The organism is Bacteroides sp. AR20 (assembly GCF_964250605.1).
GTDB classification, from domain to species: Bacteria; Bacteroidota; Bacteroidia; order Bacteroidales; family Bacteroidaceae; genus Bacteroides; species Bacteroides uniformis.
Window position 1 is genome coordinate 1 of sequence record NZ_CAXUGK010000014.1, and the last position, 57,671, is coordinate 57,671.

The window sequence follows — 57,671 nt, forward strand, 5'->3', positions numbered from 1 at the left end:
CCTTGGCGCGGGCCGTTCCCCGACCGATGAGTTTTCTAGAGATAAATAATGCGTGACACAGTTTATTTTACACTACCTAAATTATTCTCTTCTGGAGCAATTCTATCCTTATGTTCTTTTAATTGTAGAGGATTTTCCCCTTTAATAACATATTGATTCCTTGGTCTATCAGTCTTATACATGCTTTTAAAGAGGCTTATATACTTTCTGGGCATTAGTACCTTGTGCAAATGATATTTGACTATAGGGACTAATATAGCTTGTATTTCAGGGGAAGATAATGTTTGGTTTACAGAAAAAGACTCCCTTATAGCTTTTTTGAAAGGGTGTTCTTCTGCTAAAGCCCAATACATTACAGCATTATTGAGATTTTTAAAGGCTACATCATTGTCAGTTCTAATCTCCCAAAGCTGGTTTAATAGGCTATCCAAATCAACATACTTATATAGCCTACCAAATCTCTCAAGAAATATTCTCTTATTTCTTTTACTCTGCCTAATACATGTCTTTAAAGTATTATCATTTAAACTACCTATTGCATCCAATGTATTAATTTCAGTAATAGCCTCTTGTATGTAACTATCTGCAAGTTCTCCTTGTATGGCTTTGTTTTCATCTTCAAGAGCCATTTGTTGCTGGCTTATATCATAATTTATAGAGTTGTATTGGGCTATGTTGGCACATTTATCTAAAGCTTCTTTCATCTTCTCAGGTAGGAAATATAGCCCTCTATATAACTCCATTCTCTCAACTAAATAATCTATATTCAGATAGGCAGGCACATACTCACCATATATGTTTCTCCTAATTAAATTTATAGGTTCATCATTGCTTATCCTCTCTTGAGCTTTATCCTTTATAGCCTCTTTTACAATAGAGAATAGGTTTGCAAGTGTATAGTCTCCTTGGCTAATGTCATCAGCAGCAGTAATAAGCCTTAAAACTTTATTAGCTTTTCTTACAAGAGAATCTGGATAAGTTCTCATATCTTCTACCAATGCATAATCTTTAGTATTATAAACAATAGTGTCACTTAGTATCTTATACTCACCTCTACATCTTCCATATATTTGTGTCATTCTATCTAAGGTCAACATAGAATAGTCTCTTCTGGAGTCTGATACTGTTATTAGATGATAATTGTCTGATATGTCTATTCCAGTAAAGTAGCAACAAGTGGCAAAATTAATTCTATTTGGCAATACATCATTACTATCTAGTTTGGCTGCATAATATTCTCCAGCTTCTTTAATAGATGCCTCACTGCATAGTATTGCACATTCCTTTTTCACTTCTTCTTCAAGAGAAGATATGATATTTTGAATCTGTAGGATGGAGTTATATGCAATGAATATTTTCTCATTTGGGTGAGATTTAATCTCATTTATCACTACTTGGATAATGTTATTGGTATGAAGTAGTTTAATGTTTCTTTTCTTTTCCCATTGCCATGAAATAGGAAATAGACATTCCTTCTTTAAAAGGGGATTGGTAAACTCTTTCATAGTAGCTGTAACCATGCACCTATTCTTGGGAGGGAACAATAGATAATAATCAATCACATCTTCCAGTTGAGGTCTGTAGTTACTATCAGATTGAAGGACATCTATTTCATCAATCATTAGAAAGTAGTCTTTATAATTCTCCTCTTTTATTAATTTCAGTAACCTACCTAAACTATCTGCTACTACCAACAGCTTCTTATATCCTTCCTTCTGGAGATACTCTATTATCTCTTGGTCTGTTGTCCTTTCCTTTTCATCCTTTATTTCACTTCCTATATATAAAGTATTGGGGTGCTTTTTACATTTGGAGAAAGCCAGTGCTTTTGTAGGAAGGACTATAATTGAATTTCTATTTGCATTTATTTCAAGGGTAGTAGCACCTACTCCCGGAATCTGTTTGTTTACTATGCCATGTGGCATCTTATCAATGTAAAAAGATAGATTAAAGTTACATTGAACCTCTTTACACCTTGAGAAATTCCCATATAATAATCCTTCAAGACTATCAATTCTTGTATCTGGTGATATTTCTTCTGGTTGTCCATAATCTGAATATATAATCTGAGGAGTGTCATATAAGTCACCATAAGTATTATATAATTTGGTAGTATCTGCCATATCTCACTTAGTTTAAGTTTATAATATAATAACAAAGTGAGCAAATATACAAATTACTCATTTAAGCCTATATAGTTTCCCTTTAAAGTCTTCCAATAAATAAATCTTATCAAATTTGCTATGAATAAAAAAACTGAGCAGCTGAGTATCTTCAATATAGTAGGAGCTGTTTTTAAGGTTTCCCGTTACTAATAGTAACCAGATTGGGCTATTACAGTTCCTTATATATTGTTCGAGTTTCTCTTCTTTTTTTAGAATTGCTTGTTTAATAATAGAAGGAGAAAGGGGAGGGCCAAAACTATTAGAACGAATACTTATTCCTTTTGAACTATATTTCTGTAGTCTTATATTTTCCACATAAGGATTAGGGATATTTCTATCATATATTATATATTCTTTAAATACATTTGTTACTGTTTTTATTACTTCACTTTTTTCTGATAATGAATAATTTGCTGTAGGGAGAATATCACAATTTGCAAAGAAATTAGGTATGCTGGAATCTGCTAATAAATTCTGTTCTACACTTCTAATGATTGTTTCAAAACAGCCTTCTTGTTCTCTTAAAGATTTATTTACTATTATCTGATGTTCTAATCCAATAATTCCTTGATTAGTATTTAATAAACAGTCTGGTGATTCTGAAAGTCTAAATATGGACACAGATTCATTAAGTAACATTATAAACTTACCAATATGACATATTTCAGTGGTCTTTTTATTATTTCCTTTAACTTCATCAAGGTATTTCCCTATGATAGCAAAAAGTTTCTTTTCACTCTCATTCATCCAATCAATTAGTTTGTTATGCTCCATTTCAATATTTATGAGAAGTCAAAAATACAAAAGAATCTCCATAGTCCAATAAACTACAGAGATTCTTTTAAGCCTATTTCAAACCTTCACTTCCAAATACATATTGAAGAACCTTCAAGTTTGCTTCATTCTCAATCTTGAAGTCTCTTTCAATGTATATATCTGTGACTTTCATGGCTTCATCAATGTGATTAAGTGCTGCATGAACAGCATATTTATCAATACCTACCTTGTTGACTGCTAAAGTAGCCCATGAGTGTCTTGCTGCATAGTACTCCAAATCATCTATTTTCAAAAGTTTTCCAATCTCTTTGAGTCCTATATTTATAGCCTTATTGAAGTTGCCAGCAGTTGAATAAGTATGATAGAAATTAAATATTCTATTTTTTGTTTGGTCTTGGTATTTTTCCATTAGTGGTTGAAGAATAGGGGGGACTATAACTTTCATTTTGGCTTTATCTAACCTTCTGTCTTTGGTTTTACTTCTGTAGTAGGTGATTGCTTTTCCTTCCAGTGTAGAGCAACTGTATAAGTCTATTGAGTTCATTCCCATCAGGCAGAAAGATATAATGAAGCAATCTTTGGCTAAATTATATGGGCATTTCTTCTCTTTTCCTGTGTTGTTGTATTGATAAGGTAATTCCCATATCTTTTTGATGGCTTCTGCTGGTATGGCTCTCTTTCTTGTAGCCTCTTGCTTAGGTATTTCTAAGTTATCAAAAGGTGAATTGGGCACTAAGATGATATTTCTATCATAGTCATTATATCTTTTTTTGACTTCATTGTATAGATGTCTGAGGCATCCAATATATAAAGAGAGCATTCTGTTGGAAGGTATTCGTTTTCCATGTTTCTTTAATTCCTCAATTCTTTGGGCTCTTTTTAATTGTAGGTAGTTCATGAAATCTTTTAATAGCTTTTTAGTTATTTGGTCTGTATTCAAGTGTTCTTTTCCAAGATAAGTGATGAAAGCATTAATAGATGTCTGGTAGTTGGCTTTTCCTTTTAATTGAGTAGTCTTCAACCACTCTTTTGAGAACTGAATGAAATCTATGGTAGTCTTTCTTTCATTTTTAACCTTGATGCACTCTATTATATCATTTAAGCTGTAATTAGCTGTTTCCAATGGGAGGGAAGCACATAATTCTTGATATTGCCTAACAATATTATTTGCTTCCTTAATAAACTTGGGATTCTTTATTTTGAATGCCTTGGTGAGGTCTTCCTTCCTTACATAGATAGAAGTAGGCAGTCTTTTGACTTCTCTCTTATAAGTCATTCTGATTTTGACATTATACGTACCATCACTCTTTTGTTTGCCTTTTAATACTTCGGCTTTGATTGTTATCATATCTATTGTTTTTGGGGGAACAACAATAGACCAACAATTACATAATTTATAGTATAATGAAAGGGGGTTCCAAAGAATTCATATAAAAGAAAAGGATTGATAACCTTTTGATTATCAATCCTCTCTAAGAGCGGAAGACGGGGCTCAAACCCGCGACCCTCAGCTTGGAAGGCTAATGCTCTATCAACTGAGCTACTTCCGCAATTTTTTGTGGGCAAAGATGGATTCGAACCACCGAAGGCGTAAGCCAGCAGATTTACAGTCTGCCCCATTTGGCCACTCTGGTATTTGCCCTTTTGCACTTAAGATTCTATCTCAATTCTCTCATTGAGTAGGTTTGTTTCTCAATTGCGGTGCAAAGATACGACTATTTTTGTAAACTCCAAGCAAAATCTATCATTTTTATTGCAGTAATTGCACATTCGTCTCCTTTATTACCCAGCTTGCCACCGGCGCGGTCTTCTGCTTGCTCCATAGTATTGGTAGTAATTAATCCGTAAATTACTGGTACATCGCCACTTGCGTTTAATTGGGTAATTCCTTGGGTAGCACCCATGCAAACATAGTCAAAATGTGGAGTATCTCCTCTGACTACACAACCAATTGCAATAACTGCATCGACTTCGCTGTATTCGATAAGTTGGTTGGCGCCGAAAGTCAGTTCAAAACTGCCGGGTACTGTTTTTACCAGAATATTTTCATCTTTGGCTCCATGTTTTTTTAAGGTGTCTATGGCACCTTTTAGGAGAGCGCCGGTAATATTATAATTCCACTCAGATACAACGATGCCGAATTTCATTTTTTCCGCGCTGGGTACAGAACTGAAATCGTAGTCTGAAAGATTGTGGTAAGCTGTTGCCATAAATAAGGAATTAAGAATTAATAATTGAAAATTAAAGGGAGAGGAGAGATAAAAGAGGCACGGACTACACGGATTCACGGCTATTGTGTCTTTCCGTGTTTTCCGTGTAATCCGTGCCTGAGATATTTTTATAATAAGGTATATTACTTCTTCAATAGTTTGGCTTGTTCGATATACTTATCGATATCCATTGCCTGGTATGAACGGAAGTATTTATCCTTGATAGTGGTATACGCCTGGATTGCATCGTCATACTTACCTTGCTTTACCAGGATTTCTCCAGCTTGCAGCAGGTAGATGGGGCTGAGGGAGTTGTTGTCGGCTTCGTTGGCGGCTTTCAGCAGCATGGAAGCGGCTTTGTCCAGTTGGCCGAGCTGCGCATAGCAGTTACCCATAGCACCTTTCATGGCAGGAGCTACCATTTGGTCGTCTCCGTCAAAGCTGTCCAATGCTTTCACTGCTTCGTCATATTTACCGAGGTGTGCATAGCAGAGACCCATATAGGCTTTTGCAAGATTGGCTGCTTTTGTGCCGCTGTATTCGTCTGCCACTTTTACAAATCCGGCAAAACCGATGCTATCACCGTTCAGTGCTTGTGCATAAGCGTCTGCTTCGAAGTATTCTTGCCCTTTGAATAAGGCAGCTTGTGCTTTTTCTTCACGGGGGTCTGCATAAAGGTTCTTGTACATCACTACACCGGCAATGATGATGATTACTGCTACTACAGTGCCGATGATTGCTTTTTTGTTCTTAATGAAAAAGGCCTCCGATTGTGTCAGTGCATCCTCCACGTTTAAGGCTTCATTCGTCTTTTTTTGTTCTGCCATTTTTATATAATCTTTTTGTTATTATTCTTATTTATCTATTTCGACCCGCAAAAGTAAGTTTTTTATAGCTATCAACGAAATTTAGCGGCATCTTTTTTTGTTTTGTATCAGAAAACACCGAAATTATTTCTACTTTTCAATAAGCCGGGCTTCACCTCTGTATTAAAAATAAGCAGGCTTATTTTGTACTGCTTTCGGTTTTGCATTATCTTTGTAACCGAACTCATCGTTACTATAATGATACTGAAACGTATATCTATACTCAATTATAAGAACTTGGAGCAGGTGGAGCTTTCATTCTCGCCCAAGTTAAACTGCTTTTTCGGACAGAACGGCATGGGGAAAACGAACCTGCTGGATGCGGTGTATTTTTTGTCTTTCTGTAAAAGTGCCGGTAATCCCATTGATTCCCAGAATATCTGCCATGATGCCGACTTCTTTGTTATTCAAGGGTTTTATGAGGCTGCCGATGGGACTCCTGAGGAAATCTACTGTGGTATGAAGAGGCGCCAGAAGAAACAGTTCAAGCGAAACAAGAAGGAGTATACGCGTTTGTCGGACCATATCGGCTTCCTGCCTTTGGTCATGGTCTCGCCTGCCGATTCGGAGTTGATAGCAGGAGGCAGTGATGAACGCCGACGTTTTATGGATGTGGTTATCTCGCAGTACGACAAAGAGTATCTGGATGCTTTGATACGATACAATAAAGCTTTGGTGCAGCGGAATACCTTACTGAAGAGTGAACAGCCGGTGGAGGAAGAGCTCTTTCTGGTCTGGGAGGAGATGATGGCACAAGCCGGTGAAGTGGTGTTCCGCAAACGTGAGGCCTTTATCCGTGAGTTTATTCCTATTTTCCAGTCTTTCTATTCATTCATTTCGCAAGATAGGGAGAAGGTGGGATTAAGCTATGACTCTCATGCCCGCGATGCCTCTTTGCTGGAAGTGCTGAAGGAAAGCCGTGCTCGCGACCAGATTATGGGCTATTCGTTGCGCGGTGTGCACAAGGACGAGCTGAATATGCTTTTGGGAGATTTCCCCATCAAGCGTGAAGGGTCGCAGGGACAGAACAAGACTTATCTGGTAGCGTTGAAGCTGGCACAGTTTGATTTCCTGAAACGTACCGGGACCACTGTTCCCTTGTTGTTGTTGGACGATATCTTTGACAAGCTGGATGCCTCGCGTGTGGAGCAAATCATCAAGTTGGTGGCAGGCGACAGTTTTGGACAGATTTTTATAACCGATACCAACCGCGAACACCTGGACCGTATTCTGCATAAAGTGGGCAGTGATTATAAGATGTTCCGTGTGGAGCAGGGAACGGTTGCCGAAATGAAGGAGGAAGAGGCATGAAGCGCAATAATGCCGAACAGATAGGTGAACTTATCCGTCATTACCTCAGGCAGGAAAGTCTGGAGTCTCCGCTGAATGAACGGCGGCTTATCAGTGCGTGGCCCGAAGTGCTGGGGCCTACCATTGCCTCCTACACCCGTGAACTTTATATAAAGAACCAGGTGCTTTATGTGCACCTCACTTCTGCTGCTTTGCGCCAGGAACTGATGATGGGGCGCGAGTTGCTGGTGCGCAACTTGAATCGTCATGTGGGGGCCCAGGTCATAACGAATATCATATTCAGATGAGCATCCTCAGCTCATCTATTCTTTCAATCTTCAGTTCCTTTAATTCCCGGACTGCCCGGTCATAATACATCGGAGTTTCCAAATCCTTGTTGTCATGCGCATCCAGTCCGATGATAGCTGTACAGCCTTCATTGGCAGCGATTCGCCAGAACTCCGGGCACGGGTAGGTGGATAAGCCGTGCGCTTCATTGTAGGCTACATAGCCTATATTGTATTCCAACGGGACATTCAGGCGTGCAGCAGTACGGCAGATGTGCCGGCTGATGGTAGTGCAATGGTGGTCGAACTTCGGATAGGAGCGCATGAACAAGTCCGGATGGGCAAGGCAGGAGAATAATCCGCTTTCCATACCTTCGATGGCGCTCTCTTCGTAAAGTTCGAGCATGTCGCGGCTGTCTGTATGATGGCCGAAGTAGGGGAACTTTTCATCGGTGTGGTAGTGATGGTTTCCGAAGATGATATAGTCCAGTTGGTACTTCTTGGTTTGCTCTTTCAGCCAATGGATATATTGGGGGAAGTATTCACATTCAAGTCCTATTCTGATGTCTATCCGGTCGTGGTATTTCTCACGGAGCGTCTTGAGACTCTCCACGTAGCCGGGGAGCTCCTCGGGGAGCATCCGCATGTCGGCTACGTAGTCGGTTCGGTATTTCCAGGGAGTATGGTCTGAAAACCCGAGTATCCGGTAACCGCCTTTGATGGCACTGAGCACATAGTCTTCGTCATCTCCGGTGGCATGCATGCAGCGTGTGGTGTGTGTATGATAATTAGTTTTCATTGCGTAATGATTTCATCCATGCGTATATCAAACGGTTCCGCAGGAACTTCTTCTACGAGTTGAAACGGGAAGCAGATGCCGGCTTTGTGGGCTGATGGGATGCGGGGCAGAAGCCGGTCATAGTAACCTTTACCGCGCCCCAGGCGGTTGCCGTTACGGTCGAATGCCACGCCGGGAACCACTATGAAGTCTATGTCTGCATAGTCGGTAAATAGCTCGCCGGTTGGTTCTTCGATGCCGTATGCGCCAGGTTTCAAGTCTTCGGGTCCGGTGTACAGCCGCAGTTCCAGGTCGTCACCTACAACTACCGGAAGCAGTATCCGCTTTTCGCGGCTCCACTTCCGGATAAATTCGTGTGTGTCCACTTCGTCTTTGAGAGAGTGGTAGAGCAGTACGGTTGTTGCCGCCCTGAAAGCGGGGTGTGCCTCGAGGGCGGCAAGTATTTCAGCAGACTGACGCGTAGCGGAAGAGCTGTGTCGGGTCTTCAACAAAGCTACCTGCCTGCGCAGTTCTTTTTTCCTTTCCATCATCTTTTTTATCCTCTATGATTGGTGTTGCTTCCGGAGCTTTGGGGAATGCCTCGCCACGTTCCAGAATATCCAATGCTTTCTTGACGGTAGCATCGCTCTGGTTGATGTAGCGGATGTATTGCTCCCTTCCCAGTATGTTATAGATAATGTTGCCGTAAAGACTTCTTTCCAGTAGCTTGTAGGACTTGTGGATAAGCAGGTTGCGCCGTTTTACTCCCTTGGAGTCTGCAAAACGTACAAACTGCTCCACAATACTCTGGTGGCGAAGGTACTTCAACAAGTCTTCTTCATTGTCGTATTCACTCAATTTCGCGCGGTTGCGGTCGGTATACTGGAAGCTGAATTGCAGAATCAGTCCCTTGTTGCTTACTTCTATCAGGTAAGAAGATACTCCGGTTGTGTCTTGCGGAACGAATACGTCCGGCATAATGCCACCGCCGCCGTATACGGGTCTGCCCAAACCGGTAGAGTAACGCAGGTTTTCGTCCAGTTTGATGCTGTCTTTGGAGAAGAACTCGCCGTGTTCGTAACGGGTAATCCAGTCCATTTCGTATTTGCTGTCCTTGCCGTTCTCGTAGGGGCGCTGGATGCAACGGCCCGATGGGGTGTAATAACGGGCAATGGTCAGGCGGATGGCGGAACCGTCACTGAAGTCGATGGGTTGCTGTACGAGTCCCTTGCCGAAGGAACGGCGTCCTACAATGGTTCCGCGGTCATTGTCCTGAATGGCGCCCGCAAAGATTTCGCTGGCCGAAGCGGAACTCTCGTTTACCAATACCACTAGCGGCAGCTTCTGGCAACTGCCGGTACCGTTGGCATATTCCTCCATGCGGGGATATTTGCGGCCGTGGGTATATACAATCAACTTCCCTTCCGGCAGGAATTCGTTCACCATGCGTGTGGCGGCTTCCATGTATCCTCCGGTATTGTCGCGCAGGTCGATAATCAGGCCTTTGCACTTCTCGTGGCTCAGTTGGGCAATCGCATTCAGCAGCTCCACGTGTGTGGTACGTCCGAATTTGCTGATTTGTATATATCCGTAGTCATCGTCGAGCATATAGGCTGCATCAATGGTGTTTTGTGGGATGTCACCGCGTGTGATGGTGAAGTCGAGCAACTCCTTTTCCGTGGCACGCTTGACGCCTAACTTCACTTGGCTTCCTTTCGGACCTTTCAGGTTGCGCATGGCCTTTTCGTTTGTCAGGCCTTTGCCTGCAAACAGACTGTCGTTGACCATTACAATGCGGTCGCCTGCCATCAGGCCCACTTTCTCGGACGGTCCGCCGGGAATCACGCTGTTTACGTGTATCGTGTCTTCTTGAATGGTGAACTGGATACCTATACCGCTGAAGCTGCCTTCAAGTTCGGAGTTTACCTCTTCCAGCTTCTGTGCGGGGATGTAGGTGGAGTGGGGGTCGAGTTCCGCCAATATCTGTGGCATGGCCTTCTCTACCAAATCGGTCATGTTGACGGTATCCACATACTGGTCATCAATAACACGCAGCAAGGCATTCAGCTTGTTGGACGAGCTATTGATGATTCCCAGTTTATTACCGGCAAAATGCCTGGCATAAAACGTTCCGATAAGGATTCCCGCGACTACGCTGATTGCGATGATGAGCGGCATAAAGCGGGAAGTATTTTTTGTACTCATGATGTTTATTTACTATTAGACTATTTACAATTTACTATTTGGCTGCGCATGCAACTTTCAACTTTCCATTTTCAACTTTTCATTATCCATTGAAATAAACACTACCTCGATGCCTGCCCGTTTCAAAAGTTCGATACCATCTTCCAGGCGGTATTTCTCGGAGTAGACTACCCGTTTGATGCCTGCCTGGATAATCAGTTTGGAGCATTCTATGCAGGGGGAGGCAGTGACGTACATGGTGGCACCGTTACTGCTGTTGTTTGAACGGGCTATTTTGGTAATGGCGTTTGCTTCGGCATGGAGCACGTATGGTTTGGTGACGTTATTCTCATCTTCGCATACATTCTCAAAACCGGAAGGGGTACCGTTGTAGCCGTCAGAGATAATCATCTTGTCTTTTACAATCAGTGCACCGACCTGGCGGCGTTGGCAATACGAATTTTCGGCCCAAATGCTTGCCATACGTATATAACGCCTATCCAATGCTTCTTGTTTGTCTTTTGTAGAATCGTCCATCATATTTATGCTTTATCGTTGCGGGGTGAATCCCATGACTCTGGTTGTCGGTCCGTCTTTAAAATAGAGGGTCAGTGAATTGGCATCCCCTTCATACTTGTACACGTTTTGCAATCCGGAGATGAATGCCTTGGCCAGTGCATCGCTTTCTGCAGCCCCCGTAACCTTCACACTGATGCTGAGCGAGCCTGAAGCTCCGTCGGCTTTCCAAGTGCCGTTGACGCTTGAGTTGATGCCTTGTCCGTTGACGGTGGTGCCCATCAGTTCTCCATCCAGTTCAGTACCTTCAAAATTGAGGGTGAAGGTGCTTTTCTGATTATATAGCTTGTCCAGACTCTTCTTCATCTCTTCCTCATTGTTGTTCCAAAGGTTTGGATAGAATTGGGCATTGCTGCCTTTATTGGTGAGTCGGCTGAGCTTCCATGTCTTCCCGGTGAATATTCCGATAACATCGTCCTCGTTGTCGCAACCGCTTAGCAGGGGGAGCAGCGAAAACATGAGCAACATGCAAAAGATGTTCCTTATAAGTCTCTTCATTTCTTTATTCCATTTCTGATTAATAATGCGTCGATTGTAGGCTCTTGTCCGCGGAAGCGTTTATAGAGCGTCATCGGATGTTCCGTTCCGCCTTTGGAAAGGATATTCTCTCGGAAGGAGGCGGCAGTCTCCGGGTTGAAGATGCCCGTCTGCTTGAATAGCGAGAAAGCATCTGCATCCAGCACCTCTGCCCATTTATAACTATAGTATCCGGCAGAATATCCTCCGGCAAAGATATGGGAGAATTGTGTGCTCATGCAGGTTTCTGCCACAGAAGGCAGAATCTGTGCTTTTTCCCAAGCCTTCTTTTCATAGGCTTTCACGTCACCTTCAAACGGGGTGTTACGTGTGTACCAAGCCATATCGAGCAGGCCGAAGCTAACCTGGCGGAGGCAGGCGTATGCCGCGTTGAAGTTGGAGGAATCCACAATGCGCTGTACCAGTTCGTCCGGTATCAGTTCTCCGGTTTGGTAATGGCGGGCAAACGTATGCAGGAATTCCTTTTCGATGGCAAAGTTCTCCATGAATTGGGAGGGGAGTTCCACAAAGTCCCAATACACATTGGTCCCGCTTAGGCTTCCGTAGGTGGAATTGGCAAACATACCATGCAGGCTGTGTCCGAATTCGTGCAGGAAGGTTTCTACCTCGCCGAAGGTCAACAAAGCAGGTTTGTCCTGTGTCGGTTTGGTGAAGTTCATCACAATGGATATGTGGGGACGGCTGTTCTCACCGGTCTTTTCGTCAATCCACTGTTCCTTGTAGCTGGTCATCCAGGCTCCCGAGCGCTTGCCTGCTCTGGGGTGGAAGTCGGTATAGAACACGGCAAGGAATTTCCCGTCTTTGTCGAAGACTTCGTAGGCATCCACATCCTTATGATAAACGGGAATATCCGGATTCTTCTTGAAGGTGATGCCATACAGCCTGGTTGCCAGGCCGAATACGCCTTGCTTCACGTTGTTCAGCTCAAAGTAAGGACGGAGCAGCTCATCGTCGATATTGAACTTCCGGTCTTTCAGTTTATGGGAATAGTACGCCCAGTCCCACGGCATCAGGACGAAGTCTTCTCCTTCCGCTTGGCGTGCCAGGGCTTGCACTTCTGCATATTCTTGTTTGGCGGTAGGCGTGTAAGCCTCCAGCAGTTGGTCCAGCAGCTTATACACGGACTCACTGTTTTGTGCCATGCGCTCCTGGAGGTTGTATTCGGCGAAGTTGTCATAGCCTAGGAGTTGGGCAATCTCCATACGGACATTGGCCAGTTTCTTTACGATTTCCAGATTATTGCTGGCGTTGTCATGCGTACACTTCGTATTGTAGGCCATATACAGCTCACGACGCAGGTCACGGCTGTCTGCATAGGTCAGGAAAGGGCCATAGCTGGGAGCCTGCAAGGTGAATACCCAGCCTTCGACGCCTTTTTCCCCGGCTGTCTCTGCAGCGGCTTCTACCGCGCTCTCGGGTAGCCCGGCCAGTTGTGACTTGTCGGTGATGACAAGCTTGTAGTCGTTCGTTTCTTTCAGGTTGTTTTCACTGAACTGCAGCGTCAGCAGGCTGAGCTCTTTGCATAAAGCCCGGTATTTCTCCTTGGCTTCTCCCTGGAGGTTGGCGCCGTTGCGTACAAAACCATTGTAAATATCTTCCAGCAGCTTGTGCTGTTCCGGGTTCAGCGTCTCTTTGTCTTGCTGCTCGTAAACCGCTTTGATGCGTGCAAACAGCTCTTCGTTCAGGCTGATGTTGTTTTCATGCTCGCTCATCATCGGCATGATTTCCTTGGCCAGTTCCTGCAGGTCATCGTCCGTTTCGGCACTGAGCAGATTGCCGAATACAGTGCTGACACGGTGGAGCATCTCACCGGACTTCTCGTAGGCCAACACTGTGTTGGCAAATGTCGGGACTTCCGGATTGCGGATGATGGCCTCTATTTCCGCATTTTGGCGGCGGATGCCTTCGCGGATGGCGGGTATGTAATCTCCGGTCTTAATCTTGTCGAACGGGACAGTGCTGTGCAGCGTGGAGTATGTTTCAAAAAAAGGATTTTGAGACGATATAGTGTTCATAAAGCAAAGCAATATTAGAGTTAGTATAATCTTCATCATGTTTAAAGGGTCTGATAAAAAACGAACTAGCTGCAAAATTGCAAAAAAAATAGGCGACTTCTGCAGAAGTCACCTATTTTTTATTATTTTCTAACTGTATATTAGCAGTTAACTGATGCCATGTGAGCAATCAAGTCAAGAACCTTGTTAGAATAACCGATTTCGTTATCATACCAAGATACAACCTTAACGAAAGTATCAGTCAAAGCGATACCAGCCTTAGCGTCGAAGATAGAAGTGCGAGTGTCACCCAAGAAGTCAGAAGAAACAACTGCATCTTCAGTGTAACCCAGAACACCCTTCAATTCGCCTTCAGAAGCTTCCTTCATGGCAGCGCAGATTTCAGCGTAAGTAGCGGGCTTAGCCAAGTTAACTGTCAAGTCAACTACAGATACGTCCAAAGTCGGAACACGCATAGACATACCAGTCAGTTTGCCGTTCAATGCCGGGATAACTTTACCTACAGCCTTAGCAGCACCGGTAGAAGACGGGATAATGTTGCCGGAAGCAGCACGACCACCTCTCCAGTCTTTCATAGAAGGACCGTCAACTGTCTTCTGAGTAGCAGTTGTAGAGTGAACAGTAGTCATCAAACCGTCAGTGATACCCCATTTGTCGTTCAATACCTTAGCGATAGGAGCCAAGCAGTTGGTAGTACAAGAAGCGTTAGATACGAATTGAGTACCCTTAACGTAAGTCTTTTCGTTAACACCGCAAACGAACATCGGAGTGTCGTCCTTAGAAGGAGCAGACATTACAACATATTTTGCGCCGGCTTCGATGTGAGCTTGAGCTTTGTCTTTGCTCAAGAACAAGCCAGTAGATTCAACAACGTATTCTGCCTCTACTTCGTTCCATTTCAAGTCAGCCGGGTTTCTTTCTGCAGTGATGCGGATAGCCTGACCGTTAACGATCAGCTTGCTGTTTTCAACATCAGCTTCGATAGTACCGTCGAACTGGCCGTGCATAGTGTCATACTTCAGCATGTAAGCCAAGTAATCTACCGGGCAAAGGTCGTTGATACCTACGATCTGAATATCGTTTCTCTTCATTGCAGCGCGGAATACGAAACGTCCGATACGTCCGAATCCATTAATACCTACTTTAATCATTTTGTTTAAACTTTTAAGGGTTTTATAATGTTTAAAAATAAACTTTCGCTTACTAATTGCAATTCTTTCTGATTTGCGGTGCAAAAGTAAGAAAATGTTTTTATATTCGTAACCAAAATCATAATTAAATAATTGAAAAGATGGGAAAAAGTTCATTTTTACAGGAATTTAAGGCTTTTGCCATGAAGGGCAATGTGATAGACATGGCCGTCGGTGTGATTATCGGTGGGGCATTCGGAAAAATCGTCTCCTCCATTGTGGCAGATGTGATTATGCCTCCTATCGGGCTGCTGGTGGGCGGTGTCAACTTTACAGACTTGAAGTGGGTGCTGAAACCTGCCGAAATGGTGGACGGAAAAGAAATTGCTGCCGTGACCCTGAATTACGGTAATTTCTTGCAGGTCACCTTCGACTTCCTGATTATAGCATTCTCTATCTTCATGTTCATAAAGTTGTTGACCAAGCTGACTGAAAAGAAGAAAGAAGAGGCGCCTGCCGCTCCTCCGGCTCCCCCTGCCCCGAGCAAGGAAGAGGTGCTGCTGACCGAAATCCGTGATTTGCTGAAAGAAAAGTAATATCGAAGCGGAACTTCATAGGGATGTCAAAACCCTCTTGACGCTTTTTTTAGGCGCGGAATTCTAAGACCTACACAAGTTTTTGCACAGGAAACTTGCGTAGGTCTTAGAATTCCGCGCCTAATATTATAACATGATGAAAGCGTTCATGGCTTTTGATACATTCCCTAATGCATTTAACTCTCCCCGGTACCGCCGGAAACTGTCCCTTTTTATACTAAGCAGTAATCTTACCACAGCCGTGGTAAGAAAATAACATTGCTGTGGTAAGCAAGTTGCATAGCTGTGGTAAGAAAACAGCACGGTTGTAGTAAGAATAGCTTTTAGTATCCTTGTGGATAGTTCTAGCCTGAAATTAAAGCTGTTTTTAGTAAAAAAACGTTTTTCTGTCACATTATCCCTGATAATTCCTTTACTTTTTCTACTTTTGCAAATCATTTATTAAAGTCTATACGGATTTATATGCAAGAGAAGATTATTATTCTTGATTTCGGTTCGCAAACCACGCAGCTCATCGGCCGCCGGCTGCGCGAATTGAATGTCTATTGCGAGATTGTACCTTACAACAAATTTCCATACGGAGATGAGAGTGTAAAAGGAGTTATCCTTTCGGGTAGCCCCTTTTCTGTTTATGATAAGAGTGCATTCAAGGTAGATTTGAGCGGGATTCGTGGGAAATACCCCATTCTGGGTATCTGCTACGGTGCGCAGTTTATCTCCTACAGCAACGGTGGACGGGTGGAGCCGGCAGGAACCCGCGAGTACGGACGTGCCCATCTCGGTTCTTTCGATTCGGAGAATGTCCTTTTCAAAGGGGTAAGGAAGAATACCCAAGTATGGATGAGCCATGGAGACACGATTACAGCCATTCCCGACAACTTCAAGATTATAGCTTCTACGGACAAGGTAGCGATTGCTGCTTACCAGGTGTCCGGCGAGGAGATGTGGGGAGTGCAGTTCCATCCGGAAGTATTTCATAGCGAGGACGGTACGCAGATGCTGCGCAACTTCGTGGTGGACGTATGCGGTTGCAGCCAGAGCTGGAGCGCCGCATCGTTTGTAGATACTACTGTGGCCGAACTGAAGGAGCAGCTTGGCAACGACCGAGTTATCCTGGGACTGAGTGGCGGTGTGGATTCTTCGGTAGCCGCCGTGTTGCTGCATCGTGCCATTGGCAAGAACTTGACCTGTATCTTTGTGGACCACGGACTGCTTCGCAAGAATGAGTTCAAGAATGTGATGCACGACTACGAATGCCTGGGACTGAACGTGATTGGCGTGGATGCCAGCGAGAAGTTCTTCAAGGATTTGGAGGGAGTGACCGAGCCTGAGCAAAAGCGTAAAATCATCGGCCGCGATTTTATCGAGGTCTTCGATGCCGAAGCGCACAAGATAACCGATGCCCGCTGGTTGGCGCAAGGCACCATTTATCCCGACCGCATCGAGAGCCTGAACATTACGGGCAAGACCATCAAGAGCCATCACAACGTGGGCGGTCTGCCCGAGGAGATGAACCTCCGTCTGTGCGAACCGTTGCAGTGGCTGTTCAAGGACGAAGTACGCCGCGTGGGACGCGAATTGGGAATGCCCGAACATTTGATTACCCGTCATCCTTTCCCCGGTCCGGGACTGGCTGTCCGCATCCTGGGGGATATAACACCGGAGAAGGTGCATACTTTGCAGGAAGCCGACGATATTTTCATTCAGGGCTTGCGTGACTGGAAAGTGCAGGATGCCGACGGCAACGAGACATCGCTCTACCATCAGGTCTGGCAGGCGGGCGTCATTCTTCTGCCCGTACAGAGTGTGGGCGTGATGGGTGACGAACGCACCTATGAACGTGCAGTGGCCTTGCGTGCCGTTACTTCCACCGATGCCATGACAGCCGACTGGGCGCATCTGCCCTACGAATTCCTGGGTAAGGTGTCCAACGACATTATAAATAAGGTGAAAGGTGTGAACCGCGTGACCTATGACATCTCTTCAAAACCACCCAGCACAATAGAATGGGAATAAGACCGACTGAAATTATTAACTTAAAAACAATATAGAAGAATGAAGCAGGATATGATTGTGATTCTGGATTTGGGAAGCCATGAGAACACAGTGCTTGCCCGGGCGATTCGTGCGTTGGGAGTATATAGCGAAATCTACCCGCACGACATTACTGCCGCCGAACTGAAGGCCTTGCCGAATGTGAAAGGCATCATCATCAACGGCGGCCCCAACAATGTGGTTGACGGGGTGTCCATCGACGTGTTGCCCGAGATTTACGAAGCGGGATTCCCCGTAATGGCTGCCGGACACGACAAGGCGCTGTGCGAAGTGAAGCTGCCGCAGTTTACGGATGATGTGGAAGCCATCAAGGAGGCTGTGAAATCTTTCGTATTCGATACTTGCAAGGCTGAGGCGAACTGGAACATGACGAATTTCGTCAACGACCAGGTGGAGTTGATACGTCGTCAGGTGGGCGACCGTAAGGTGCTGCTGGCACTGTCCGGTGGTGTGGATAGCTCCGTGGTGGCCGCTTTGCTGCTGAAAGCCATCGGAGACAAGCTGGTTTGCGTACACGTGAACCACGGACTGATGCGTAAGGGCGAATCGGAAGCCGTGGTGGAAATCTTTGGCAAGGAGCTGAAAGCTAACTTGATATACGTGGATGCTACAGACCGTTTCCTCTCCAAGCTGGAAAACGTGGCTGACCCGGAAGAAAAGCGCAAGATTATCGGCGGAGAGTTTATCCGTGTCTTTGAGGAAGAAGCCCGCAAGCTGGACGGTATCGACTTCCTGGGACAAGGTACCATCTATCCCGATATTGTAGAGAGTGGCACAAAAACAGCCAAGATGGTGAAGTCTCATCACAACGTAGGCGGTCTGCCCGAGGATTTGCAGTTTGAATTGGTGGAGCCGTTGCGCCAGCTGTTCAAGGACGAAGTACGTGCATGCGGTGTAGAGCTTGGATTGCCGTACGAGATGGTTTACCGTCAGCCGTTCCCCGGTCCCGGATTGGGAGTACGTTGTCTGGGAGCCATTACCCGCGACCGCTTGGAGGCTGTACGCGAGTCGGATGCCATTCTGCGTGAGGAATTCCAACTGGCAGGCCTGGATAAGAAGGTATGGCAGTATTTCACTGTGGTGCCCGATTTCAAATCTGTGGGTGTACGCGACAATGCACGTTCGTTCGACTGGCCCGTCATTATCCGTGCCGTCAACACAGTGGATGCCATGACCGCTACCATTGAGCCGGTGGACTGGCCCATCCTAATGAAGATTACCGACCGTATTCTCAAGGAAGTGAAAACCGTCAATCGCGTTTGTTATGATATGTCTCCGAAACCCAATGCGACTATCGAGTGGGAGTGAGATTGACCAATGATAATGATAGCCTCACCTTAAAAACGGTGGGGCTGTTTTTTTTATAACAAAACAACAAAGAATAGAACAATGAAACTTTTATGTATGATTGCTGTCTTTTTGTGCATACCTTGGGTAGCCTCTGACGCACAGAAGCAGGATTGGGGAAATTTGAAACGCTATGCAGAGGCAAACAAGGAACTGGTACGGAAGGGAAAACAGAAGGACCGGGTGGTTTTTATGGGCAACTCCATCACGGAAGGATGGGTGGCAAACGATGCCGCTTTCTTTGAAGACAACGGTTATGTGGGCCGTGGTATAGGCGGACAGACTTCTTCCCATTTCCTGCTCCGTTTTCGCGAAGATGTCATCAAGCTTGCTCCGGCGCTGGTCGTGATAAATGCAGGTACCAATGACATTGCAGAAAATGCAGGCGCTTATAATGAAGAATACACTTTTGGAAATATAGTGTCTATGGTAGAGCTGGCACGGGGCAATAAGATAAAAGTGATTTTGACGTCTGTGTTGCCTGCAGCTGCCTTTGGCTGGAACCCTTCGGTGAAGGATGCTCCGCAAAAGATAATGCAGCTGAATGCCAGAATCCGGAAGTATGCCCAGGAAAACAAGATTCCTTATGTCGACTATTACAGTGAGATGGTGGAAGGCGACAATAAGGCTCTGAACTCCTCGTATACCCGGGATGGGGTACACCCCACTCTAGAAGGGTATAAAGTGATGGAAGCCTTGATAAAGAAAGCGATAGACAAGGTGTTGTAGGAAATCTCGGTTCAGGTGGCCTATAAGAGCTTTTCTGCGTCGGGAATCATCATCTCGCCTCTGTGCAGTTCGAGCAGGCCTTTCTCCTGCATGCTGTTCAACGCTCTTGATACTCCCATACGGGTATCATTGACCACCTGAGCCAATTCTTCCATTTTTATTTTCAGTATTTTCCTGCCTGACGGACGTTCGATATGTGTCAGGATAAAGTTGCCGATACGTTTCTCAAGGTTGTCGGTGCTTTCTGCCCAAAGACGGCTGTTTAGGCTTTGGGCGCGGTTGCTGATGATATTCATGTAATTTAGGCGGAATATGTCATATTTGAACAATTCGCTCATGACGAAAGCCTTGCTGATGCTCACTGTGTGGGTCTCGGTTTGGGCGGTATAGGCCGAGACGTAGGAGGTGCTCATCCCGAACAGAGATTGTGGCTCGATGACATAAGGTGCCTGAAAATATTCCGTGGAGCTGTATGATGTATTCGCAGATGAAGTACATGAGGAGATTTCACCTTTCAATACGAATATCAGTTGACTGCATGTGTCACCGGCTTTCACGATAACTTCGCCGGCTTTATGCTTTGTAAAGCTCAGCTTGACTTTCCCCAGGATATTGGTAAAGTCTTCTTGTGCGAGTCCTTGAAAGAGTGGCAGTTGCAGTAATGTATCAAACATTGTATTCATAATGCTTTTTCTTCTTGTTTTGAAACAAAAGTAGATATTATCAAGGTGTACTGTAAACTCTTTGCCCCTCTTTTTGTTTTTTTTATTGTTTCTTAAACGTGCTATTCAATCCTTGTAGACGAATCCTCATCCTTCTCCTCTTCCTTCTTATCGTCCTCATCCTCATTGTTTTCCTCATCTTCGTCTTCCTCTTCGTCTTCCTCTTCGTCTTCCTCTCCGGCAAACGGATCGGGCCGTTGGGGACCGTATTCCATAAAGCCTATGGCGCATAGCGTGCCTGCTATGGCTCCGCTAAGGTGTCCTTCCCAGGAAGTGGTGGCTTTGGCAAATTGTGGGAACATATTCCATACCAGGCCGCCATATAGGAACGTTATCAACAGTGAAATGGCGATAAGCGGTACATGTTTGCGCAGAATGCCGCTGAAGAACAGAAAAAAAGCCAGTCCGTATATGATGCCGCTGGCTCCGATATGCCATCCCGGTTTCCCTATAAGAAAGGTAAGCGCACCGCATCCTATCCAAATGGCAAAGAAGATGTAGGGGGCTATATGCCGGTAGAAATAGAACAGACACCACATCAGGAAAAAGAGTGGAATCGTATTGGCGAACAGATGCTTGAAACTGCTGTGTACCAGTGGATGTGCGAAAATTCCGAACACGCCCCGCTGTTCCATCGGATATACTCCCAGTCGTGTGAAGTTCCAATCCATGCCTGTCTCCAAAAACTTTAAAATGTATAAAATGAATAGCAGGAATAGGGGTATAACCGCCGCCAATGCCATTCTGCGTATATCATGCTTCATATTTCGTACAGTGATTGCTATTTTTGTACAATACTACGGAATATTTGACGAAAACCGAAAAAAAACTGACTTTTTATTTTGCCTATAAGCTTTAATTCGTATTTTTGGGCATCGCTACATGGCTTGTAGCGCATATACCGAAATAATTAACCTTTAAATAATGCACAACTATGAGTTATTTACGATTTGACAAGACCCTGATGATTAATCTGCAAGAATCTTTGCCAAGGGAGATATTGCGGACGAATAGGTCGGGAGCCTATCATTGTACAACAATTGTAGATTGTAACACACGCAAATATCACGGTCTGTTGGTGATACCGGTCCCCAACCTCGATGATGAAAACCATGTGCTGCTGTCTTCTTTGGATGAAACTGTAATTCAGCACGGTGCGGAGTTCAACCTGGGGTTGCATAAGTATCAAGGAAACCACTTCAGTCCTAACGGGCACAAGTATATCCGAGAGTTTGACTGTGAAAATATCCCCACAACTACCTATCGTGTAGGAGGCGTCATCCTTCGTAAGGAAAAGATTTTCGTACACCATGAAAATCGGATTCTGATTCGTTATACCTTGGTCGATGCCCATTCGGCAACCACACTTCGTTTCCGCCCTTTCCTGGCATTCCGCAGTGTGCGCGAGTACACGCACGAAAATGCGCAGGCAAGCCGCGACTACCAGTTGGTAGAGAATGGCATTAAAACCTGCATGTATCCCGGTTATCCGGAGTTGTTCATGCAGCTCAACAAAAAGAATGAGTTCCACTTCCAGCCTGACTGGTATCGTGGTATCGAGTATCCCAAAGAACAGGAACGCGGATATGACTTCAACGAAGACCTTTATGTGCCGGGATATTTTGAAGTGGATATAAAGAAAGGGGAAAGCGTTGTCTTCTCCGCCGGTATCTCCGAGATTTCTCCCCGCAAGCTGAAGCAGACTTTTGAGTCCGAGGTGGCCGACCGCACTCCGCGTGACAGTTTTTACCACTGTCTGAAAAACTCGGCGCACCAGTTTCACAACAAGCAGGGGGAGGAGCATTATGTGCTTGCAGGCTATCCTTGGTTCAAGTGTCGCGCCCGTGACTTGTTCATCTCCCTGCCGGGTCTTACTTTGGCCTTAGGCGAGCAAGATGAATTTGAAGACGTGATGAAAACAGCCGAAAAGGCTATCCGTGAGTTTATCAATGGAGAACCTTCCTCCTATAAGATATACGAGATGGAGCATCCGGATGTGCTGCTGTGGGCTGTCTGGGCTTTACAGCAGTATGCCAAGGAGACTTCGCGTGAAAATTGCCGGCAGATGTACGGTAATCTCCTTGAGGAGATTGTTGACTATATCCATGAACGCAGGCATGACAATCTCTTCCTGCACGAAAACGGACTGTTGTATACCAATGGCACCGAGAAAGCGGTTACCTGGATGAACTCTACCGCCAATGGCCGCCCGGTTATTCCACGTACGGGCTACATTGTAGAAGTGAATGCACTGTGGTACAATGCCCTGCGTTTTGTAGCCGATATGGTTCGGGAGGGGGGCAATGAAATTCTTGCCGATACACTGGACGCTCAGGCAGAAATCACCGGAAAGTCTTTCGTAGACGTCTTCCGCAATGAGTATGGCTATCTGTTCGACTATGTGGATGGTTATATGATGGACTGGAGCGTACGTCCCAACATGATATTTACCGTTGCCTTTGACTATTCTCCGTTGGATAGGGCCCAGAAGAAACAGGTGCTTGATATTGTGACGAAAGAACTGTTGACTCCGAAGGGCTTGCGTACACTGAGCCCCAAGAGTGGCGGATACAATCCGAATTATGTAGGTCCTCAGATTCAAAGAGATTATGCCTATCATCAGGGTACGGCATGGCCGTGGCTGATGGGTTTCTACATGGAAGCATATCTGCGTATCTATAAAGTGAGTGGCGTGTCGTTTGTAGAGAGATACCTCATCGGTATGGAAGATGAAATGACTTCCCACTGTATTGGCGCATTGCCCGAACTCTTCGATGGTAATCCTCCGTTTGTTGGAAGAGGGGCGGTGTCATTTGCCATGAATACGGCGGAAATCCTGCGTATCTTGAAGTTATTGTCTAAGTATAATTTATAATAGGAGGAACGAAGATGAAAGTTTTAATGTTTGGATGGGAATTTCCTCCCAAAATATATGGTGGTCTTGCGGTTGCTTCTTATGGAATAACTAAGGGATTAAGTTTGCAGGGTGATGTGGAAACTACTTTCTGCATGCCCAAGCCGACGGGCGAAGAAGAGGACTTCTTGAAGATAGTGGGCATGAACCAGGTGCCTATCGTGTGGCGTGATGTCGATTACAATTATTTGAAGTCGAGGCTGACGCGCAACATGACGCCGGAAGATTATTATTCTTTTCGTGACCATATCTATTCGGATTTCTCTTATATGCACGTCAATGACATAGGCTGCATGGACTTTGCCGGCGGTTATCCCGGCAACCTGCACGAAGAGATAAACAACTTCTCGGTGATTGCCGGAGTAGTGGCTCGCCAGCAGGAATTTGATATTATTCATGCCCACGACTGGCTGACGTATCCCGCCGGAGTGCATGCCAAGATGGTGAGCGGAAAGCCGCTCTGTATCCATGTCCATGCTACTGACTTTGACCGTTCGCGCGGAAAAGTCAATCCTACCGTCTATTCTATGGAGAAGAACGGTATGGATTATGCCGACTGCATCATGTGCGTGTCCGAACTGACCCGCCGCACGGTTATTGAGCAGTACCATCAGAACCCCAAGAAGGTGTTTGCTATGCACAATGCCGTCTATCCTCTCTCGCAGGAATACCAGGACATTCCACGTCCCGACCATTCCAAAGAGAAGATTGTGACATTCCTGGGCCGTATCACCATGCAGAAGGGACCGGAATACTTTGTGGAAGCAGCTTCGCTGGTATTGCAGCGTGCCCGCAACATCCGCTTTGTTATGGCCGGTTCGGGAGATATGATGGATGCCATGATTAATCTGGCAGCCGAGCGGGGCATCGCCGACCGGTTCCACTTCCCGGGCTTCATGAAGGGAAAGCAGGTATATGAGGTTTACAAGAACAGTGATGTATTCGTTATGCCTTCCGTTTCCGAGCCTTTCGGTATCGCTCCGCTGGAAGCCATGCAGTGTGGGACTCCTTCCATCATTTCCAAGCAGTCGGGATGCGGTGAAATTCTTGATAAGGTCATTAAGACCGATTATTGGGACATTCATGCAATGGCCGATGCCATTTATTCCCTCTGCACTAATCCCGCTCTCTTCCAATATCTGCAGGAGGAAGGCAGGAAAGAAGTGGATGGAATCACGTGGGAAAAAGTAGGCTTGAGAATCCGCGCCCTCTACGAGGATGTGTTAAGAAACTATGGTAAATAACAAAAACAATAATAGAAATGAGAACTATCTGTCTTTATTTTGAAATACATCAAATCATTCATCTGAAACGTTACCGTTTCTTTGATATAGGTACCGATCATTATTACTACGATGATTATGCCAATGAAACCAGTATCAATGATGTAGCCGAACGCTCTTATATCCCGGCATTGAACACCTTGATTGAAATGGTGAAGAATTCCGGAGGTGCGTTTAAAGTGGCTTTCTCCATCTCGGGGGTTGCGCTGGAGCAGTTGGAAATATATGCACCGGCTGTCATCGACTTGTTGCACCAGCTGAATGATACCGGTTGCTGTGAGTTCCTTGCCGAGCCTTATTCCCATGGCCTTTCTTCTCTGGCCAACGAGGATTGCTTCAAGGAAGAGGTGATGCGTCAGAGCGCTAAGATGAAGCAAATGTTCGGTAAGGCACCGAAGGTGTTCCGTAATTCCAGTCTGATTTATAATGACGAGATTGGTGCGATGGTGGCAGCTTTGGGATTCAAGGGCATGCTGACGGAAGGAGCCAAGCATGTTTTGGGTTGGAAGAGTCCGCACTATGTATACCATTGCTCCATGAATCCTAACTTGAAGTTGCTGTTGCGTGACTTTAAGCTGTCTGACGACATCAGCCTGCGCTTCTCCAACTCCGAGTGGAACGAGTATCCTTTGTTTGCCGACAAGTACATCAACTGGATTGATGCTTTACCGCAGGAAGAGCAGGTCATCAACATCTTTATGGAGCTCTCTGCTCTGGGCATGGCACAGCCGTTGTCTTCCAATATTCTGGAATTCCTGAAGGCACTTCCATACTGTGCCAAAGAAAAGGGGATTACTTTCTCCACACCGACGGAAATCGTTACCAAACTGAAATCTGTTTCCCAGTTGGACGTTCCATATCCGATGTCTTGGGTGGACGAAGAAAGAGATACCAGCTGCTGGCTGGGTAACGTGATGCAGCGTGAAGCATTCAACAAGTTGTATAGTGTTGCCGAACGTGTCCATCTTTGCGATGACCGCCGTATCAAGCAGGACTGGGATTATCTGCAGGCAAGTAACAACTTCCGTTTCATGACTACCAAGCAAAGCGGTGTTGGCTTGAACCGTGGCATTTATGAATCTCCTTTTGATGCTTTTACCAATTATATGAATATTCTTGGTGACTTTATCAAACGTGTCGATTCTCTCTATCCGGTGGATATAGATAACGAAGAACTGAATGCATTGCTGACCACTATCCAGAACCAAGGTGCCGAGATAGAGGAACTGCATAAGGAATTGGAGAAAGCACAGGCCAAGTTGGAGAAGATAAAGGCTGCAGAAAAGAAAGAGAGCAAGGCTACAGCTAAATCTGCCGCAGAAAAACCGGCAAAGGCCAAGGCTCCTGCCAAAAAGCCTGCCGCAAAGAAAACAACTAAAAAGGCTGCTGAATAATATCGGCAGCTTATCCCATTAATCAAAAAAGCCTTCCGCTCTACAATGAGCGGAAGGCTTTTTTATGGAATATCTGTCAGTTACTTGTTGAAACTGGTGTATGTAACTTCTATTTTCAGCGGAGATTCCACTTCGCCTTTTGCATTCTCTTTCGGGCCGCCTTTTAGTTTGGCATATCCCGGCTTGAGGTCGTTTTGGATACCGGTTATGGTTTTGTTGCCGCTGCTGCTTGTACTGCTGTCATAGGTAATGGAAACCGGAATCAGCAATACCTTATCCCAGTCTTCATTTTCTTTGTTCCAAGTTTTTTCCCACTCTGTCTCATTCCAAGAACTGCCGGCTTTGTCTTTGGCGGCTTTCTTGGCAGCTTGTTTTTCGTTGATGCAAGTGGTAACCAAACGGGCTATGTTGCTGAATACATATTGATTAGTAGCAAATGCATTGTGGGTGGTTGTAAATGAGGTAATATTATCCCTGACTTTGTTCTCTTCAAAGAAGCTCTTCAAGTCCTGTTTACGTATCAACAGCACGTCATTGGGAGCACTCATGCTATATTCGTAGTCACTGTTTATATTGTAATTCGTGAAAGTCAGCTTCACGGCATTCAGGGTGTCATTGGTCAGTTTGTTGTATATTGAATCGTATGGCATGATAGCTTCGGTGAAGATACCGGCAGGAGATTTGATATAAGTGTGTTGGGGTTCGGCAGCCTTTTCCTTTATCAAATCAGAATTCATGAACTGGTTTGCCTGGATAACCTCTTTGGTAGAGGCAAATACAGTCTGCATGCTATAGAACAAAGAGTCTGTACCATCTTTTTTCTTCAGTGCTACACCGGTAGTATCATTTACGTGGTGGAAACGGAATTGCATATTTAAAGCCACATAATCCACATAGAGGATGGTTCCATCTCCGTAATCGCTCTTTACATATACTCCTTTGAAAATCTTGTCTATGAAAGTTGCGGCGTCTTTAAAGTATTCGGGATGCTCGCGATAAACCTTCAATATTCTGTCTTCGCCGAAAGTTTTCTTGTCCAATGGGAACGTCACATTGGGATAGAAAGTGTAATAACCGTTATTGTCCTTTTCAAATCTCACAGAGTCCGGAACAGACGTATCGAAAGCTGAATAAGCCTTACGTCCGAGCAGGGACTTGGGGTCGTACTTGTTGTAGTACTCTTCCGGATTGATATTGGTATAGCGATTTTTGTCCAGCTTCTTGTCCAATTCATAGATACTCATCCGGCATGCATTCAGGGAGTCGCCGAACCAACTGGAATAATAGACTGCAAGTTGCACTGAAACTACCGAGTCGGCAGTCATTGTACCAGTTGCCTTGATTGGATTTCCTTCACTGTCCCGTTCGGTCACTTTATACACTTCCGGAAGGGAGAAGTTTTCCGTACAGTTCAGCTCCGTAAGGAAACTTGTTTCGTAATAACCGAATTCCGGGTCGGAAAACTTGCCTATATAGCCGGTACTCGTTTTGGCAAATACAGAATCAACGGCAAATGAACGTGTTGTTACATTAAAAGTAGAAGTATGCGCTGACATGCCGTCAGAATCGGGCAACATACCCAGACCTAATGTTCCGGTGTTGTCATCGCATCCAAAGAAAGTCAGGACTGCCAAAAGCAATGTTCCCAGGTATCTTACTTTCATAGTTTTAACTGTCTAAATCGATTTTATTTTTGTTCTGTTTCCCATACCTTGTCGTAGAAGTCATTGCAGGCTTCAGCAAAGTTCTCGGGAGATTGATATTCCAATACCGGTTTTCCGGATTCGCGGGCATAGTTCAGTACTTCCTCATTGACGTGTTCGCTTTGCTGGATAATGCCGTCGGAGAAGTCAGCAGCCAGTTTGCAAAGTGCTGTGTAGTCAATGGGTTCCTTCAATCCTGCAATATCTTTCTTGGCGATGCCTTTCAACAATAGCTTGTTAGAGAAGTCTGCGTGGAAAGGTTGTTTGAAGTCATCTTCATAAAGGGAAAATATGACCTTGGCATCTCTGAAGGAAGGTTCGTCTTTATAGACTTTTTTGATGTACAGAGGCGCTAAAGCGGTCATCCAGCCGTGGCAGTGGATGATGTCGGGACACCAACGCAGTTTCTTCACCGTTTCCAGTACGCCGCGGGCATAGAAGATGGCACGGGCATCATTGTCTTCATACTCTTCACCATTTTCGTCTGTTACCTGCAAGCGGTTCTGGAAGTAGTCATCGTTGTCGATGAAGTATACTTGCATACGTGCAGACTGGATAGAGGCAACCTTGATGATGAGCGGGTGATCGGTATCGTCAATGATGAGGTTCATGCCGGAGAGTCGTATCACCTCATGCAGCTGGTTTCTGCGTTCGTTGATATTTCCCCATTTGGGCATAAACGTTCTGATTTCTCTGCCTTTTTCTTGAATAGCCTGAGGTAGGTTTCTGCCTACGAGGGACATTTCGGATTCTGAAACGTAAGGGGTAATTTCTTGGGTTATAAATAAAACCTTGTTCGCCTTTGTCATAATAACAATGTTCTCAATTATTCTGCAAAGATATAAAAAAAATCGGGCAATAAAGCAAACGGAGCCCGTCTATAATTCCTTATGAATTGTTAACTGCTTGTTATTCAGTGAGACAGCTGCTTCTGGAATTGCCGGAAAGTGTACTGAGTTTTGCATTAATTTGCGATATTTCTTCTTTATATGCTAAATAATGGTTTATTTTGCACCGCTTTTGCGAACAACCAAGTTATTATATAACCAATTAAAATGGAAATAGTACATACTATCAAGGACTTGCAGGCCGGACTTTCGGCTTTGAGAGCCCAAGGAAAGAAGGTAGGTCTGGTGCCAACGATGGGTGCCTTGCATGCCGGTCATGCCTCATTGGTGAAACGTTGTGTGGCAGAAAACGACGCTGCCGTAGTAAGCGTTTTTGTAAATCCGACCCAGTTTAATGACAAGAATGATTTAGTGAAATATCCCCGTACGCCGGAGGCTGATTGCCGTTTGCTGGAGGAGTGTGGAGCGGCATTTGTCTTTGCACCTTCAGTGGAAGAGATGTATCCGGAACCGGATACCCGCCGTTTCAGCTATGCGCCGCTGGACACAGTGATGGAAGGGGCATTCCGTCCGGGACATTTTAACGGTGTCTGCCAGATTGTGAGCAAACTGTTTGATGCTGTGCAGCCGGATCGTGCCTACTTCGGCGAGAAAGATTTCCAGCAGCTGGCAATTATTCGCGAGATGGTCTGCCAGATGAAGTATCCTTTGGAAATTGTAGGGTGTCCGATTGTGCGTGAGGAAGACGGGTTGGCTCTGAGCAGTCGCAATGCCCGTTTATCTGCCGAAGAACGTAAAAATGCACTGAAAATTTCGCAGACTTTATTTGAAAGTCGTACCTTTGGAGCTTCACATACGGTAGCTGAGACACAGAAGTTTGTGGAAGACACCATCGCAGCCGCCCCCGGATTGCGTTTGGAATACTTTGAACTGGTAGATGGCAGTACCTTACAGAAGATTGCCGATTGGGAGGAAACTTCTTATGCTGTGGGCTGCATCACAGTATTCTGTGGGGAAGTACGTCTGATTGATAATATCAAGTACAAAGAGCCTGTTGCCTTGTAATTTGTAATTTATAATTAGTAATTCGTAATTTATAAAGATATGATGATTGAAGTGTTGAAGTCGAAAATCCATTGTGCCCGCGTCACGGAAGCGAACCTGAATTATATGGGAAGCATTACGATTGATGAAGATTTGATGGATGCCGCCAACATGATTGCCGGCGAGAAGGTGTATATCGCCGACAATAATAACGGTGAACGTTTTGAAACCTACATTATTAAGGGCGAGCGTGGCTCTGGCAAAATTTGCCTGAACGGTGCGGCAGCTCGCAAGGTGCAACCTGATGACATCGTTATTATCATGTCCTACGCGCTGATGGACTTTGAAGAAGCCAAGTCGTTCAAGCCGACGGTGATTTTCCCCGACCCGGCAACGAACAAGGTGGTGAAGTAGTCTTTTTATTGAAATATGGAAATAGAGCCCCGTTTGCAATTTATCTGTAAACGGGGCTTTGTTTTTACTTCTGATTCTTTCCCGCAGGGTTCGTATGAGAATGAGGAGCCGATTTAATCTTGTCGAGTAAATACAGAATCTCAGTTTGGACATCGAAATTATATCTTTGGTAATCCTGATAGGTGGGCATCAAGTCTGGATAAAGTGTGTGGGCACACCGGTCTTTGCCCGGAAAGCATATTTGTATGGAGTTGGAGATAGAGCCTTGCATACCGGTATAGGGTAGCCGGAATAAGGTTTGTTCCATGTAGGTATTGGGGGCTTGTCCGCTGGGTATTCCTACAAGGGTAGCACCCATTTTCCACAGATAGAAAGTGTAGTGGAAAGCTGCACTGAAGGTATGTTCGTTGGTAATGACGTAAATGTGTTCCGGAGTATAGAGCGCCTTTCCTTGTTGCTTTCTCAATTCTTCCGGCACACTGGACATACAGTTCTCAATGAAGTCGGTCCGTCGCTGTTCTATGTTTGTGGTGTCTGCTTCGTCCGTACTGAAAGTGTAGTCACCGTAGGCATAGTCTGTTCCGTATGCTTGGTTGAAATCCTGTAAGTTTGTCTGTAGTTTTTGCATGTAGAGGGGAGAGATGATACGATAGAATTCTATATCCATATCCGTTTGCAGGAAGTGGTCGCCGAACAGTTGGTAAAGTGTGGGTAGGACAATTGGAGTCCAGCCGCCGCTATTGTTGCGCAAATCTATGATGAGGGTGGAGGAGGCTTCCTTCTTCATCTCTTTCAGCATATGGGCGAAAACTTCGGAAAGGGACGGGAGTTGCCGAATGGCTTGCAGGGTATCGGCGGGCATATCTTGTTTCAGGATATCCCGATAATAGAATCCTATTTGCCGGTATAAATCTTTCAGCCCTTGTTTTTGCATATACTCAAAATTATCCCGTGCCATGATACTGTTGATATTGATGAGCATTATTTGCTTGTCGTTGTCTATGAACTGATAGGCCAGTTGTTTGTCTGTATAAGCTTTCCAACTGTTATTGTGTTGCATGGGTGTGTTTTGCACTTCCTGCCTTGACAATAAGGGAAGGGTTAATCCTCTTGATTTGCCGTCGGGAGTAAGAAGTGAGAGGTGAAGGTTGTCTTTCATTTCAGGGAAAAGCTGTCTCAAGAAATGTTCCGTAGGCATGGACCTGCATAGATTGGCATAACGGTCATATAGGTTTTCACTGGCTTGGATAGCGGCAGTGCGGGCCAGTACCTCTTCTAAAGAATCTCCGTTGATGGTTGTGATACGGCTACCTAACAAGTCTTTGTACGTTTCAGGGATTCCTTGAAGTATAATGCCGTCGGGGATGGTGCGTACTTCCAGTGCCAGGTAACGCTGATTTGCTTGTTGATTGGCTGTGGGAGGTAAAAGGTAGGTATGTCCGTCTTGCAGATTGGATAGGAAAATGCTTACCTTATCAAAAAAGGTCTGTTTCGTACCGGGAGTCCGGCGTAACTCGTTCTCCAGATGGAAAGCTTGTTCGTAGAAGAATACTTTTCCTCCGAAGCCGCTGTAAGGGTCGGGATGGGTTGCTGCCAGTTCTTTTACCAGATACCGAAAGTCTGAGGCAAGGGAATCCCCGTTTAGGGGCTCTTGGGCGCTTGCCAATAGGGAAGCCAGACAGGGAAGGAGGGATAGATAAATACGTTTCATATTCTTGAAATATTTAAATTGTATGCTAGAAGGGGAAAGTAGAGGAAGAGGTTGTAGTAGAATAAAAAAGGTGGAGTTCGTATGTCTCCACCTTTCATGACAGATTCTTATTTTTTTAGCTGTTCGTTCATCGCTGCTGCTGCCTTTCGTCCGTCTCCCATGGCAAGGATTACGGTAGCACCTCCGCGGACAATGTCTCCTCCGGCAAAGATGGTCGGGATGGACGACTGCATGTTATCGTTGACGGCAATCGTTCCTTTCCGGCCCAATTCCAGTCCCTTGATGGAGCTTGGGACAATCGGGTTGGGAGATACACCTACGCTGACGATGGCAAGGTCAATGTCGATGGTTTCCGTGGCTCCGGGGATGGGTACGGGACTGCGGCGTCCGCTGGCATCCGGCTCACCCAGTTCCATTTTCTGAAGCACCACTTGTTTCACTTTTCCTTGTTCGTCGGCAATGTATTCGATTGGGTTGTGGAGGGTCAGGAATTCTACACCTTCTTCCTTGGCATGTTTCACCTCCTCGATACGTGCCGGCATTTCTTCTTCCGAACGACGGTAGATAATTAGGGCGCGCGCTGCACCGAGGCGGCGTGCAGTACGCACGGAGTCCATGGCAGTATTACCGCCGCCTATCACGGCTACACATTTGCCGAAGGGAACCGGTGTATCGGAATCTTCACTTGCCGCATCCATCAGGTTGACACGGGTCAGGTATTCATTGGACGAGAGGATATTGATGGAGTTCTCGCCGGGGATGTTCATAAAGTTGGGCAGTCCTGCACCGGAAGCTACGAATATGCCTTTGAAGCCTTCCTCTTCCAGTTGTTCCACGCTGAGCGTCTTGCCGATGATACAGTCCTTGACGAATTCTACTCCCATTTTGGCAAGGTTGTCAATTTCCACATCCACCACTTTGTTGGGCAGGCGGAACTCAGGAATGCCATATTTCAATACACCACCAATCTCGTGCAGTGCTTCGAAAACAGTCACGTCATAGCCATACTTCGCCATATCTCCGGCAAATGACAGACCGGCGGGACCCGAACCGATGACAGCTACTTTGATACCGTTCTTTTCCTTGATTTCAGGTATGGAGATTTGTCCGCTCTCCCGTTCGTAGTCAGCGGCAAAACGTTCCAGATAGCCGATGGCTACCGGCTTTTCGTTCATTTTCAGATGGATACATTTGGATTCGCACTGTTTCTCCTGCGGGCAGACGCGACCGCAGACGGCAGGCAGTGCACTGGTTTCTTTCAGTGTCTTGGCTGCTTCGAGGAATTCACCGCGCTCAATGTTCTTGATGAAGCGGGGGATGTCGATACCTACCGGACAACCTTCCGTACATCCGGGGTTGGCGCAGTCCAAGCAACGTTTGGCCTCTGTCAGCGCTTGTTCTTTCGTTAACCCTTGGTTGACTTCCTCCTTGCGGCTGTGCGAGCGGTATTCTGCATCGAGCTCGTTCATCTCCACGCGTGGAATGGCAGTCCGTTCTTTGGCTTTCATGGATTTGCGTAACTCCTGACGCCATGCAGCATTACGGCTTTTCTCATCTTCCATGTTTTCACCGGTAGCTTGGCAGGTCTGAGGTTCTTCCAGCTTGTGCATCTCCTCGCGTTCGATGTTTTTAAAAGCGCCCATACGCTTCAGCATCTCGTCGAAGTCCACTTGATGTCCGTCGAACTCAGGGCCGTCCACACATACAAATTTGGTCTTTCCTCCGATGGTGATTCGGCAGGCGCCACACATGCCGGTACCGTCAACCATAATCGTATTCAGGGATACATCCGTGGGGATTTCGTATTTCTTTGTCAGCAAACAAACAAATTTCATCATGATGGCGGGGCCGATGGCGAAACACTTGTTCACCTTCTCGCGCTTGATGACTTCTTCTACGCCTTCCGTCACCAGACCTTTTCGTCCGTAGGAACCGTCGTCGGTCATGATAATGACTTCGTCGGAGCTTTCGCGCATCTCCTTTTCAAGGATGATCAGTTCTTTGGTACGTCCTGCCAGTACGGTGATGACGCGGTTGCCGGCAGCTTTCAGCGCTTGCACGATAGGGAGCATGGGAGCTACGCCTACACCACCTCCGGCACAGACCACAGTACCGAAGTTGTCAATGTGCGTAGCTTGTCCCAACGGGCCGACAACATCCGTAATATAATCGCCTTCGTTCAGTTCGCAAAGACGGGTAGAGGAGAGCCCGACTTCCTGAACCACCAGTGTGATGGTTCCCTTTACCGGGTCGGCTTCCGCAATGGTAAGCGGCATACGTTCGCCTTTTTCGCCCACACGTACAATGACAAAGTGCCCTGCCTTACGTGATTTGGCAATCAATGGTGCTTCAATGACTAACTTAAAGACCTTTTCAGAAAAGTGTTCTTTGCTAATGATTTTATTCATTATCTAATAATTTTGTTGGTGTAATTACGCAATTACTGTCAGATTGATAGATTTTGCAAAGATAGGGGTTATTTGGTAATATCAAAAGAAGAATAGGGTAAAACTGCATGTTGTCACTGGATAACATTCCTTTGTCACTATAATTTGTTCACTTTCTACAGCCTGCCTACTTTTGAAATAAAAAATGAGGAAGAGTATGTATCGAAATGTTTTTTTAGGGGCAATTTTATTGAGTATGCCTTTGGTGGTTTGGTCGCAGCAGGATACGATTGCCGACCAGCGTTTGGAAGAAATTATGGTAACTGCTAAACTCCCGTTGGTAGAAATATCTGCCGGTAAAACAAGTTACCGGATGGATGCGTCAGTCACTCAAAGTACGGGAAGTCTTTATGATGTTCTTGCTTCCCTGCCGGGAGTCGTGATAGATTCCAATGGTAATATCTTGCTGAACGGACAAAGCGGTGCGACGATTCTGATGGATGGCAAGCCTACTTATCTTTCGGGAGATGAATTGATGAGTCTGTTGAAATCTACTCCTGCAACTAATGCTGATAAGATAGACTTGATAACCCAGCCTTCCGCACGCCACGATGCGGCGGGAAGCTCCGGGTTGATTGATATCCGTACAAGAAAAATCAGACTGCGCGGTGTGAATCTGGCCTTGAACGGCAATGGCAGTCTTGGACGGACGGGTAGCGGTTATGGAGGTGCCTCCATGAATATCCGGGAGAATAAGTTCAATCTTTATTTGAACTATTCGTATTATCAGGGGAAGGATGTCATAGACTTGTTTATCGACCGTGCGTTCGAACGGGATGGAGGAAGGATGATGCAGGACTCTTACCGGAAGCGTAGGAATTATTCGCACTATTTTCGTACCGGATGTGATTATTATCTCAATGAGCGGACAGTTTGGGGAGTCTCATTGGGTGGAAACTTTTCCCGGCAAAGGGAAAATGCAGGCATGTTTACGGAAATCCGAGAAACCGGAGTTGCGGGAAATACTTACAGCCATGCGGAGCAAAACCGGAATAATGTTTCTGCCGGAACCAGTATGGTGCACAAGCTGAAAAGAGAAGGGGGAGAACTCAGCGCTTCTTTTGATTATTTCCATTACTACCGTGTTGGAAACCAGTTGATGGATAGTTTTAAGCCCGATACATTGAAAGGGGATATGAAGGGAAATACCGACTTATATGTCGGACAGATAGATGCGGTTTATCCATTGAGTGAGGTTTGGAAGTTACAGGCCGGAGTCAAAACCTCATTTGTTACGATAGACAATACGGCAGGTTATATGCGTCCGTCGGTTTCCGGCTGGCTGCCGGACGGGGCACTTGGTTCCCGATTCGTATATGATGAGAATATCAATGCCTCTTATCTACAAGTCGGCTATGAGAAAGACCGCTTGAAAATCTCAGCGGGTCTAAGGTTGGAACATACCCATGTACACGGGGATTTTGGAGGAAATACACAACAGAAAGACTCTTCGTTTACAACGAATTACTTCCATTTGTTTCCTACTATTGCTTTGCAATACGGTTTGACTTCGGAACATCTGTTTCAGCTTTCGTATGGCAGGCGTATTACCCGCCCCAATTATGGTGATTTGAATCCTTTTACCTATATATTTGATGACTATACCCATGAAGGGGGAAATACGAAGCTGCATCCTTCTTTCTCTGATAATATAGAGTTGGGGTATGTGTATCGTGACTGGTTTCAGACAGTGCTCTTTTTCTCGCATACAGATGATGCTATCATGAAGAGCTATCGCGAACAGGAGGGGCGGCGTATCTATGTAATGCCCCAGAATCTGTCTTCCTATGTACAGACGGGTATGCGTGTACATGCCGCCAACCTCTCACCTGTTTCTTTTTGGAAGGTGAATCTGACCGCTATCGGTATTTATAATAATTATGGTTGGACGGAGCAAGGGCAGAAAATGAAAAACCGTATGTTTACCCCGATATTCGGCTGCATGAACCAGTTTGCTTTCACTTCCGTATGGTCGGCCGAACTTTCGGCAAATTATAATGGACGAATGGCCTACGGACAAGCCACAGTACATCCGGCGCTGGAAGTGAATGTCGGCATCCAAAAGAAGATGTTCCGTAACAGATGCACCGTTACCTTGTTTGCCAAGGATGTATTCAACACCAATTATCAAAAAGTAGATATTCAATCTCCCGGTGTGCAGGCGTTTGTTGACGAACGGCACAACAAACGTGTGCTGGGTATTGCTTTCGCCTGGCGTTTTCAAAAAGGCAGCGAGACAAAAGAAAGCAGAAGGAAAAAAGAAATAGATGAAACAAAAAGAGTAAATTTGTAACTGTTATGGGCAGACTGTGGAACAAGTGGCTGGTGCCGGCATTATTTGCCGTGATTCTTTTTCTGTGTATTCGTGTGGCGAATGATATTCCGAAACATGAATACTATTGGGAAAGTAATGAGTGGAATTTCATGCTGAAGGATATGCTTGTGGTACTCTTCATGTCTTATCCTATCTTTTTTCTATTGAAGTATTGGCTTCGTTTGTGCCGGAAGCGGAAGTTGGTATGGTGGCAGGAATACGGGGTAGTTGTCCTGACGGTTCCCGTCTGGTGTCTTCTGACGATGTGGGTCATCCGCTTTTTGATGGGGGTAAGTCTTGATTTATACGATGTGCCTGTTCCGGCCATAGTCAGTATGTTGCTTGGCGGCTTCTTTTATATATTCTTGCGTAATCAGATGATACAGAAGGAAAATGAAGCTCAACGCCTGCAGTTGGAGAAGATAAAAAATGACCAGCTCCAGACAGAACTGAAATTCCTTAAAGCGCAATATCATCCACACTTTCTTTTTAATGTACTCAATACGGTTTATTTTCAGATAGATGAGAATAATGAGGCTCCGCGGCATACTCTTGAGCAATTGTCCGATTTGCTTCGTTACCAATTATACAATGATGGGGAGAAAGTGCAAGTCCGTGTGGAAGTGGAATATCTGAAACAATACATCAGCCTATGTAAACTTCGTGCTACGAAGCGGCTGCAGTTGCAGGTGCATTTCGATGAAATGGAGGCGCAGGTTGAGATTTATCCATTGTTGTTTGTACCGTTGGTGGAGAATGCTTTCAAATATGTGGGAGGGAACTATTTTATAGCTATGGATATGTGTCTGAAAGAAGGCAAGTTGTGTTTTAGTATTGAAAATTCTATACCGGAACCATTAGTGCACCAGAAAGGAAAACATGGAATCGGCATAGAAAATCTGAGGCGCAGGCTGGAGCTGCTATATCCGGAGCGTCATACGCTGGACATAAATAGAGGAGATACTTTGTTTAGAGTAAAACTTGTGATAGAATTATAGGATGAAACAGGTAAAATGTGTAATAACCGATGACGAGCCTACTGCATGTGAAGGATTGCAACGCTATGTGGAAAAGGTGGATTTCCTTTCTTTAATGGGTGTATGTGAAGATACTATGCAGTTGAACACTCTTTTGCAGACTGAGCAGCCGGACTTGTTGTTTCTGGATATTGAAATGCCTTATCTTTCGGGGCTTGAACTCTTGGCATCTCTTGCCCATCCGCCTCATGTGATTATCACTTCCGCTTATGAGCAGTATGCATTGAAAGGTTATGAACTTGATGTTACGGACTATCTGTTGAAACCGATTTCGTTTGACCGGTTCCTGAAAGCGGTGAATAAAGTACATGGTCTTTTGCAGCAGGAGAAATGGCCGGATGAAGCTAATAATTTTATATTTGTCCGTTCAGACCGTCAGATGCATAAGGTGTTGTTTAAGGATATTCTGGTGGTGGAGGGGCTGGAAAATTATGTCTGTATTTATACGGAAAGCACAAAGCTACTTGTACGTTCTACCATGAAGCGTATGATAGAGGCTCTTCCTGGTGGAGTATTTCAGCAAGTCCATAAATCATATCTGATAAATTTGGAAAAGATTGAGATGATAGATGGCAATCGGATTATAGTTGGGAGGCATACTGTTCCGGTGGCACGTAATTTCCGCGAGGAGGTGTTTGCACGTATTTTGAAGAATACTTTGTAGTTGCGCAGGAGAAGCTTGTCATGATAAAACTCTGGGCACGAATTACATGGATTTCACGTTTTTTGCTAACCGCAACTGTGAAATTCATGTAATTCGTGCCCGAAAGAAAGTGTCAAAGGCGTATTGCTGCACGTGACTATTATGGCCTTAGTCTATTATTTCAAATCCCGTATACGGAACCAATGCCTTTGGTATGCGGATTCCTTCTGGAGTCTGGTTGTTTTCCAGTAAGGCGGCAACGATGCGTGGCAGAGCGAGTGCGGAACCGTTCAGCGTATGGCAAAGCTCTGTTTTCTTTTCTGCCGTACGGTAGCGGCATTTCAGACGGTTGGCTTGATAAGTGTCAAAATTAGAGACGGAACTTACTTCCAGCCAGCGTTTCTGTGCTTCGGAATACACCTCAAAGTCAAAACAGAGGGCAGCCGTGAAGCTCATATCGCCACCGCAAAGGCGCAGGATGCGGTAGGGGAGTTCCAGTTTTTGAAGCAAACCTTCTACATGGTCCAGCATTTCCTGATGAGACTGTTTGGAGTGTTCCGGCTTGTCGATGCGCACCAGTTCTACTTTGGAGAATTCGTGCAGACGGTTCAGACCACGTACATCTTTTCCGTATGAGCCGGCTTCGCGACGGAAACATTGAGTATAGGCGCAATTCTTGATGGGCAACTGTTTTTCGTCCAGAATCACATCGCGGTAGATGTTTGTTACCGGAACTTCGGCTGTAGGAATCAGATATAAGTCGTCCACTTCGCAATGGTACATTTGTCCTTCTTTATCGGGAAGTTGCCCCGTGCCATAGCCAGAAGCGGCGTTCACCACTGTCGGCGGCATTACTTCTGTATAGCCGGATTTGCGTGCCTCGTCCAGGAAGAAGTTGATGAGCGCGCGTTGCAGTTGTGCACCTTTGCCTTTGTATACGGGGAATCCGGCACCGGTAATCTTAACGCCCAGGTCAAAGTCTATCAAGTCATATTTCTTGGCCAGTTCCCAGTGGGGCAGGGCATCTTTGGGCAATTCGGTTTCCATGCCGCCCATCTTCTCTACCACATTGTCGTCGGCACCGACGCCTTCGGGCACACTGTCATAGGGAACGTTGGGGATGGTGTAAAGTAAAGTCTGCAAATCGTTGGCAGCCTGCTCCATATTGGCTTGCAAGTCTTTGTTGACTTCTTTCAGCTCGGCCACGCGGCTTTTGGCGGCTTCTGCTTCTTCTTTCTTACCCTCCTTCATCAGTTGTCCGATGGATTTGGAGAGTGAGTTGGCTTCTGCCAAGTTTTTATCTAAGATGGTTTGATTGGCTTTTCTTTTGTCATTGAAGTCCAGCACTTGTGCAATGGTTTCTTTCGCATTCTTGAAGTGCTTCTTTTCCAGTCCACGGAGAACCGCGTCGGTATTTTCTGTAATTTGTTTGATGGTAAGCATATCTTATACTTGTTTTTATGTTATTCGGTTTTGTGAGTGCAAAGATATGGAAAAAACAAATAAAGTGTTGCTTTTGACATGAAAGAAAGGGATGCAATCCATTCGGATTGCATCCCTTTTCCTTATTTCTTGTTCGGAAACTTATGCTTCTGCGTTTTCTGCAGGGATAACAGAAACTGAACGTCTGTCTTCCTTGCCCACTTTGAATTGTACAGTTCCGTCTACTAAAGCGAAAAGAGTGTGGTCTTTTCCCATACCGATGTTATTACCCGGGTGGAATTCAGTACCTCTTTGACGAACGATGATGTTACCTGCTTTGCAAGCTTCGCCACCAAATATCTTAACGCCTAATCTCTTGCTCTGTGATTCGCGGCCGTTCTTAGAACTACCGACACCTTTTTTATGTGCCATTTCTTCTTACTGTTTTAATTGATTAAGCTACTACTTCTGTAATTGTTAACTCTGTGAATTGTTGACGGTGACCGTTCAACTTACGATAACCTTTTCTTCTTTTCTTGTGGAAAACAAGAACTTTATCGCCTTTTACCATGTTTGATACGACCTGGCAAACAACCTTTGCACCCTCTACTGTGGGAGCACCTACGGTGATGTTGCCGTCTTTGTCTACCAAAAGAACCTTGTCAAACTCTACTGTTGCACCGTTTTCTGCATTCTGGATGTGGTGTACAAACAGCTTTTTGCCAGCTTCTGCTTTGAATTGCTGACCGTTGATTTCTACAATTGCGTACATTTCTTATATATAATGTATAAGTTAGCTCCGTCGGGTGGTCTCTAATCACTTAGAAAGCACTTGGTCGAACCCGGTGCGGAATAATCGGGCACAAAAGTACTCTTTTTATTCTAAATGGACAAATGTTCTTTTGCTTTTTTGTTCTTTTAATGCAGATTGTACTTTTAGATTATTGGAGAAAAACTGTTTCATCAAGGAGAAACAGTCCGTGTAGGGATGGTTTCTGTTACAAAATGAATTTCAGAACATAGATACCGGCCAGCATCAGCGCCATTACAAGACACGCGAATATGACGAGTAGCACAAGACTGTAAGTCAGCATGAGGATAGTGCGCCAAAAGCTTCTCCACCAGGTGCAGCGGTACAATTGTTTGTAATCCCAACAGAATAGGACGAAAATAAGCCATAAAGGCAGCTCATACAAATCGTCTACCTTTGCGTACCCGTTGAAAGGCAGCACGATGATGCTCAGCAGGAGTATCTGGCAAGCTATGTAGGCTTGTATGAACACATGCTCCGTGGTATTGTAGTTTAACTTATATTTCCGGCGTCGGAAGGCAAGTTGGGTGGCAAGTGCAAACAAAGGCAGTGTGGCAATGATGCGGAATGCCTTGTTTCCGTGTCCCCAGCTCTTCATCAGATTCCATACTTTCATTAGGAAAGGAGAGTTCTGTAAGACTTTTTCCAGTCTGTCTCCCACTTCCGAGGTGTCGTTTACAAATTCATCGATGAGGTCGCCATCATCGCTGTTCTGTTCGGACACCTGTGTGGCAGAAGTGGAGTCGTTCTTCTCTTCCAGTTTGTTCAAGCTTTTCTCCAGGCTTTTTATAGTGATGGCGAGGGCTCGCTTTTCCTCTTTGCTATAGGTTTTCTCCATCTTTTTGGTAAGCTTCTCTTTAGCGGCAATGATTTCTTCTTTGTCTGTCTGCTCTGTCTTTTCCGTCTTTTCTTTTTTGCTTAGGGCTTCCGGGTCTACCAGTTGCACAGCCATGATATAAAGGGCTGCAAGAATGAAGAGTGTCTGGAACGGGTGAAAATACTCTACACGCTTACCACCGATGAAGTCTCTAATCATGTACCCCGGACGGTAGAGGAGTTCCAGAAGGGTACGTCCAAAGCCATTATCTATATTGAAGAAGCCTCCGGCAATGTTTTTAAGCGCGTTACTCAACCGATAGCGTGGAGTGTTACGGCTTTGTCCGCAACGGTTACAGTAGTTGCCGGTATAGGTGGTGCCACAATTCAGACAGGTGCAGGTTTCGTTGCCAGCGGGAGGAGTTTTTCTCCCTTGTATCAGCTTGATGTGAAATGCGCGTAAGCGTACTGCGCAGGGGTGCCACCATGAGTCGATGAAAGTTCTTGCTTTGTTGGGTAGTATCCTTCTTTTTTGGAGGATACCCCACAATGTCAGTATGAAAACAACCGGGAAGAAGTTGCTGTCGTCGGTCATGTCCAGCTCTTCAATAGCCAGCCAGAAGAGTGTCACTAGAAGGAGGATTTGCCAGACGCTTATCCTTTTCTGTTTCCGGGGAGAAGTGGCATGCGCATTTTCCGGCCGGATGGGATTTTCAATCTTGAATATGGAAGGATGCTCCTCCTGAACTGCCAGCAGTTCTTCCAAGGTGTTCATTATTTTCCGGTGTGGGTACTTCTCCAATTCTTTGGCAGTGGTTACTCCGTGGGTGACTCCAGCAAAGTCTACTCCGGCCGCTTGGGCTGTTTCCGCATCTACCGTGCTGTCGCCTATATAGAGGGTCTCGGCTTTGCTGACATGTAGCCGCTTAATGGCAAGGAGTAGCCCTTCGGGAGATGGCTTGGCGGCTTTCACGTCTTCACCACCCACGATGATGTCCATAAAATCTTCAGGAAAATGCTGGTCGAGGAGTTCCTTGATGCGGAATCGGTATTTGGTCGAGATGATTCCGATGCGGGCGCCGGAGTCCTTCAGTGCAGTCAGTACGGACTTGGTTTCCAGGAAAAGCACCGTGTTGACAGTCATATGCGTATCGGCCTCTTTTCGGTATTCTGCCTTGAATCCTGCCAGTTGTCCGGCATCTGTCACGCCGGTGAGGATGGAAAAAGAGTCTTCCAGAGTCTTGCCGATAGTACGTTTGATGTCGTCATCCGTCACCTCTGTATATCCGTGACGGGTCAGTACGTTGTGGAAACAAGTGACGATTCCGCGGGAAGAATCAGCAAGCGTATAATCAAAGTCGAAAAGATAGGTCGTGTAATTCATTGTGACTTTTTGTGACAAAGATAGTGTAAAGTATATTTTTACAAAATAAAAAAGAGGATTAATCGGAATTTTGTATTACTTTTGTTTGCATGAATTCTGTAGAAAAGTGACAAGATGTGTAAGTGTTTTATCCGGTTAGGTTGTTATACTATACACGTTAACCCTATAATGTTATGAATTTGATAAAATCTTGTTGTTTGTTTGTGGTCTTTTCATCCTTTCTGGCATGCACCTCGCAGGTGTCGGATGTGAAGAGTGTGTCTTATACAGAGTTTGTGAATCCCTTTATCGGTACAGATTTTACTGGAAACACCTATCCGGGTGCCCAGGCGCCGTTTGGCATGGTGCAGCTCAGTCCTGACAACGGACTGCCGGGCTGGGACCGTATTTCCGGATATTTTTATCCGGACAGTACCATTGCAGGCTTCAGCCATACCCATCTCTCCGGAACCGGCGCTGGTGACTTGTATGACATCTCTTTTATGCCGGTGACATTGCCTTATAAGGAGGCGGAAGCTCCGCTCGGCATTCACTCTTTGTTCTCTCATTCGGAAGAGTCGGCAAGCGCTGGATATTATCAGGTGCGTCTGAAAGATTATAATATAAATGTAGAGTTGACGGCCACCGAGCGTTGTGGCATTCAGCGGTATACTTTCCCAAAAGCCGATGCTGCCGTTTTCCTGAATTTGCGGAAAGCCATGAATTGGGATTTTACCAATGATTCTCACATAGAAGCCGTCGATTCGGTAACGGTGCAAGGTTACCGTTACTCTGACGGTTGGGCACGCGACCAGCGCCTCTACTTCCGTACACGTTTCTCCAAACCGTTTGCTGCGATGCAGCTCGATACAGCTGCCATAGAGAAAGAAGGCAAGCGGATAGGGACATCTGTCATTGCACGATTCGACTTTCAGACTAAGGAAGGAGAACAGATTCTTGTCAGTACTGCCATCTCCGGTGTAAGTATGGAAGGGGCGGCACGTAATCTGGCAGCAGAAGTACCTGATGATGATTTCGACAAATACCTGGCTGCTGTGCAGGATGATTGGAACGAACAATTGTCCCGGATAGAAATAAAATGCGATGACCGCGATGAGAAAGTCAAGTTCTATACAGCTTTATATCATTCGATGATTGCTCCTACCATTTACAGTGATGTGGACGGCGCCTATTACGGTCCCGACAAGCAAGTGCACCGGGTAGAGGGCTGGACAAATTACAGTACTTTCTCCTTGTGGGACACTTACCGTGCGGCTCATCCTCTCTATACTTTTATTGAGCCGGAACGGGTGAATGATATGGTGAAGTCCTTCCTCGCCTTCTTCGAACAGAACGGCCGCCTTCCCGTATGGAATTTTCAGGGGGGCGAGACAGATATGATGATAGGTTACCACTCTGTGCCGGTTATTGTAGATGCCTATCTGAAAGGTATTGGGGACTTCGATGCGAAAAAGGCCTTGGAGGCTTGTGTAGCTACTGCCAATATCGATTCCTATCGTGGCATTGGGTTATATAAGAAATATGGCTATGTTCCTTATAATGTGACGGATCAGTATAATTCGGAAAACTGGTCACTTTCTAAAACACTGGAATATGCATATGATGACTATTGTATAGCCCGTATGGCAGAGAAGCTGGGCGATAAGGAGGTTGCGGACGAGTTTTATAAGCGTTCCCGTAATTACCGGAATGTCTACAATCCGGTAAGTTCTTTCATGCAGCCCCGTGATGACAAGGGAGAGTTTATCCGGAACTTCTCGCCGGACGACTATACTCCGCACATCTGCGAGAGCAACGGCTGGCAATACTTCTGGTCTGTGCAGCAGGATATTGACGGTTTGATAGTTTTGACCGGAGGTAAGGAACGGTTTGCCCAGAAGCTGGACAGTATGTTTACTTACAATCCTTCTGCAGATGATGAGTTGCCTATTTTCAGCACCGGGATGATTGGCCAGTATGCGCATGGAAATGAGCCTAGCCATCACGTCATCTATCTGTTCAATGCTGTGGATCAACCTTGGAAAACCCAGAAATATGCAGCCCGGGTGATGCGTGAACTCTACCAGAACACTCCTGCCGGTTTGTGCGGCAACGAGGATTGCGGACAGATGTCCGCCTGGTATGTGTTCAGTGCGATGGGCTTTTATCCGGTAGACCCGGTTGGTGGAAAATATGAAATCGGTACCCCCCTATATCCGGAAATGAAGATGCACCTGCCCGGTGGAAAGACCTTTACGGTACTGGCGCCGGCGGTGAGCAAGGAAAATTGCTACATTCAATCTGTCAAACTCAACGGTAAGAACTATGACAAAAGTTATATTACGCATGAACAGATAATGGATGGAAGTGTTTTCGAATTTGAAATGGGGGATAAGCCAGGTCAGGCATGGTACAGTCCCCGATAACCGGCTAACATATGAATGAACATTTCGACTTGACATATAAATCCCTTTTCCGCAGGTATTATACCAACCTGCTGTTCTATGCCACACGCATTGTGGGGGAAGAAGATGCGGAAGATGTGGTACAGGATGTTTTCGTGGAGCTGTGGAAGCGGAAAGATACCATGAAGGTGGGAGAGCAGATTCAGGCTTTTCTGTATAGGGCGGTGTATACCCGTGCCTTGAACGTTCTGAAGCATCGGGACATTGTGAGTGGCTATGAGGCTGTCATGCTCGAAATCCATAAAAAGAGGGTTGAGTTCTATCAACCTGACAGCAATGATGTGGTGAAACGGATAGAGGATGCCGAACTCAGGAGGAAGCTGTCCGATGCCATCAATGAATTGCCGGACAAGTGCCGGATGGTATTCAAACTCAGCTATCTGCATGATATGAAAAATAAGGAGATAGCTGATACGATGGGAGTGTCATTGCGTACGGTGGAGGCTCACATGTACAAAGCTTTGAAGTTGCTGCGCGATAAACTGGGGTATCTGAACCTGATGTTGGCTCTGTTTTTCATCGGGAAAGTAAGTGTTTTTGCGAGCAGCGTTGTTTTATTATCATAATGAAGGAAAGAATGAATAAGTTGAATGAGGAGATATTGGCCAAGTTCCTTATGGGTGAATGTACGGAAGATGAACTTCGTGAGGTGAACGCCTGGCTGGAAGGGTCGGGTGAGAATGCACGCGAATTGTTCAGGCTGGAGGAGATTTACCACTTGGGGAGACTGGGGGATACTTCGAATACACAAGACATAGAAAAGGCCGAAAAGCGATTGTTTAAAAGGCTGGAACAAGAGAAGACGAAACAATACAAGGTACGGAGGATGGTTGGGTGGATGCGGTATGCGGCCGTATTTGTGGGCCTCTTCCTTTTGGGAACTTTCGGCTATCTTTTTTATCAGACTTATAGCCAGCCGGAAACATTACTGGCTGTCACCACTCATGATAAGATTAAGGAACTGAAACTGCCGGATGGAACCAAAGTCTGGCTGAATAAAAACACTACCCTGAAATATCCACATGAGTTTGCAGGGAAGGGAAGAAAGGTTTATCTGGAAGGAGAAGGATATTTTGAGGTGATGAGGAATCTGGAAAAACCGTTTGTCGTACAGAGTGAGGCCATGCAGGTCAGAGTATTGGGAACTGTTTTCAACCTCAAGTCTGACAAGGCTAAGATGTCTGCAGTAGCTACCCTTTTGAAAGGCGAAGTAGAGGTGAAAGGTAATCATGGCGAGGGTATGATTATCCTTGCCCCCGGACAGAAAGCCGAGCTGAACGGAATGACTAGGCGTCTGGTGGTGAAGCAGGTGGATACGGGAATCGAAAACTGGCACAATAATGAGTTTGTCTTTGAGAAGGCTGACCTATACACCATTGCGCGTACATTGGAGAATTCGTATGGGGTGAGGGTAATTCTGGCACCGAACATAGATGTAAGCAAGACTTACTCGGGTACACTGAAGAAAAAAGAGAGTGTAGGGGCTGTGCTGAATCTGATAAAGAATGCCATTCCATTGGAGTATAAAATTGTGGGGAACAGTGTTTTCCTCTCCTCAATGAAGTAGGAAGGCCGCACAAATTCGAGATATGACGAGAAGAATTTATTTAATACTAACAACTTTCTAATATTATGCGAAAATTAATCCTATTGTTTTTTTTTGTGAGCAGTGCTTTATGGCTGCATGCCAAAGACTTTACCCAGTATGTCAGTCCTCTTGTCGGCACGCAGTCTACTTTCGAGCTTTCCACCGGTAATACCTATCCTGCGATCGCACGTCCCTGGGGTATGAACTTCTGGACTCCTCAGACGGGTAAGATGGGTGACGGCTGGCAATACGTCTATACAGCGAACAAGATCCGTGGTTTCAAGCAGACACACCAGCCCAGTCCTTGGATTAACGACTACGGGCAGTTCTCCATTATGCCGGTGGTTGGCAAACCCGAGTTTGATGAAGAGAAGCGTGCAAGCTGGTTCTCCCACAAGGGCGAAGTGGCACTTCCTCATTATTATAAGGTATATCTTGCCGAACACGATGTGGTTACCGAGTTCACCCCTACCGACCGTGCCGTATTGTTCCGTTTCACTTTCCCTGAAAATGATCATTCATACATTGTTGTCGATGCCTTTGACAAGGGCTCTTATGTGAAGATACTTCCGGAACAGAATCGTATTATCGGTTATACTACCCGTAACAGCGGCGGTGTTCCCGAGAACTTCAAGAACTATTTCGTGATAGAGTTCGACAAGCCTTTTACTTATAAGGCTTCTGTAGCCGATGGCGTCTTGAGCGAGAATAAGGTTGAGCAGGAAGCCGGACACGCCGGTGCTGTTATCGGTTTCAAAACCCGCAAGGGTGAAGTGGTACATGCCCGTGTAGCCTCCTCTTTCATCGGTTTTGAGCAGGCTGACCGTAACTTGAAGGAGCTTGGCAATGACAATTTGGAAACATTGGTTCAGAAAGGCCAGGATGCCTGGAACAAGGTGCTGGGCCGTATTGATGTGGAAGGCGGAACCCTTGACCAGTACCGTACTTTCTACTCATGTTTGTATCGTTCCTTGTTGTTCCCGCGTGCATTCTATGAACTGGATGAGGCGGGAAATCCGATTCATTACAGTCCCTACAATGGGCAAGTGTTGCCCGGCTATATGTATACGGATACCGGTTTCTGGGACACTTTCCGCTGTCTTTTCCCATTCCTCAACCTGATGTATCCGTCGGTGAACAGGCAGATTCAGGAAGGCCTTGTCAACACCTATAAGGAAAGCGGTTTCTTTCCCGAATGGGCAAGTCCGGGTCACCGTGGCTGTATGATTGGCAACAACTCTGCTTCCGTGCTGGCAGATGCCTATCTAAAAGGCGTGAAGGTGGAGGACGTGCAGACACTGTACGAAGGTCTCATCAACGGTACAAAGAATGTCCATCCCGAGGTTTCTTCCACGGGTCGCCTCGGCTATGAGTATTACAACAAGCTTGGTTATGTTCCCTACGATGTGAAAATCAACGAGAACACTGCCCGTACTTTGGAGTATGCTTATAATGACTGGTGCATCTACCGCATGGCAAAAGAACTGAACCGTCCGAAGAAGGAGCAGAAACTCTTTGCGGAACGTGCCATGAACTATAGGAATGTATTTGATAAGGAAAGCAAGCTGATGCGTGGTCGTAATCAAGACGGCCAGTTCCAGTCTCCTTTCTCTCCTTTGAAGTGGGGTGACGCCTTTACTGAAGGTAACAGCTGGCACTATTCCTGGTCTGTATTCCACGACCCTCAAGGTCTGATAGACCTGATGGGTGGAAAAGAGTCTTTCGTAGAGATGCTTGACTCTGTATTTATTGTCCCGCCCTTGTTCGATGACAGCTACTACGGCCAGGTAATCCATGAAATCCGTGAGATGACAGTGATGAATATGGGTAACTATGCCCATGGCAACCAGCCCATCCAGCACATGATTTACCTTTATAATTATGCTGGGGAGCCTTGGAAGGCCCAATATTGGCTTCGTCAGGTTATGAACCGCATGTACACTGCCGGTCCCGACGGTTACTGCGGTGACGAGGACAACGGTCAGACTTCGGCGTGGTATGTCTTCTCTGCACTTGGTTTCTATCCGGTTTGCCCTGGTACGGACGAGTATGTACTGGGCGCCCCTCTGTTCCGTAAGGCTACCCTCCATTTCGAGAACGGTAAGTCCCTGACAATTGACGCTCCGGATAACTCACCGGAGAACATGTATATTGAGTCTCTCAAGGTGAACGGCGTGGATTATTCCAGGAATTATCTGACGCATGGCGATTTGCTGAATGGCGGTACCTTGAGGTTTGATATGGGCAGCCAGCCTAATATGAAGAGAGGTACGCAGCCGGAAGATTATCCTTATTCTTTCTCGAATGAACTGAAGAAGTAAAGAATAGTAATAATATAGTAAGAAAAGGGTTGCCTCGAAAATAAGTTGATATATCATTTTGTTATTTACTATCTGTATTATAGGTGTTTTTCTTGAATCAGGTGGAAATAATTATTTACTTCGTTAGTAATATTGAGCAAAATGATATATCAACTTATTTTCGGGGTAACTCTTTTTTTTAGGATTAATGATAAAAAAGATACTTTTTCAGTAAGTGTATTTTCATTGTCTGTTGTTTTATATAGGAATGCGAGAGAATGAATCTCTCGAAGTAATTTATTGTATAACCTATAAATTGTGTTTATGAAAGACAATTATGCTTTTCGGAGTTCGACGTTCATGCGGGCTTTATTAGTTTTGTTGTTCATGGCAGTTTCTATCCAGTGGGGCTTTGCCCAGTTAAACCTGAATGTGTCTCGCGGCACATTGGGGACAGTCATTGAACAAATCAAGTCTCAATCCAAGTATCAATTTTTTTATGACGACAAACTGGCTGCGTTGCCGGTAGAAAACGTCAAAGTGAACAATGCGTCTATAGAAGATGCTTTGAATGTTATTCTCAAAGGGAAAGACATTTCCTATAAAGTGGAGGATAACATCGTTTATCTTTCTGAAAAGTCTGCTGCTCCTCAAGAGGGCAACCAACAAGGGAAAGAACGGACGATTACCGGAGTCGTGTCAGATGACATGGGACCTCTGATTGGTGTGAATGTATTGATAAAAGGTACCAGCAACGGGTGTATTACCGACCTCGACGGTAACTTTACGCTGACCACTACGGAGGCGAATCCGGTGATTGTATTCTCTTATATCGGTTATACTACGCAGGAAATCCCCGTGAAAGGTAATGCGCCGATTAATGTAATGATGGCCGGAGATACCCAACAGCTTGAAGAAGTTGTGGTTACTGCACTCGGTATCAAGCGTTCGGAAAAGGCATTGTCCTACAATGTACAGCAGGTGAATACAGATGCCATTACTTCCAATAAAGATGCCAACTTTGTGAACTCATTGAGTGGTAAGGTAGCGGGTGTGAACATCAATGCTTCTTCATCCGGTGTAGGTGGTGTATCAAAGGTAGTGATGCGTGGTACGAAATCTATCATGCAGTCTTCCAATGCACTTTATGTAATTGACGGTGTGCCTATTTTCTCTGGCCGTGGTACTGCCGGAGGTAAGGAGTTCGACTCCCAGGGATCTTCAGAACCGATTGCCGATATCAACCCGGAAGACATCGAGTCAATGTCAGTCCTGACTGGTGCCGCCGCTGCTGCCTTGTATGGTTCGGAAGCTGCCAACGGTGCCATTGTCATTACTACAAAGAAAGGTAAAGAAGGTAAGGTGAGCCTTACTGTCAGCAGTAATACTGAATTCACCAATCCGTTTGTGATGCCGAGCTTCCAAAACCGTTACGGTACGGGAACCGGTGGTGTGATGAGCACTTCAGGAGCCATGAGCTGGGGAGCGCCTTTGTCTGCAGCCAATAACTACAATTACAGCCCGAGAGATGATTATTTCCAGACGGGTATTGTAGGAACAGAGAGCATTTCTTTGTCAACCGGTACAGAGAAAAACCAGACGTATGCATCGGCTGCTGCTGTAAACTCCAAGGGTATTGTTCCCAACAACAAATACAACCGTTACAACTTTACGGTACGTAACACCACTACTTTCCTGGACGACAAGATGACTCTGGATTTCGGTGCAAGCTATATTCTGCAGAATGACCAGAACATGACGAACCAGGGTACTTACAACAACCCGTTGGTGGGTGCTTATTTGTTCCCGCGCAGCAACGACTGGTCTGATATCAGCATGTATGAGCGCTATGACGCTGCCCGTAAAATTTATACGCAATACTGGCCGGTAGGTGACGAAGGTATGGTAATGCAGAATCCTTATTGGATTAACTACCGCAATCTGCGCCAGAACAAGAAGGACCGCTATATGCTGAATGCCGGTTTGAGCTATAAGATTCTGGACTGGCTGACTGTTTCAGGACGTGTACGTTTGGATAACTCCAACAATGATTATACAGAAAAGTTCTATGCTTCTACCAATACACAGCTCACCGAGAGCTCTTCACGAGGTCTTTATGGTATTACCAAGACGCAGGACAAACAGTTGTATGCAGACTTCCTGGTGAGTATCAACAAATATTTCGGTGAAGATTGGTCACTCCAGGCCAACGTCGGTGGTTCATTCTCCGATATACGTTCGGATGCAATGAAAACACGTGGTCCGATTGCTGATGGTGGCGATGCCTTCAGCGGCGAACCGGTAGGTTTGACCAACTACTTTGCCATCCAGAACCTGAGTGCCAGCAAGACACAGCGTTTGCAGGAAGGATGGCGTGAACAGACCCAGTCTCTCTTCGCTTCGGCTGAGCTTGGTTACAAGAACACTTACTTCTTGACGCTGACCGGACGTAACGACTGGCCTTCACAGCTGGCAGGTCCCAACTCCAACAGCAAATCATTCTTCTATCCTTCAGTCGGTGGTTCTGTTGTACTGTCTGAGTTAATGCCTAACTTGAACAAAGATTATCTTTCTTTTATAAAGGTTCGTGGTTCATGGGCATCTGTTGGTAGTGCTTTCTCCAGATATTTGGCTAATCCCCACTATGAATGGAATTCAAGTTCCGGCCAGTGGAGTATCACGACCCAATATCCGTTGTACAATTTGAAACCTGAACGTACCAATTCTTGGGAAATCGGTTTGAACATGCGTTTCCTCAAGAACTTTGAATTGGACGTGACATATTACAATGCCAAGACTATGAACCAGACATTCAACCCGCAGTTGCCTGTCAGCGGTTGGTCGGCTATGTATATCCAGACTGGTGCCGTACGTAACTCCGGTATTGAGTTGTCGCTGAATTACAAGAATACCTGGAAAGATTTTACATGGGATACCGGTATAACCTTCTCCAGTAACAAGAATAAAATCCTGACTTTGGCAGACAATGCCATCAATCCCGTTACCGGTGAGCTGTTCTCTTTGAGCACGTTGAATATGGGTGGCTTAGGTGATGCCCGCTTCTTGCTGAAAGAAGGTGGGAGCATGGGTGACCTTTACTCACTGCGAGATATGAAACGTGATGCCAATGGACAGATTTTTGTGGACCAAAATGGAACGGTTGCTACGGAAGCCATAACGGACCCGGATAAATACATCAAGTTGGGAAGCGTACTTCCTAAAGGTAATTTGGCTTGGCGTAATAACTTCATTTGGAAGAATTTCACAGCAGGTTTCTTGATTTCAGCCCGTTTGGGTGGTGTGGTTTACTCACGTACACAAGCTATGTTGGACTATTACGGTGTGTCCGAGGCTTCTGCCGATGCACGTGATTTAGGTTACGTGTTGGTGAATGGTAGAGATAAGGTAACCCCCGAAACATGGTACGGTGTAGTAGGTAGCGGCACGTCTGTTCCCCAATACTACACTTATTCTGCTACCAATGTTCGTCTGCAGGAAGTATCTTTGGGTTACACCATCCCCAGAAAGTTGTTGAATGATGTGTGCGATATCAAGGTTTCGTTGGTAGGCCGCAACTTGTGGATGATTTACAGCAAGGCTCCTTTCGATCCCGAAAGTGTAGCTTCTACCGATAACTTTTATCAGGGAATAGACTATTTCATGATGCCGGCTTTGCGTAACATCGGCTTTAGCTTGAGCTTTAAATTTTAATACCAAACGATATGAAAAAGAAAAATATTATAAATAAATTGATTGTTGCTCCGTTGGTTATGGGCTTTATGTCCTGTACCGGCAATTATATGGATATCAACTCCAATCCTTATCAACCGGGTGATTTGACTCCGGATGATTATGCACTGGGTTCTGCCATGAGTAACTTGGCAAGTACGGTTATCTCATCAGATGTCAATACGGCACAGTTTACTGATTGTTTGTTGGGTGGACCGTTGGGAGGTTATTTTGCCGATTCAAATGCCGGCTGGTCCAATACAATATCCAATTTTAATGCTACAAATGACTGGACGCGTGTGTTCTTGATAAGTGACCGTATCATTTCAACACTTTACGGTAACTTGAGCACAGTGAAACAAGTATCGGAGAATACCAATAATCCGGTTCCTTATGCCATTGCTCAAATCATAAAGGTTGCTGCCATGAGTCGCGTGACTGATGCGTATGGTCCTATTCCTTATTCTAAAATCGGTCAGGATGGCAAGATTACCATTCCTTATGATACGCAGGAAGAAGTATATAACGCATTCTTCAAGGAACTGGACGAATCCATCGAGGTGCTGACTGAAAACAGAAATGCGGCGTTGGTTGCTTCTGCAGATTTCGTGTACAGTGGTAATGTACAGAAGTGGGTGAAGTTTGCCAATTCATTGAAACTGCGTTTGGCTATCCGTATTGCCAATGTAAGCCCTGCTAAGGCTAAAGAAATGGCTGAAAGTGCAGTGAATCACGAGTTGGGTCTGATTGAAACAAATGCAGACAATGCTACATGGAAGTATTTCGGTACAATTAGCAATCCGTTGTTTGTGGCAGTACGTTACAATGAAGAAGCTTCAGGTGGTGATACCCATCCTGCTGCCGACATCATCTGCTACATGAACGGTTACAACGACAATCGTCGTGCCAGCTATTTTGAGGAATCAAAATGGCCTGGAGAGACTTATGTAGGATTACGTCGCGGTATCAACCTCAGTAAGATGAAGGAGTATTTCATCAATTATTCACGTGTGAAGATTTCCTCTTCTGATCCCGTGCTTTGGATGAATGCGGCAGAAGTTGCTTTTTTGCGTGCTGAAGCCACTGCAATCTATGGTTTCAACATGAAAGGAACCGCTGCTGATTTTTATGAACAAGGTGTCCGTCTCTCTTTCGAACAGTGGGGAGCTACCGGTGTAGACAGCTATCTGGCTGATAAAAGCAGTGTACCTGCTCTTTACAAAGATCCCGCCGGTCTTAATACTTATGAAAAGAACCTTTCAGCCATTACTGTCAAGTGGAATGAAGGGGCATCCAAGGAAGAAAAACAGGAACGTATCATTACCCAGAAGTGGATTGCGAATTGGCCGTTAGGTAACGAAGCTTGGGCTGACTATCGCCGTACAGGCTATCCCAAACTGTTGCCTGCAACCAGTGAAGGTAACTTGAGTGGTGGAATTGTTGATAGCGAGAAAGGTGCACGCCGTATGCCTTATCCTTCTGAAGAATATACAAGTAATACTGAAAACGTGCAAGAGGCAGTAAACAGCTATCTGGGTGGACCGGACAACATGGCTACTGACGTATGGTGGGCACGCAAATAATAACAATAAATGCTGAATAATTATGAAATTATATAAGAAATCATTCAAAGGAATCGCGCTGGCAGCTTTTTCCGTATTGGCATTGTCTGCCTGCTCCGACTGGACGGATTCAGAGAGTATTAAACTGAAAGAACCCGGAATCGACGAACAGTCTCCCGAACTGTATGCCAAGTATCTGAAGAACTTGCAGGAATACAAGAATTCTGACCATAAGATTGTATACGGCTGGTTTGATAATAGTGAGAAAGTTCCTTTCAGCCGTGGGCAGCACATGTCGGATGTTCCCGACAGCCTGGACGTAATTATCGCAACTACTCCCGATTTGGTGGAATTCGAATTGGAAGATATTGCAAATGTACATGAGAAGGGAACGAAAGTATTCTATTCCATCAGCTATGACAATATCTTGAAGGAACATACCGACAAGGTGAAAGAAGGAACAGAAACATCTGCATTCTCGGCTTATCTGTCGGCTGAGCTGAACAGACTGATAGCTCTTGAAGCACCTTTCGACGGTATTGTAGCCGAGTATCGTGGTAGCAATCCTATCTACATGTCCGAAGCCGACAAGGCTGAAGCAAAGGCAAATCAGGATACTTTCTTCGGTGTGATATCCAACTGGAAGAGTGCCAATTCAGGTAAGCAACTGGTGTTCCAGGGGTATCCTGCCAACCTGATAGGCCAGTCTGTGCTCTCTTCTTGTGACCATATCATCTTGATTACAAATGATGTCACGGATGTTGCCCAACTGGGGATAGAAGCGCTTCAGGCCTTGATGGCAGACGGTGTTCCGGCTGACCGCTTCATTGTATCGGCATCTACCGTCTCTCTGGATACAACAGATAAGACTACCGGATATTACAATGCTTTGAGAGCTCTGTCGGAAGCTGCTTATTGGGTGACAGAACCGTCTGCAGAGTTTACAAAAGCTGGTCTGGCTATTGAGAACATGCAGAATGATTATTACAATGCTACCAATACCTATCAATACGTGAGAGAAGCTATCAATATTATGAATCCTGCTCCTAAAAAATAAAAGAATATCATGAAACTGAAAAGTATATATTTAGTATCGATGGCATTATTGGCAGGTGTATTTGCTGCTTGTAATGATAATGACGTTGAGAATTTCGATAATCAGGTGTATATCAACGGCTCGGCGATGACCAGTACTGTGTTGTTGAAAAACACTGTTTCCGATACGGAAGGTTCATTCCGGATTTCAATGGCCCGTCCTGAATCGCAGGATATAACTATTGCCTTGAAGGCGGACCCTTCACTGGTAGCTACTTATAACGCTACCTATTATGACACAGCCGAGGCTCTGCCGGAAAACTATTATACGGTAGAAACTCCGCAGGCTACCATTTTGGCCGGTGCTGTCATTTCAGACGACATCACTGTCAGCTTCAAGAACTTGACGGAGCTGGACCGTGAGAAGGTATATGTATTGCCGGTTACGGTAGACCAGGCAAGCATCGGAGTCTTGAAGAGCTCCGGTACCATGTACTACGTGCTGAAGGGTGCCGCATTGATTAATACGGTTCCTGATATTACCAAGAATCTGGTTTACGTAACTTGGACCAATCCGGATGTTGCCAATAATATGAATAAACTGACGGTAGAAGCGTTGATTCGCGTAAGCAAGTTCGACAAGATGCTGACTTCCATTATGGGTATCGAAGGTAAGTTCCTGCTCCGCATCGGTGATGCCGGAATTCCTCAAAACCAGTTGCAGGTGGCTACAAGTAGCGGCAATGTGACCGATGAGAGTCTGGTTATTCCGACAAACGAATGGACACATATCGCTGTGACCTACGATGCGGATGCAAAAACAGTTATAATCTACATCAATGGTAAGAATATGCTGGAGACTACTTTGGACTGCGGAGTCGTGAACTGGGGCCAGACCATGACCGATGAAGGTAACGGATTCTGGATTGGCCATTCATACAATCGTGACCGTTGGTTGGAAGGTAATATCTCAGAGGTGCGTATCTGGAACAAGGTGTTGACATCAGCAGAAATCAATGCAAAGGACCACTTCTACCAGGTAGAGCCGGATGCTGACGGACTGGTTTCTTACTGGAAGTTCGATGAGGGCGCCGGTACTGCCATTCACGATTATAGCGGAAATGAGAACAATGCTACTGCAGTGGAATCATTGACTTGGACTGCTGTGGAACTGCCCGCTAAATAATTTAGTTATACCTTAATTCAAATAAAAAGATATTGATTATGAAATATATGAATCATGTAAAATCAGGCTTGCTGGCAATGGCTTTTGCATGTGCAGGAATATGCTTCACCGGTTGTGAAGATGATGTTGTCATCAACACCGGCAACAGTGACAAGCTGGATACTGTGGATGGCGTGTATGGCTATGTAAAGTCTGCCGCCGGTGCACGTGAACTTACTCCGATTTCTGTTTTTGGCGACAAGGTTGCTACCGGACATCTCTATTTTGAACTGAGCAAAGCTGCAGAGCAGGATGTTACGGTGACCTTCAAAGTGGACGAAGACGTTTTGGAGGCTTACAATAAGAAGAATGGAACAAGCTATAAAATGTATCCCGCCGATAAGCTGAGCCTGGCGAACGGTGGAACTGCCACTATCAAGGCGGGCGAACAGAAGTCGGCTTCTGTGGAACTGAATATCAATGCCGGAGGCACAATCGGACAGACTTATGCTGTTGCCGTTTCTGCATCTGCCAATAACGGTGTGGAAGTTTCTACAAACAATCAGGAATATATTTACTTGGTAAAGCCTTTGGCTGCTATTCCTGAGAGTATCAGTAAGGGTGATATACTTACACATTGCTTTGTGGAAGTAAATGACGAGAACATCTTGAATATGGGTGAATATACCATGAAGAGCGACGGAAAGCCTTTCTTTGATGTAGTCAGCATTTTTGCTGCCAATATCAATGTGGATAGCAAGACCGGTCGCGTACATGTTTTTTGCAATGACCAGGTTTCTTTCTTGCTGAGAAATGCGGATAAGTTCATCCGTCCTTTGCAGGCTAAGGGCATTAAGGTGGCTATGACTATTCTTGGCAACCATGATGAGGCCGGTATGGGTAACCTTTCTGAAGCTGCCGCCAAAGACTTTGCCAAGGAACTGAAGGCTTATTTGGATATCTATGGTTTGGATGGCATTGACTTTGATGATGAGTACACCAGTTACAACAACTCCAACCCCAGTCCCGGCTTCGAAAAACGTTCACGTGCCAACTTCGCACGTTTGGTTTATGAGTGCCGCCAGGTATTTGGAGATAAACTGATCGGTGTGTATGAATATGGTTCGCTTGATTCTCCCGATGGCGAGGTAGAAGGTGTGAAAGTTGGTGATATTGTGGACTATATGACCTATGGTTATTACCAGAATCAGAATCCTAATGGAGCTTTTGGCCGTGAAGCGTCTCATTTTGAGAACCTGCCCAAATCCAAGTATGCTCCGCTGCCTTGGAAGATTAATGATGAGTTGAACGGAGGTTGGAATGGATTTGACAAGAGCAAATTCCAAAAAGTGAAAGATGAAGGTTATGGCATTCAGATGTTCTACAATCCCAAACCGCT

45 protein-coding genes and 2 tRNA genes (1 of these 47 running past the window's edge) are annotated in these 57,671 nt (G+C 45.4%); 23 read left to right on the forward strand and 24 right to left on the reverse strand.

From position 1 onward, the window contains the following. Positions 1–62: 62 nt before the first annotated feature. The 7 genes from ACESTD_RS08895 to ACESTD_RS08925 all read right to left on the reverse strand — a co-directional run bounded on the left by ACESTD_RS08895 (position 63) and on the right by ACESTD_RS08925 (position 5,979). On the reverse strand, positions 63–2,123 hold the full coding sequence (locus ACESTD_RS08895; RefSeq protein WP_195288720.1) for a DEAD/DEAH box helicase: 2,061 nt from the start codon (positions 2,121–2,123) through the stop codon (positions 63–65). A 57-nt stretch (positions 2,124–2,180) separates the two neighbouring features. Beyond that, the gene (locus ACESTD_RS08900; RefSeq protein ID WP_098032563.1) at positions 2,181–2,939 is read right to left on the reverse strand and encodes a hypothetical protein; all 759 of its coding nucleotides are present in this window, start codon (positions 2,937–2,939) and stop codon (positions 2,181–2,183) included. A gap of 73 nt (positions 2,940–3,012) precedes the next feature. After that, entirely contained in the window at positions 3,013–4,290 is a 1,278-nt protein-coding gene (locus ACESTD_RS08905) for a phage integrase SAM-like domain-containing protein (RefSeq protein ID WP_129643410.1), read from the reverse strand. 129 nt (positions 4,291–4,419) lie between these two features. Then, positions 4,420–4,492: transfer RNA gene (locus ACESTD_RS08910), tRNA-Gly, on the reverse strand. Positions 4,493–4,501: 9 nt separating this feature from the next. Then, positions 4,502–4,584: transfer RNA gene (locus tag ACESTD_RS08915), tRNA-Tyr, on the reverse strand. Positions 4,585–4,657: 73 nt separating this feature from the next. Further along, the gene (gene ribH / locus ACESTD_RS08920; protein WP_005823623.1) at positions 4,658–5,152 is read right to left on the reverse strand and encodes a 6,7-dimethyl-8-ribityllumazine synthase; all 495 of its coding nucleotides are present in this window, start codon (positions 5,150–5,152) and stop codon (positions 4,658–4,660) included. Positions 5,153–5,295: 143 nt separating this feature from the next. Beyond that, positions 5,296–5,979, reverse strand: coding sequence for a tetratricopeptide repeat protein (locus ACESTD_RS08925; protein WP_005823621.1), 684 nt, complete (start codon positions 5,977–5,979; stop codon positions 5,296–5,298). 237 nt (positions 5,980–6,216) lie between these two features. On the opposite strand from ACESTD_RS08925, the gene ACESTD_RS08930 reads away from it, so the two are divergent. Together ACESTD_RS08930 and ACESTD_RS08935 are read left to right on the forward strand one after the other, a co-directional pair. Next, on the forward strand, positions 6,217–7,329 hold the full coding sequence (locus ACESTD_RS08930) for a DNA replication/repair protein RecF (RefSeq protein WP_005823617.1): 1,113 nt from the start codon (positions 6,217–6,219) through the stop codon (positions 7,327–7,329). Beyond that, positions 7,326–7,616 (forward strand): DUF721 domain-containing protein, encoded by a 291-nt coding sequence (locus ACESTD_RS08935; RefSeq protein ID WP_005823615.1) that lies wholly within the window; start codon positions 7,326–7,328, stop codon positions 7,614–7,616. Before ACESTD_RS08930 ends, ACESTD_RS08935 begins: the two co-directional genes overlap by 4 nt. Here the strand turns inward: ACESTD_RS08935 and ACESTD_RS08940 are convergent. From ACESTD_RS08940 to gap, 7 genes are all read right to left on the reverse strand, one after another. Then, the gene (locus tag ACESTD_RS08940) at positions 7,609–8,394 is read right to left on the reverse strand and encodes a histidinol-phosphatase (protein ID WP_005835445.1); all 786 of its coding nucleotides are present in this window, start codon (positions 8,392–8,394) and stop codon (positions 7,609–7,611) included. The two genes, ACESTD_RS08935 and ACESTD_RS08940, sit on opposite strands and share 8 nt — an antisense overlap. Further along, positions 8,391–8,921, reverse strand: coding sequence for a 5-formyltetrahydrofolate cyclo-ligase (locus tag ACESTD_RS08945; protein WP_035449971.1), 531 nt, complete (start codon positions 8,919–8,921; stop codon positions 8,391–8,393). The genes ACESTD_RS08940 and ACESTD_RS08945 overlap by 4 nt, the downstream gene beginning before the upstream one ends. Next, complete coding sequence (locus tag ACESTD_RS08950; RefSeq protein WP_005835451.1) at positions 8,839–10,578, reverse strand: S41 family peptidase; 1,740 nt, start codon at positions 10,576–10,578, stop codon at positions 8,839–8,841. The genes ACESTD_RS08945 and ACESTD_RS08950 overlap by 83 nt, the downstream gene beginning before the upstream one ends. A gap of 57 nt (positions 10,579–10,635) precedes the next feature. After that, positions 10,636–11,094 (reverse strand): dCMP deaminase family protein, encoded by a 459-nt coding sequence (locus tag ACESTD_RS08955; protein WP_005835453.1) that lies wholly within the window; start codon positions 11,092–11,094, stop codon positions 10,636–10,638. A gap of 12 nt (positions 11,095–11,106) precedes the next feature. Next, the gene (locus tag ACESTD_RS08960; protein WP_009037063.1) at positions 11,107–11,631 is read right to left on the reverse strand and encodes a DUF4847 family protein; all 525 of its coding nucleotides are present in this window, start codon (positions 11,629–11,631) and stop codon (positions 11,107–11,109) included. Continuing rightward, on the reverse strand, positions 11,628–13,685 hold the full coding sequence (locus ACESTD_RS08965) for a M3 family metallopeptidase (RefSeq protein ID WP_373158819.1): 2,058 nt from the start codon (positions 13,683–13,685) through the stop codon (positions 11,628–11,630). Before ACESTD_RS08965 ends, ACESTD_RS08960 begins: the two co-directional genes overlap by 4 nt. Before the next feature lie 140 nt (positions 13,686–13,825). Next, a complete protein-coding gene (gene gap, locus ACESTD_RS08970; protein WP_005835458.1) occupies positions 13,826–14,836 on the reverse strand; it encodes a type I glyceraldehyde-3-phosphate dehydrogenase in 1,011 nt (336 codons plus the stop codon). Between the two features lie 140 nt (positions 14,837–14,976). Here gap and mscL point away from each other — a divergent pair, with 140 nt between their 5' ends. From mscL to ACESTD_RS08990, 4 genes are all read left to right on the forward strand, one after another. Then, positions 14,977–15,411 (forward strand): large-conductance mechanosensitive channel protein MscL, encoded by a 435-nt coding sequence (gene mscL / locus ACESTD_RS08975; protein ID WP_005835461.1) that lies wholly within the window; start codon positions 14,977–14,979, stop codon positions 15,409–15,411. A 462-nt stretch (positions 15,412–15,873) separates the two neighbouring features. Further along, positions 15,874–17,427, forward strand: coding sequence for a glutamine-hydrolyzing GMP synthase (guaA, locus tag ACESTD_RS08980; RefSeq protein ID WP_005823593.1), 1,554 nt, complete (start codon positions 15,874–15,876; stop codon positions 17,425–17,427). 39 nt (positions 17,428–17,466) lie between these two features. After that, a complete protein-coding gene (guaA, locus tag ACESTD_RS08985) occupies positions 17,467–18,774 on the forward strand; it encodes a glutamine-hydrolyzing GMP synthase (protein ID WP_005823591.1) in 1,308 nt (435 codons plus the stop codon). Between the two features lie 81 nt (positions 18,775–18,855). Then, positions 18,856–19,542, forward strand: coding sequence for an SGNH/GDSL hydrolase family protein (locus tag ACESTD_RS08990; RefSeq protein ID WP_057282029.1), 687 nt, complete (start codon positions 18,856–18,858; stop codon positions 19,540–19,542). A gap of 20 nt (positions 19,543–19,562) precedes the next feature. Here ACESTD_RS08990 and ACESTD_RS08995 read toward each other — a convergent pair whose 3' ends face one another. Both ACESTD_RS08995 and ACESTD_RS09000 read right to left on the reverse strand, forming a co-directional pair. Continuing rightward, entirely contained in the window at positions 19,563–20,225 is a 663-nt protein-coding gene (locus ACESTD_RS08995; protein ID WP_005823588.1) for a Crp/Fnr family transcriptional regulator, read from the reverse strand. Between the two features lie 101 nt (positions 20,226–20,326). Next, the gene (locus tag ACESTD_RS09000) at positions 20,327–21,028 is read right to left on the reverse strand and encodes a rhomboid family intramembrane serine protease (protein ID WP_009037060.1); all 702 of its coding nucleotides are present in this window, start codon (positions 21,026–21,028) and stop codon (positions 20,327–20,329) included. A 170-nt stretch (positions 21,029–21,198) separates the two neighbouring features. On the opposite strand from ACESTD_RS09000, the gene ACESTD_RS09005 reads away from it, so the two are divergent. The 3 genes from ACESTD_RS09005 to ACESTD_RS09015 are packed head-to-tail and all read left to right on the forward strand — an operon-like array spanning position 21,199 to position 25,855. After that, positions 21,199–23,139 (forward strand): glycogen debranching enzyme N-terminal domain-containing protein, encoded by a 1,941-nt coding sequence (locus ACESTD_RS09005; RefSeq protein WP_005823580.1) that lies wholly within the window; start codon positions 21,199–21,201, stop codon positions 23,137–23,139. A 14-nt stretch (positions 23,140–23,153) separates the two neighbouring features. Next, the gene (locus ACESTD_RS09010; RefSeq protein ID WP_005823578.1) at positions 23,154–24,422 is read left to right on the forward strand and encodes a glycosyltransferase family 4 protein; all 1,269 of its coding nucleotides are present in this window, start codon (positions 23,154–23,156) and stop codon (positions 24,420–24,422) included. Between the two features lie 17 nt (positions 24,423–24,439). After that, positions 24,440–25,855, forward strand: a complete 1,416-nt coding sequence (locus ACESTD_RS09015; protein WP_057256630.1) for a glycoside hydrolase family 57 protein — start codon at positions 24,440–24,442, stop codon at positions 25,853–25,855. 80 nt (positions 25,856–25,935) lie between these two features. On the opposite strand, the gene ACESTD_RS09020 is transcribed toward ACESTD_RS09015, so the two are convergent. Both ACESTD_RS09020 and ACESTD_RS09025 read right to left on the reverse strand, forming a co-directional pair. Further along, positions 25,936–27,519, reverse strand: coding sequence for a DUF4270 domain-containing protein (locus tag ACESTD_RS09020; protein WP_373158818.1), 1,584 nt, complete (start codon positions 27,517–27,519; stop codon positions 25,936–25,938). Between the two features lie 23 nt (positions 27,520–27,542). Beyond that, positions 27,543–28,367, reverse strand: a complete 825-nt coding sequence (locus tag ACESTD_RS09025) for a glycogen/starch synthase (RefSeq protein WP_009037059.1) — start codon at positions 28,365–28,367, stop codon at positions 27,543–27,545. A 246-nt stretch (positions 28,368–28,613) separates the two neighbouring features. Here ACESTD_RS09025 and panC point away from each other — a divergent pair, with 246 nt between their 5' ends. Both panC and panD read left to right on the forward strand, forming a co-directional pair. Further along, complete coding sequence (panC, locus tag ACESTD_RS09030) at positions 28,614–29,471, forward strand: pantoate--beta-alanine ligase (protein ID WP_022401698.1); 858 nt, start codon at positions 28,614–28,616, stop codon at positions 29,469–29,471. 39 nt (positions 29,472–29,510) lie between these two features. After that, entirely contained in the window at positions 29,511–29,864 is a 354-nt protein-coding gene (gene panD, locus ACESTD_RS09035; RefSeq protein WP_005823568.1) for an aspartate 1-decarboxylase, read from the forward strand. A gap of 64 nt (positions 29,865–29,928) precedes the next feature. On the opposite strand, the gene ACESTD_RS09040 is transcribed toward panD, so the two are convergent. Both ACESTD_RS09040 and ACESTD_RS09045 read right to left on the reverse strand, forming a co-directional pair. Beyond that, positions 29,929–31,575, reverse strand: a complete 1,647-nt coding sequence (locus ACESTD_RS09040; protein ID WP_022401697.1) for a S41 family peptidase — start codon at positions 31,573–31,575, stop codon at positions 29,929–29,931. A 107-nt stretch (positions 31,576–31,682) separates the two neighbouring features. After that, positions 31,683–33,983 carry a bifunctional dihydroorotate dehydrogenase B NAD binding subunit/NADPH-dependent glutamate synthase gene (locus tag ACESTD_RS09045; RefSeq protein ID WP_005835472.1) on the reverse strand — a complete coding sequence of 767 codons (2,301 nt, stop codon included), beginning with the start codon at positions 33,981–33,983 and terminating at the stop codon, positions 31,683–31,685. Between the two features lie 196 nt (positions 33,984–34,179). Here ACESTD_RS09045 and ACESTD_RS09050 point away from each other — a divergent pair, with 196 nt between their 5' ends. The 3 genes from ACESTD_RS09050 to ACESTD_RS09060 are packed head-to-tail and all read left to right on the forward strand — an operon-like array spanning position 34,180 to position 38,037. Then, positions 34,180–36,315 carry a TonB-dependent receptor domain-containing protein gene (locus tag ACESTD_RS09050; RefSeq protein WP_005835473.1) on the forward strand — a complete coding sequence of 712 codons (2,136 nt, stop codon included), beginning with the start codon at positions 34,180–34,182 and terminating at the stop codon, positions 36,313–36,315. Positions 36,316–36,320: 5 nt separating this feature from the next. Beyond that, positions 36,321–37,334, forward strand: a complete 1,014-nt coding sequence (locus ACESTD_RS09055) for a sensor histidine kinase (RefSeq protein ID WP_005828900.1) — start codon at positions 36,321–36,323, stop codon at positions 37,332–37,334. A gap of 1 nt (position 37,335) precedes the next feature. Further along, a complete protein-coding gene (locus tag ACESTD_RS09060; RefSeq protein WP_005828898.1) occupies positions 37,336–38,037 on the forward strand; it encodes a LytTR family DNA-binding domain-containing protein in 702 nt (233 codons plus the stop codon). A gap of 147 nt (positions 38,038–38,184) precedes the next feature. On the opposite strand, the gene serS is transcribed toward ACESTD_RS09060, so the two are convergent. The 4 genes from serS to ACESTD_RS09080 form a co-directional block, all read right to left on the reverse strand. Then, positions 38,185–39,459 (reverse strand): serine--tRNA ligase, encoded by a 1,275-nt coding sequence (serS, locus tag ACESTD_RS09065; protein ID WP_119961246.1) that lies wholly within the window; start codon positions 39,457–39,459, stop codon positions 38,185–38,187. Positions 39,460–39,600: 141 nt separating this feature from the next. Continuing rightward, the gene (rpmA, locus tag ACESTD_RS09070; protein WP_005828893.1) at positions 39,601–39,870 is read right to left on the reverse strand and encodes a 50S ribosomal protein L27; all 270 of its coding nucleotides are present in this window, start codon (positions 39,868–39,870) and stop codon (positions 39,601–39,603) included. Positions 39,871–39,892: 22 nt separating this feature from the next. After that, positions 39,893–40,210, reverse strand: coding sequence for a 50S ribosomal protein L21 (gene rplU, locus ACESTD_RS09075; RefSeq protein WP_005828892.1), 318 nt, complete (start codon positions 40,208–40,210; stop codon positions 39,893–39,895). Between the two features lie 226 nt (positions 40,211–40,436). Continuing rightward, the gene (locus ACESTD_RS09080) at positions 40,437–42,449 is read right to left on the reverse strand and encodes an HAD-IA family hydrolase (RefSeq protein WP_373158817.1); all 2,013 of its coding nucleotides are present in this window, start codon (positions 42,447–42,449) and stop codon (positions 40,437–40,439) included. A 173-nt stretch (positions 42,450–42,622) separates the two neighbouring features. On the opposite strand from ACESTD_RS09080, the gene ACESTD_RS09085 reads away from it, so the two are divergent. The 9 genes from ACESTD_RS09085 to ACESTD_RS09125 form a co-directional block, all read left to right on the forward strand. Next, positions 42,623–44,854, forward strand: a complete 2,232-nt coding sequence (locus ACESTD_RS09085; protein ID WP_035449955.1) for a GH92 family glycosyl hydrolase — start codon at positions 42,623–42,625, stop codon at positions 44,852–44,854. An 11-nt stretch (positions 44,855–44,865) separates the two neighbouring features. Next, complete coding sequence (locus ACESTD_RS09090; RefSeq protein WP_005828885.1) at positions 44,866–45,459, forward strand: RNA polymerase sigma-70 factor; 594 nt, start codon at positions 44,866–44,868, stop codon at positions 45,457–45,459. A gap of 11 nt (positions 45,460–45,470) precedes the next feature. Continuing rightward, complete coding sequence (locus tag ACESTD_RS09095; protein WP_229079599.1) at positions 45,471–46,460, forward strand: FecR family protein; 990 nt, start codon at positions 45,471–45,473, stop codon at positions 46,458–46,460. Positions 46,461–46,525: 65 nt separating this feature from the next. Further along, entirely contained in the window at positions 46,526–48,802 is a 2,277-nt protein-coding gene (locus ACESTD_RS09100; RefSeq protein ID WP_178292095.1) for a GH92 family glycosyl hydrolase, read from the forward strand. Between the two features lie 303 nt (positions 48,803–49,105). Continuing rightward, the gene (locus tag ACESTD_RS09105; protein ID WP_373158816.1) at positions 49,106–52,492 is read left to right on the forward strand and encodes a TonB-dependent receptor; all 3,387 of its coding nucleotides are present in this window, start codon (positions 49,106–49,108) and stop codon (positions 52,490–52,492) included. An 11-nt stretch (positions 52,493–52,503) separates the two neighbouring features. Beyond that, positions 52,504–54,093, forward strand: a complete 1,590-nt coding sequence (locus ACESTD_RS09110; protein ID WP_373158815.1) for a RagB/SusD family nutrient uptake outer membrane protein — start codon at positions 52,504–52,506, stop codon at positions 54,091–54,093. Between the two features lie 22 nt (positions 54,094–54,115). Continuing rightward, positions 54,116–55,129: a glycoside hydrolase family 18 gene (locus ACESTD_RS09115; protein ID WP_055288349.1), complete on the forward strand. Its 1,014-nt coding sequence runs from the start codon at positions 54,116–54,118 to the stop codon at positions 55,127–55,129. A gap of 9 nt (positions 55,130–55,138) precedes the next feature. Further along, positions 55,139–56,293 (forward strand): DUF1735 and LamG domain-containing protein, encoded by a 1,155-nt coding sequence (locus ACESTD_RS09120; protein ID WP_373158814.1) that lies wholly within the window; start codon positions 55,139–55,141, stop codon positions 56,291–56,293. A gap of 38 nt (positions 56,294–56,331) precedes the next feature. Next, positions 56,332–57,671, forward strand: the 5' portion of a protein-coding gene (locus ACESTD_RS09125; RefSeq protein WP_117958558.1) for a BT_3987 domain-containing protein. 643 nt of this gene lie beyond the right edge of the window; the window shows 1,340 of its 1,983 coding nt (coding positions 1–1,340); the start codon lies at positions 56,332–56,334; its stop codon lies beyond the right edge, outside the window.

Excerpts from the sequence above, each read along its gene's own strand:
- ACESTD_RS08895 (WP_195288720.1), bottom strand. The coding sequence starts at position 2,123 with ATGGCAGATACTACCAAATTATATAATACTTATGGTGACTTATATGAC.
- ACESTD_RS08900 (WP_098032563.1), bottom strand. The coding sequence starts at position 2,939 with ATGGAGCATAACAAACTAATTGATTGGATGAATGAGAGTGAAAAGAAA.
- ACESTD_RS08905 (WP_129643410.1), bottom strand. The coding sequence starts at position 4,290 with ATGATAACAATCAAAGCCGAAGTATTAAAAGGCAAACAAAAGAGTGAT.
- ribH (WP_005823623.1), bottom strand. The coding sequence starts at position 5,152 with ATGGCAACAGCTTACCACAATCTTTCAGACTACGATTTCAGTTCTGTA.
- ACESTD_RS08925 (WP_005823621.1), bottom strand. The coding sequence starts at position 5,979 with ATGGCAGAACAAAAAAAGACGAATGAAGCCTTAAACGTGGAGGATGCA.
- ACESTD_RS08930 (WP_005823617.1), top strand. The coding sequence starts at position 6,217 with ATGATACTGAAACGTATATCTATACTCAATTATAAGAACTTGGAGCAG.
- ACESTD_RS08935 (WP_005823615.1), top strand. The coding sequence starts at position 7,326 with ATGAAGCGCAATAATGCCGAACAGATAGGTGAACTTATCCGTCATTAC.
- ACESTD_RS08940 (WP_005835445.1), bottom strand. The coding sequence starts at position 8,394 with ATGAAAACTAATTATCATACACACACCACACGCTGCATGCATGCCACC.
- ACESTD_RS08945 (WP_035449971.1), bottom strand. The coding sequence starts at position 8,921 with ATGGAAAGGAAAAAAGAACTGCGCAGGCAGGTAGCTTTGTTGAAGACC.
- ACESTD_RS08950 (WP_005835451.1), bottom strand. The coding sequence starts at position 10,578 with ATGAGTACAAAAAATACTTCCCGCTTTATGCCGCTCATCATCGCAATC.
- ACESTD_RS08955 (WP_005835453.1), bottom strand. The coding sequence starts at position 11,094 with ATGGACGATTCTACAAAAGACAAACAAGAAGCATTGGATAGGCGTTAT.
- ACESTD_RS08960 (WP_009037063.1), bottom strand. The coding sequence starts at position 11,631 with ATGAAGAGACTTATAAGGAACATCTTTTGCATGTTGCTCATGTTTTCG.
- ACESTD_RS08965 (WP_373158819.1), bottom strand. The coding sequence starts at position 13,685 with ATGAACACTATATCGTCTCAAAATCCTTTTTTTGAAACATACTCCACG.
- gap (WP_005835458.1), bottom strand. The coding sequence starts at position 14,836 with ATGATTAAAGTAGGTATTAATGGATTCGGACGTATCGGACGTTTCGTA.
- mscL (WP_005835461.1), top strand. The coding sequence starts at position 14,977 with ATGGGAAAAAGTTCATTTTTACAGGAATTTAAGGCTTTTGCCATGAAG.
- guaA (WP_005823593.1), top strand. The coding sequence starts at position 15,874 with ATGCAAGAGAAGATTATTATTCTTGATTTCGGTTCGCAAACCACGCAG.
- guaA (WP_005823591.1), top strand. The coding sequence starts at position 17,467 with ATGAAGCAGGATATGATTGTGATTCTGGATTTGGGAAGCCATGAGAAC.
- ACESTD_RS08990 (WP_057282029.1), top strand. The coding sequence starts at position 18,856 with ATGAAACTTTTATGTATGATTGCTGTCTTTTTGTGCATACCTTGGGTA.
- ACESTD_RS08995 (WP_005823588.1), bottom strand. The coding sequence starts at position 20,225 with ATGAATACAATGTTTGATACATTACTGCAACTGCCACTCTTTCAAGGA.
- ACESTD_RS09000 (WP_009037060.1), bottom strand. The coding sequence starts at position 21,028 with ATGAAGCATGATATACGCAGAATGGCATTGGCGGCGGTTATACCCCTA.
- ACESTD_RS09005 (WP_005823580.1), top strand. The coding sequence starts at position 21,199 with ATGAGTTATTTACGATTTGACAAGACCCTGATGATTAATCTGCAAGAA.
- ACESTD_RS09010 (WP_005823578.1), top strand. The coding sequence starts at position 23,154 with ATGAAAGTTTTAATGTTTGGATGGGAATTTCCTCCCAAAATATATGGT.
- ACESTD_RS09015 (WP_057256630.1), top strand. The coding sequence starts at position 24,440 with ATGAGAACTATCTGTCTTTATTTTGAAATACATCAAATCATTCATCTG.
- ACESTD_RS09020 (WP_373158818.1), bottom strand. The coding sequence starts at position 27,519 with ATGAAAGTAAGATACCTGGGAACATTGCTTTTGGCAGTCCTGACTTTC.
- ACESTD_RS09025 (WP_009037059.1), bottom strand. The coding sequence starts at position 28,367 with ATGACAAAGGCGAACAAGGTTTTATTTATAACCCAAGAAATTACCCCT.
- panC (WP_022401698.1), top strand. The coding sequence starts at position 28,614 with ATGGAAATAGTACATACTATCAAGGACTTGCAGGCCGGACTTTCGGCT.
- panD (WP_005823568.1), top strand. The coding sequence starts at position 29,511 with ATGATGATTGAAGTGTTGAAGTCGAAAATCCATTGTGCCCGCGTCACG.
- ACESTD_RS09040 (WP_022401697.1), bottom strand. The coding sequence starts at position 31,575 with ATGAAACGTATTTATCTATCCCTCCTTCCCTGTCTGGCTTCCCTATTG.
- ACESTD_RS09045 (WP_005835472.1), bottom strand. The coding sequence starts at position 33,983 with ATGAATAAAATCATTAGCAAAGAACACTTTTCTGAAAAGGTCTTTAAG.
- ACESTD_RS09050 (WP_005835473.1), top strand. The coding sequence starts at position 34,180 with ATGTATCGAAATGTTTTTTTAGGGGCAATTTTATTGAGTATGCCTTTG.
- ACESTD_RS09055 (WP_005828900.1), top strand. The coding sequence starts at position 36,321 with ATGGGCAGACTGTGGAACAAGTGGCTGGTGCCGGCATTATTTGCCGTG.
- ACESTD_RS09060 (WP_005828898.1), top strand. The coding sequence starts at position 37,336 with ATGAAACAGGTAAAATGTGTAATAACCGATGACGAGCCTACTGCATGT.
- serS (WP_119961246.1), bottom strand. The coding sequence starts at position 39,459 with ATGCTTACCATCAAACAAATTACAGAAAATACCGACGCGGTTCTCCGT.
- rpmA (WP_005828893.1), bottom strand. The coding sequence starts at position 39,870 with ATGGCACATAAAAAAGGTGTCGGTAGTTCTAAGAACGGCCGCGAATCA.
- rplU (WP_005828892.1), bottom strand. The coding sequence starts at position 40,210 with ATGTACGCAATTGTAGAAATCAACGGTCAGCAATTCAAAGCAGAAGCT.
- ACESTD_RS09080 (WP_373158817.1), bottom strand. The coding sequence starts at position 42,449 with ATGAATTACACGACCTATCTTTTCGACTTTGATTATACGCTTGCTGAT.
- ACESTD_RS09085 (WP_035449955.1), top strand. The coding sequence starts at position 42,623 with ATGAATTTGATAAAATCTTGTTGTTTGTTTGTGGTCTTTTCATCCTTT.
- ACESTD_RS09090 (WP_005828885.1), top strand. The coding sequence starts at position 44,866 with ATGAATGAACATTTCGACTTGACATATAAATCCCTTTTCCGCAGGTAT.
- ACESTD_RS09095 (WP_229079599.1), top strand. The coding sequence starts at position 45,471 with ATGAATAAGTTGAATGAGGAGATATTGGCCAAGTTCCTTATGGGTGAA.
- ACESTD_RS09100 (WP_178292095.1), top strand. The coding sequence starts at position 46,526 with ATGCGAAAATTAATCCTATTGTTTTTTTTTGTGAGCAGTGCTTTATGG.
- ACESTD_RS09105 (WP_373158816.1), top strand. The coding sequence starts at position 49,106 with ATGAAAGACAATTATGCTTTTCGGAGTTCGACGTTCATGCGGGCTTTA.
- ACESTD_RS09110 (WP_373158815.1), top strand. The coding sequence starts at position 52,504 with ATGAAAAAGAAAAATATTATAAATAAATTGATTGTTGCTCCGTTGGTT.
- ACESTD_RS09115 (WP_055288349.1), top strand. The coding sequence starts at position 54,116 with ATGAAATTATATAAGAAATCATTCAAAGGAATCGCGCTGGCAGCTTTT.
- ACESTD_RS09120 (WP_373158814.1), top strand. The coding sequence starts at position 55,139 with ATGAAACTGAAAAGTATATATTTAGTATCGATGGCATTATTGGCAGGT.